The sequence below is a fragment of the Parabacteroides caeci genome (genome assembly GCF_023656795.1).
Taxonomy (GTDB): domain Bacteria; phylum Bacteroidota; class Bacteroidia; order Bacteroidales; family Tannerellaceae; genus Parabacteroides; species Parabacteroides segnis.
Map to the genome: position 1 here is coordinate 1 of NZ_JAMOKT010000028.1, position 57,671 is coordinate 57,671.

At 41.0% G+C, this 57,671-nt stretch carries 37 protein-coding genes (1 of these 37 running past the window's edge); 26 read left to right on the forward strand and 11 right to left on the reverse strand.

Annotated elements, in window-relative coordinates; genetic code table 11:
* Positions 1-144 precede the first annotated feature (144 nt).
* The 12 genes from NBH15_RS14850 (at position 145) to NBH15_RS14905 (ending at position 26,086) form a co-directional block, all read left to right on the forward strand.
* On the forward strand, positions 145-5,133 hold the full coding sequence (locus NBH15_RS14850) for a DUF6383 domain-containing protein (RefSeq protein WP_250822957.1): 4,989 nt from the start codon (positions 145-147) through the stop codon (positions 5,131-5,133).
* A gap of 631 nt (positions 5,134-5,764) precedes the next feature.
* A complete protein-coding gene (locus NBH15_RS14855; RefSeq protein WP_250822958.1) occupies positions 5,765-13,606 on the forward strand; it encodes an MBG domain-containing protein in 7,842 nt (2,613 codons plus the stop codon).
* A 23-nt stretch (positions 13,607-13,629) separates the two neighbouring features.
* Entirely contained in the window at positions 13,630-17,355 is a 3,726-nt protein-coding gene (locus tag NBH15_RS14860) for an MBG domain-containing protein (RefSeq protein ID WP_250822959.1), read from the forward strand.
* A gap of 114 nt (positions 17,356-17,469) precedes the next feature.
* Positions 17,470-17,772, forward strand: a complete 303-nt coding sequence (locus NBH15_RS14865) for an HU family DNA-binding protein (protein WP_287625789.1) — start codon at positions 17,470-17,472, stop codon at positions 17,770-17,772.
* Positions 17,773-17,905: 133 nt separating this feature from the next.
* Positions 17,906-18,244, forward strand: a complete 339-nt coding sequence (locus NBH15_RS14870) for a T9SS type A sorting domain-containing protein (RefSeq protein ID WP_250822961.1) — start codon at positions 17,906-17,908, stop codon at positions 18,242-18,244.
* Positions 18,245-18,427: 183 nt separating this feature from the next.
* Positions 18,428-19,324, forward strand: coding sequence for a diaminopimelate dehydrogenase (locus NBH15_RS14875; RefSeq protein ID WP_046145430.1), 897 nt, complete (start codon positions 18,428-18,430; stop codon positions 19,322-19,324).
* 78 nt (positions 19,325-19,402) lie between these two features.
* Complete coding sequence (lgt, locus tag NBH15_RS14880; protein WP_250822962.1) at positions 19,403-20,251, forward strand: prolipoprotein diacylglyceryl transferase; 849 nt, start codon at positions 19,403-19,405, stop codon at positions 20,249-20,251.
* A gap of 10 nt (positions 20,252-20,261) precedes the next feature.
* Complete coding sequence (locus tag NBH15_RS14885) at positions 20,262-21,458, forward strand: FprA family A-type flavoprotein (protein WP_250822963.1); 1,197 nt, start codon at positions 20,262-20,264, stop codon at positions 21,456-21,458.
* A gap of 152 nt (positions 21,459-21,610) precedes the next feature.
* Positions 21,611-22,423, forward strand: coding sequence for a glucosamine-6-phosphate deaminase (gene nagB, locus NBH15_RS14890; RefSeq protein ID WP_048315180.1), 813 nt, complete (start codon positions 21,611-21,613; stop codon positions 22,421-22,423).
* A 178-nt stretch (positions 22,424-22,601) separates the two neighbouring features.
* Positions 22,602-24,206 (forward strand): hypothetical protein, encoded by a 1,605-nt coding sequence (locus NBH15_RS14895; RefSeq protein WP_250822964.1) that lies wholly within the window; start codon positions 22,602-22,604, stop codon positions 24,204-24,206.
* 138 nt (positions 24,207-24,344) lie between these two features.
* Positions 24,345-24,947 (forward strand): porin family protein, encoded by a 603-nt coding sequence (locus NBH15_RS14900; RefSeq protein ID WP_128134798.1) that lies wholly within the window; start codon positions 24,345-24,347, stop codon positions 24,945-24,947.
* Positions 24,948-25,042: 95 nt separating this feature from the next.
* A complete protein-coding gene (locus NBH15_RS14905) occupies positions 25,043-26,086 on the forward strand; it encodes an alpha-L-fucosidase (protein ID WP_250822965.1) in 1,044 nt (347 codons plus the stop codon).
* An 854-nt stretch (positions 26,087-26,940) separates the two neighbouring features.
* Here NBH15_RS14905 and NBH15_RS14910 read toward each other — a convergent pair.
* Together NBH15_RS14910 and NBH15_RS14915 are read right to left on the reverse strand one after the other, a co-directional pair.
* Positions 26,941-27,558, reverse strand: a complete 618-nt coding sequence (locus tag NBH15_RS14910; RefSeq protein ID WP_250822966.1) for a Crp/Fnr family transcriptional regulator — start codon at positions 27,556-27,558, stop codon at positions 26,941-26,943.
* 373 nt (positions 27,559-27,931) lie between these two features.
* Positions 27,932-28,765, reverse strand: a complete 834-nt coding sequence (locus NBH15_RS14915) for a hypothetical protein (RefSeq protein ID WP_250822967.1) — start codon at positions 28,763-28,765, stop codon at positions 27,932-27,934.
* A gap of 220 nt (positions 28,766-28,985) precedes the next feature.
* On the opposite strand from NBH15_RS14915, the gene NBH15_RS14920 reads away from it, so the two are divergent.
* Both NBH15_RS14920 and NBH15_RS14925 read left to right on the forward strand, forming a co-directional pair.
* Positions 28,986-29,621, forward strand: coding sequence for a porin family protein (locus NBH15_RS14920; RefSeq protein ID WP_250822968.1), 636 nt, complete (start codon positions 28,986-28,988; stop codon positions 29,619-29,621).
* Between the two features lie 122 nt (positions 29,622-29,743).
* Positions 29,744-30,130, forward strand: coding sequence for a hypothetical protein (locus NBH15_RS14925; RefSeq protein ID WP_250822969.1), 387 nt, complete (start codon positions 29,744-29,746; stop codon positions 30,128-30,130).
* A gap of 30 nt (positions 30,131-30,160) precedes the next feature.
* On the opposite strand, the gene NBH15_RS14930 is transcribed toward NBH15_RS14925, so the two are convergent.
* The 5 genes from NBH15_RS14930 to NBH15_RS14950 all read right to left on the reverse strand — a co-directional run bounded on the left by NBH15_RS14930 (position 30,161) and on the right by NBH15_RS14950 (position 34,778).
* A complete protein-coding gene (locus tag NBH15_RS14930; RefSeq protein ID WP_250822970.1) occupies positions 30,161-31,399 on the reverse strand; it encodes a C10 family peptidase in 1,239 nt (412 codons plus the stop codon).
* Positions 31,400-31,817: 418 nt separating this feature from the next.
* Positions 31,818-32,396, reverse strand: coding sequence for a hypothetical protein (locus NBH15_RS14935; protein WP_250822971.1), 579 nt, complete (start codon positions 32,394-32,396; stop codon positions 31,818-31,820).
* A 90-nt stretch (positions 32,397-32,486) separates the two neighbouring features.
* Positions 32,487-33,176, reverse strand: coding sequence for a chymotrypsin family serine protease (locus tag NBH15_RS14940; protein ID WP_250822972.1), 690 nt, complete (start codon positions 33,174-33,176; stop codon positions 32,487-32,489).
* The gene (locus NBH15_RS14945) at positions 33,124-33,492 is read right to left on the reverse strand and encodes a hypothetical protein (protein ID WP_250822973.1); all 369 of its coding nucleotides are present in this window, start codon (positions 33,490-33,492) and stop codon (positions 33,124-33,126) included. The genes NBH15_RS14940 and NBH15_RS14945 overlap by 53 nt, the downstream gene beginning before the upstream one ends.
* 1,022 nt (positions 33,493-34,514) lie before the next feature.
* The gene (locus tag NBH15_RS14950) at positions 34,515-34,778 is read right to left on the reverse strand and encodes a tetratricopeptide repeat protein (protein ID WP_007655146.1); all 264 of its coding nucleotides are present in this window, start codon (positions 34,776-34,778) and stop codon (positions 34,515-34,517) included.
* Between the two features lie 157 nt (positions 34,779-34,935).
* Here NBH15_RS14950 and topA point away from each other — a divergent pair, with 157 nt between their 5' ends.
* Complete coding sequence (gene topA, locus NBH15_RS14955) at positions 34,936-37,284, forward strand: type I DNA topoisomerase (protein ID WP_186959827.1); 2,349 nt, start codon at positions 34,936-34,938, stop codon at positions 37,282-37,284.
* Between the two features lie 198 nt (positions 37,285-37,482).
* Here the strand turns inward: topA and argS are convergent, their stop codons facing one another.
* The gene (argS, locus tag NBH15_RS14960; protein WP_128134801.1) at positions 37,483-39,276 is read right to left on the reverse strand and encodes an arginine--tRNA ligase; all 1,794 of its coding nucleotides are present in this window, start codon (positions 39,274-39,276) and stop codon (positions 37,483-37,485) included.
* Between the two features lie 617 nt (positions 39,277-39,893).
* Between argS and NBH15_RS14965 the strand changes: the two genes are divergently transcribed.
* From NBH15_RS14965 to NBH15_RS14980, 4 genes are all read left to right on the forward strand, one after another.
* A complete protein-coding gene (locus NBH15_RS14965; RefSeq protein WP_186959823.1) occupies positions 39,894-40,460 on the forward strand; it encodes a DUF3575 domain-containing protein in 567 nt (188 codons plus the stop codon).
* Positions 40,461-40,467: 7 nt separating this feature from the next.
* Entirely contained in the window at positions 40,468-41,976 is a 1,509-nt protein-coding gene (locus NBH15_RS14970) for a DUF3868 domain-containing protein (protein WP_250822974.1), read from the forward strand.
* 37 nt (positions 41,977-42,013) lie between these two features.
* Positions 42,014-43,795, forward strand: coding sequence for an Mfa1 family fimbria major subunit (locus NBH15_RS14975; protein WP_250822975.1), 1,782 nt, complete (start codon positions 42,014-42,016; stop codon positions 43,793-43,795).
* 308 nt (positions 43,796-44,103) lie between these two features.
* Positions 44,104-45,069 carry a FimB/Mfa2 family fimbrial subunit gene (locus NBH15_RS14980; protein ID WP_128135463.1) on the forward strand — a complete coding sequence of 322 codons (966 nt, stop codon included), beginning with the start codon at positions 44,104-44,106 and terminating at the stop codon, positions 45,067-45,069.
* A gap of 533 nt (positions 45,070-45,602) precedes the next feature.
* On the opposite strand, the gene NBH15_RS14985 is transcribed toward NBH15_RS14980, so the two are convergent.
* Positions 45,603-45,875 carry an HU family DNA-binding protein gene (locus tag NBH15_RS14985; RefSeq protein ID WP_007655130.1) on the reverse strand — a complete coding sequence of 91 codons (273 nt, stop codon included), beginning with the start codon at positions 45,873-45,875 and terminating at the stop codon, positions 45,603-45,605.
* Positions 45,876-46,058: 183 nt separating this feature from the next.
* Between NBH15_RS14985 and NBH15_RS14990 the strand changes: the two genes are divergently transcribed.
* The 3 genes from NBH15_RS14990 to NBH15_RS15000 are packed head-to-tail and all read left to right on the forward strand — an operon-like array spanning position 46,059 to position 48,740.
* Positions 46,059-46,769, forward strand: coding sequence for a rhomboid family intramembrane serine protease (locus NBH15_RS14990; RefSeq protein WP_007655129.1), 711 nt, complete (start codon positions 46,059-46,061; stop codon positions 46,767-46,769).
* Positions 46,750-47,628, forward strand: a complete 879-nt coding sequence (locus NBH15_RS14995; RefSeq protein ID WP_250822976.1) for a rhomboid family intramembrane serine protease — start codon at positions 46,750-46,752, stop codon at positions 47,626-47,628. The genes NBH15_RS14990 and NBH15_RS14995 overlap by 20 nt, the downstream gene beginning before the upstream one ends.
* Positions 47,625-48,740: an endonuclease/exonuclease/phosphatase family protein gene (locus NBH15_RS15000; RefSeq protein ID WP_350472272.1), complete on the forward strand. Its 1,116-nt coding sequence runs from the start codon at positions 47,625-47,627 to the stop codon at positions 48,738-48,740. The genes NBH15_RS14995 and NBH15_RS15000 overlap by 4 nt, the downstream gene beginning before the upstream one ends.
* 58 nt (positions 48,741-48,798) lie before the next feature.
* Here NBH15_RS15000 and NBH15_RS15005 read toward each other — a convergent pair whose 3' ends face one another.
* Together NBH15_RS15005 and NBH15_RS15010 are read right to left on the reverse strand one after the other, a co-directional pair.
* A complete protein-coding gene (locus NBH15_RS15005) occupies positions 48,799-49,371 on the reverse strand; it encodes a DUF4468 domain-containing protein (RefSeq protein ID WP_350472273.1) in 573 nt (190 codons plus the stop codon).
* Entirely contained in the window at positions 49,359-50,396 is a 1,038-nt protein-coding gene (locus tag NBH15_RS15010) for a DUF4468 domain-containing protein (RefSeq protein ID WP_250822979.1), read from the reverse strand. The genes NBH15_RS15005 and NBH15_RS15010 overlap by 13 nt, the downstream gene beginning before the upstream one ends.
* Positions 50,397-50,566: 170 nt before the next feature.
* Between NBH15_RS15010 and secDF the strand changes: the two genes are divergently transcribed.
* The 4 genes from secDF to hutI form a co-directional block, all read left to right on the forward strand.
* Positions 50,567-53,590 carry a protein translocase subunit SecDF gene (gene secDF / locus NBH15_RS15015; protein WP_250822980.1) on the forward strand — a complete coding sequence of 1,008 codons (3,024 nt, stop codon included), beginning with the start codon at positions 50,567-50,569 and terminating at the stop codon, positions 53,588-53,590.
* Positions 53,591-53,774: 184 nt separating this feature from the next.
* Positions 53,775-55,772 carry a urocanate hydratase gene (hutU, locus tag NBH15_RS15020; RefSeq protein ID WP_250822981.1) on the forward strand — a complete coding sequence of 666 codons (1,998 nt, stop codon included), beginning with the start codon at positions 53,775-53,777 and terminating at the stop codon, positions 55,770-55,772.
* A gap of 4 nt (positions 55,773-55,776) precedes the next feature.
* Positions 55,777-56,682, forward strand: coding sequence for a glutamate formimidoyltransferase (ftcD, locus tag NBH15_RS15025; protein ID WP_128135469.1), 906 nt, complete (start codon positions 55,777-55,779; stop codon positions 56,680-56,682).
* A gap of 3 nt (positions 56,683-56,685) precedes the next feature.
* On the forward strand, positions 56,686-57,671 hold the 5' portion of the coding sequence (gene hutI, locus NBH15_RS15030) for an imidazolonepropionase (protein ID WP_128135470.1). Its footprint extends 265 nt past the window's final position; the window shows 986 of its 1,251 coding nt (coding positions 1-986); it begins with the start codon at positions 56,686-56,688; its stop codon lies off the right edge, out of view.

Here is a 57,671-nt window from a genome sequence, read left to right on the forward strand (position 1 = left end):
GAGCGTCTAAAGTAAGAGCTACCAAAGGGCTGTTGGTACACTCCTTTGGAAAATTGGCAATTGCTCTACTTTCTTATGTTAATTTTTAATCTTTGAATCAGGTCGCCAACTCCTGATTCGCATTATTAATTAATTTTTTTATTTATGAGAAAAAGTACTTTGAAAAGAGGAGGCATTGTTCTCCTGGGTGCTCTTGGAGTGGCTGGCTTTTCGTTCGCGGTGACAGCTGGACTCACTAAAGCAAGAGCTCCATGGTATGACACTCGGGAGCATTTTGAGACACCTGCCATTACGGCTGCTCAATTGAAACCGATTGAGAAAGTAAATATTCATACACATGCTGCAATTGAAGGTAGTGAGTATGGAAATTACTACTCAGTAATCGATTTTGCAAATATGAAAGATGCAAAATTGATGAATGGTGTGTATGCTTCATTCCTGAATATGGAAGAAGCGGAACAATTACCTTTTGACGGACAACATTTGACCATGGCTTATGATGAAATCAAGAACCATGAGAAAATGAACACTGCTTCTACTTTTACTTTTGTAGATGAAACAGAGAAGGCTTGTTTAGGTATTTATCAGAATACAAAAGCTAAAGCTCGTGTGGATTTTACCTATAGTACAAAAGGACTAATTGGTGTAGAGGGTATTGATATTGATATGGCAGCTTATGGAAATAAAGAGCTTGTCAATCGTTCTATTGATTGGTCTTACAGTGTTTATATATATGATCTGGCTGGAGAAAATGTTTCTAACCCGGTAAAGGAAAAGTCTATCTTTACTGCCGAAAATCATCAGATTGGTGCAAAACATGCTTGGAGAAACATTCTTCAAATATCTGATGGCGGTGTTTTGAAGCAAGGTGACTTGGATAACAAGATTATTGTAATCATGTTTGAGAGCACTCAATCTAAACCGGATAAAACATTGGAATCTACAGTCGATAAAACAAAAGATACAGAACCATTGACTGTATTCCGTAATGCACGTATCGCTTTCAATCGTCCTGATGTGGAAATCGCAGGTGAAACTACTGTATTTGAGGCAGGTGCCGGACGTAATACTTCTTGTAACAAAGCAACATTTACAACGACTGTTGAGTTTTGGAATACGTTGTATAAAAATGGTGAAGCAAACAATGAGTATACATCTACATTTGACGGCATAAACAACCGTGATGGCTTAGTTGAAGCAGATGATGAAAAGCAGCAAGAACTGGCATATTATGAACTGCACGTTAAGTATCCGTTTATCGTTGATGAGATGGTTCCTTCTTCTGAAGACAATTTAACAGAAGTCGCAGAAGAGTCTATTGTTTTGGAACAGTTTATTGTTTCAGGTATACCAGGTGTTGATAATGAAGTCGTTTATCGTATTCCTCGTGAATATTTCGTTCAAAAGGATGGAGTTGATGATAGAGATCGTATTTCTAATGCTACATTTGATTTCTATTTTGCTCCGCAAGAAGTTGCAGAATTTAAGGCTGACAGCTACATCTGGGCTACAACAACAGCTGAAGCTTCTGATACAGCAAGATTCGTTTTAAGTGGTTCTTCTATTCCTACATACAACGAAGTGAACGACTTGAACTTCGATGAATATAAGGATTATAAGACAGCAGAAATTTCATTCAAGAATCTGCCGTATTTCAACTCAAGAGGTGAAAAAGAATTAGATGAAATCCATTGGGGTGAAATTACTTTGGCAAATCGTACGAAAGCTTACGAACTAGCAACAGATCGTTATGATGACGATGTGAATCTGGTTGGTTGGAAGATCGTATTCATGAATGAAGGAAAGAAAGATTCTACTTATGTCCCGGGTCGTTATTTGCCGATGAAGGTTAATGGTCATTCTTATAAGGATTATGTGGAATGGTTTAACCAGTTGTGTGCAACATGCAAGGTTCCTGATGTTCCGGTGATAGGATCACATACAGAAAATTTACCTGTTATTGATTGTGCTGGTAATATTGAAAAAAACATCGTTAGTATCAATGCCATCTTCCGTTATTCTCGTGGTGATGTAAATGTAGATGACGATGAGTCATTGTATGTTCGTGAAAAATATACAATCGCTCCTGCATTGACATATAAAGCTGCAACATCAAGATATGACGAGAATTCTGAAACATTGAAGGCAAATGCCAAATATACTTATTCCGCTCAGGATTTGATGGATGGTAAGGCAGATGCTGTTTACGAAGGTCCGATCTGGATCAGCGGTACTAATACATTCGTATGGTATAACTTCGAAAGTGATGATCTGTTGAGTCATGCTATGGGTATTGTAACTCCGGTTTTGGCTAACGTGAAAGATAAAGACAGATTGGATCTGTTCTTCTCTCCGTATGATGAAACAAGCACTGTTCGTTTCGAGTCAAGACCTCATACTGTATACATCAAGGCTACAGGTTTGAAACCTGACGTTGCCGGTGGTACAACTGCCACAATCAAGGTATTCAAAGAACAGTTCTCTAAGAACGAAAGCACTGATGATGCTTTGTATCATACAAATGCATTCCTGTTCACTGCCGGTGAAAAAGAATATGACAAGGCTTACTGGTTGTCTAACAACATTAGCAATCCGGTTAAGACTATGGCTAAAGATGTAAATGGTGTATATGGTAAACTGAAAGGTACTGCCGTAACAGATACATTGTATTTCGAAGTTGATTTGGACGATGTGGCTTTGGTTAACCGTATTAAGAACGAAGGTCTGGAAATGAAAGTTGTTTATATGCCGTTCAACGACAGGAACGACAAAGCGATCATTTGGGATCTGATCCAAGGTTGTTGCCCGGGTCTGCCTAATGTATTCGACCATATCGCTCAGTTCGGTATCAAGACTGCAGACGTGAAGGGATTCAATGAATTCTACACTGTAGGTACAACCGATGCCGGTTTGGTTACTACTATGAACGCAGATGTAAGAGAAGGTTCTTATAACAGTTTCTATCCGTTCATTCTGAACCAGTTCAGCCCGGTTGAACATGGTGCTACTATCAAAGGAATCTATCGTGAAGCATTCACTAAAGATTACCAGACTCGTTATGTGAATACTTGCTATCCGGAATATACAGGTCAGTTTATCATTGCCGGTATCAACGTGATGGATCCGGTTGACATGACTACTTTCTCTAACAAGTCTACTGCATATAAGTACTCATTTGTTGAATTGTCTGACTTGAACGGTGTTGTTTACAGTACAATTGATTCAGTAAACGGTAAGGTTCAGATCAATCCGAATAAGTACGGTGAAGTTTTGATCGCCGTGAATGTTGCATTCGATCCGGTTGACCGTGATGGCATTGCTATGAGCATCGATACGATCAATACAGGTTCTGCAAAGGGCATGTGGGCACGCTATTATGCCAAGGATACAATTCAGTTGGCTCCGCAACAGCGTTCTAACGAAATCGCAAACCGTGTTCGCTTCTATGATTTGAATGATTATGAAAGAACATTGAAAGTAGATGATAAGAAATGGTTGAATCTTGGATTCTTTGCTCCTTACGGTATCAATGTCAACGATACTTTGACTGCTAAGATCAAGGGCGACGTTAAAGTACCGGAAGTATGGTACAGTTCTGACGCTGAAGGTAAGAAGAAGATCGAAAACTTCCAGTTTGGTGTAGTAAATGCAGGCGATATGAAAGATTCTGTAATCTATATTCAGGGTCGTGACCTGCCTCATTACGGAACGTCTACTATCGAGTCTGAAAACAAGATAGAACAGAAGATTAATTTGATCAGCAACTCTGATATGTTCACATTCGGTACAGCTAAAACAAAAGAATTGAATGTTCGTGAACAATCTTTGGCTTTGGCTATGAATGGTAACATGGAAGACGGGTCTCTGGATTATGTTTTCAAAGGTGGTAAGGGCGATCTTGTTAAAAACGTAATGCGTGGTGACGTAGTTGCTAAGATCGATCTTCGTGCTACTCCGAATGTAGAAGACTTGTGTGACGTAGAAAATGTTATTTCTTTGGCTGCTGTTTGCGATGTAAACAAAGATTTGGGTGTAGCATTTACTGCAGGTTTGGCTAATCCGACTATCAAAGAACCGACATATGGTGAAATTGGTGGTAGCGATGCTAAATTCAATTGGGAAGCCGTTCCGGGTGCTGAATATTACAAAGTTGCCGTAGGTCGCTTCACTCCGAAGTTTACTTCTGAAGATGTATTTATCTCTGAAGTTCGTGCCGACAACGAAAGCAGGACTATCTGGGTTGAGTTGTTCAACGCTACAGGTAGTGTAATCCACCGTGACAATCAGGTTAACTACTGGTTGGAAGTTACCAAAGAATACAAAGAAGATGGTGTTGTCAAGAAAGAAACATCTATCGTAGGTGTTGACAACTTCAGCATCCAGGGTAACTTGGATCCGATCGACAGAAAGTGGTCTTATGCTCCGATCGCTCACCAGATGAATGACATGGATCTGACGACAGATGTAACTAATCCGATCAAATACACTATCCGTTTGATGGAAGGATTCCAGACAGACAAACATCAGATCGATATTTATCTGTTCGATACTCCTGAAACATGGATGGTTAGAAAACCGGTTAGCCCGATGCCGATCAACAATGGTGAATTCTATACAGGTGACTGGAGAACAGAAGTCGGCTCATTGCCTACTGCTTATTACGAATGGCAGGATGATATCAACTTCGACGGCGAAGAATCATTCGACATCGCACCGACATCAACATCTATCCAGGTTCATAACCTGATCCCGCAGACTGCTTACACTGTACGTGTACAGGCATACAACAAGTGTGTAGGTGATGCAAACCAGATGATTCCGTCGGTAGACTATTTGGATTTCGCAACATCTAAGACTGCAACTTCTACGGGTGATATCTACTTCGATAATGCTGATGAGAATACTTCTGTAGGCAACGAAAATATCGATGCTAATGCAGTGAAAGTTCTTGGAGGCAACGCTCAGGTAACGATTATGAATGCAGCAGGTAAGAAAGTTGTGATCACCAACGTACTTGGACAGCAGATTGCTAACACTGTAATTGCTTCTGATAACGCTACATTCCCGGCTTCTGCAGGTGTAGTAGTAGTAGCTATCGATGGCGAATCGACTGTAAAAGCAATAGTTAAGTAATAAAGAGATATTTAATATTAATACTAGTGTGACTACGCAATGGCTCTCTTGCGAGAGCCATTAAGTAACCTGTGATGGGGGAAGAGGTAGTTTCGAATACTAAAGTAATGAAATAAAGTTCTTCCATTAGTACTGCTGTGAAGTAGGAAACATGGACCAAAAAGGGGCCCTGGTGGTAAAAGTTTTACGGCCAGGGCTTTTTTTCTAAATTGTAAATGAATTGAGATAAAAAAATGATGTGTGAAAGCATATATGCTTTATCGGCAAAACATAAGTGTTTTGCGAACGATCTATATATGTTTTAACAGAAGTTGCCGGGAAGTGTTCCGGCAGGGGCGGCAGGCGTTTCTATTAAACATAATGAACGTCTTGTACAAACAATATTTTGATGGATTTTATACCTTGGTCCGAAATATGAAAAAATAAAAATATAGACAAAAGGACCACGATACCTAATCCAATTCGTAAGTCAGTGATACTGTATGGGATAGTTGAAACCCGGTATTCGGTGAACTGTTTTATAGTGATGAAAATTATGTTTCTCCTTAGTGAAACAACAGTTCCTCCCGGTTGAAACTATTGATGTTGGTTGATGATTAATGACAAACATTATAAATTAAAAATATAAAGTATGGGAAAAATATACTTTAGAGATGTAAGTAGGAGATTACTTCTGTTTACATTATTGTTGTTGGGAGTCGTGACGCAAGCGATGGCTGTTGATCGGTATGTGATTGTGTTCAAAGACTTGCCTTATGGAACAACGGAAATTTCGTATGGGACAAGTGCGGATGTTATAAAAAGTGATTTTTTTACTGTTTATGAATCAAATGCCACCGAGGTAGGCGATTTTGCTGACTTTGTGGATGGTGGCTCTAGCCAGTTAAAAAATAGTTCCTTTGAAGATGCAAAGGGTAAATTAAAACTTTCAAATACGACATCTACAGACTTTTCCTTGGTACAACCTACCGGAAATGTTGTATCAGCGGTTGATGTAAAGATAGAGGCTTCTTCATTTGGGTTAACTAAACGCTATATTCTCCGTTTAGGAGTTGATGGAACAGTTACATCGTTTAAAGATTTTTATGATTCACCTAATCAAACAACGACTCAAACCGCAGGTTCCATCTCTTCTGTAACGAAAAATATAGATTTACCTCTGTATACATTTTCTGTGACTGATGGTAACGCTACAGTCGCAACTCTGAAGAATGATATTCTGTCGAAATTATCTGCCTCAATTGAAGGTATTAACGGATTAACAGTGGGGGATGTTACATTGCATAGTGGTACAGGTGATGTTACTAGCACTGCTCTTACTGCCGGAACGTATACCTATAAATTTAAATTATCTACTCCCGCAGGTATTAAAGCAAGTTTTGCCCGTGCGGACGGGGTAGCGGCTCCAGCTTCAGTACAACCTGGTCAAACTAACGCAGAAGTCGAAGTGTCGGGTTCTATCGTTGTGACTGATAAGACGGTTGTTACGCTGAAGGTTCCGGCAAAGGAAACGTTAAGCTTTTATGAAAAAGAAGCGAATGCCAATGTTGCGACTTTGGGTGATTTCATTGCAGCAGAGATTGAGAAGACAATACCGAGTGCGCATTCGACAAATATAACCGTATCGAATGTTCGGATTCTCAAAGCCGGATCGGTTCAAAGCGGAGATCTTGTTGCAGCAGATTATAGTTATCTCTTTGATGTAACTGTAAATTCGGAAGGCTATGTTGTTAATATCGAAAGATCTAATTCTGAATCTTTGGGGGCTACCATAACTCCTTTCAGAATAGAAGCAACAGGAAAAAAATCTGTGAAAGTCGGCAACAGTATCGTAATCAAATCGGTGCTGAGTGGCTCTGTTTTCTCTGCCAATTATACGACGGTAAGTAATCAGATACAAAATGAAGATGCTTTGAAACAGGCTATTCTGTCTGGCTTGTCAAAGAAGAATCAGGCTTTGAAGGATGATATTTATTTCGAAAACATACAAATTACAGGTACTCCTGCTTATCCTTTGGGAGCCGGTACTTATTCGTATACATTCGACGTACGTGCTCGGAAGGATTTGAAGATTGCTTTCCCTGAATCTTCTACGGCAGAAATCAAAGAAATAAAATTGAATGAAAAGTCTGCTTTTACTGTTTCTGATAAGATTACGGTAAAAAAGGTTGATCAGTCTGCTGCATCAATAAGTTTTGGTTCTTGGTCTTCCTATACTTATGGTACTCCATTAAGCGGTATTGAGTCTCAAATAACATTCACGAAAGTAGATGGTATAACCGGAATAGAAGATTGCTCGGTCTATTTCGTTAAAGACGGAAAAGAGACTCTTTATGAAACGGGTAAAACAGTGTTGCCTGTGGGTAAATATAATGTAAAAGTTTATTTCCCGGCAAGTGCAAGTGAGATTTATGACTACTCCTCAGTGAATGTAACAGGCGGTACAAAGAAGGTAGAGACCGACGGGCACGCATCGTTTACATCGACAGGTGTTCTTACAATTACGCCAAAAGCAATCGGAAAAACCAAACTTCCTGTGTTTACAGAAGGTGGCGACGGCTTGTTGGCTGAAGGAACTGCTGTCAACCGGGTTATTGCTGCGATAAGAGCAGCCATACAATCGGCAGACGGAACAGCAGCCATACTGGCTAAGAACGGTATCGAACTCTATTCGGATGAAACGTTTACGCAAAAGTTGACAAAAGGCGTTTTAGAATCAGGCAAAACGTATAGTTATCGTGTCATATTGAATGAAAATTATAAGCCGGGAACTCAGACGGAAGCTTCTGTAAGTGGAAAACTGTCTGCCAATACGTCTATAAACGGATATGACCTGAAGAATGCCGTAACTGCGACCAAAGCGGAAATAAAAGTCGTTTTGCCTGACTTTATTTCAACTCCGATAAAGATCGGTACGATCACAACGAAAGCGGAATTGGAGAAAAAAGTGTTGGATGCAGTGAATAATGCTAATTCCAGTTTGGAAACGGTTTATAGCTTTACTCCGCAAGTGACAACCGAAGCTCCTTTAACAAGTGAAGGTTATCTCTCTTATACTATAACATTAAAAGAGGGTGCAACCCATAAACTGGCCGATTATAAAATAACTTACCAGACACAAAGTTCGGCATCCAATAAATTGAATGTTGTCGCCGATGGCGTAATGTGTACGTTTAGTGAGGCAATTCGTTTTGTGACTGTTTTACCGGTAGAGCATGCCTTTACTTCTCCGAAGAATATTCCGGTTGATTATGTGAAAGACATGAAACCGGCTGCAATCACCTCTTTGGTAAGTGATAAACTGTACCAACTGAATGGCGGGGTTTTGGCTCTTACGGATAAAATCCAGGTGACATTGCTTGATAAAACCGGCACAGCTGTGAAAACAGTGTCCGAGTCGGAAGCTGTTTACGGTTATAAGGTTAGAGTTGCAAAGAAATCAGGCGTACTTGAAGAACTATATGCCGGAAAGGTAGATGCAGACGTGACGATTGATAATTCGGATGCTACTTATATTTATGTAACAGTAAAGAATGGTATTCAATTAAACGCTCGTCCGGTGGCTGAATTTGTCTTCCCGACATATGAATTTGATTATATAGTGGGCGAGACTGACGAGGTTTCTCAAATATTGGAACTGATCAAACGTGATTTGGTTTATAACAATCCGAGTGTTCTTTTGGCCTCTTATATCGAAGAAATTACCTCTTCTGACCTGAGTGTACCGGAAGGAGGAACAATGCAATATCTGGTCAAGTTTAAATCGGATTTGTTTGTGGATTATTCGAAGGTGACAGTGAATGGAGAGGAAGTGGCAGAAACTTCTCTGCAATCTCCTCAAATACCCGTTACGATCAATCCGCGTGCGGATCTTACCGTAAACTTGAAAACGTATAAATTTAAGAAAGAAGGTGCGTCGGATGAATTGATGGCGCAACATATCATGGCAGATATTCTGTTGAATAATCCGGATCTGAAAGGCAAGTGTATTCTACGTGTTACCATTGAAGGGGATGGATATAGGGTGTACTTTGCTCCTACTACCAAATACCGTACAATCACGGTAAAAGGTGCAGATGGCACAACTTTAAGAACGGTGAATTCGGCAAAGGCTGCAACAGGATTCCAACTTCCTTATGCGACTTCTATAACGCTTTTGGAAAACGGAGGTATTACCTTGATTGAAATTCCGATGGATATAGAAACGGAGTTGACATACCTGAACGAAACGTTCGGTTATACAGCCGGTCATTATGCCCGATTGATTCTTGACTACTTGAATCAGCATGTCATATCGACGGTTGCAAACTTCGTAAAACCGGACTTGGAAACTTGGGGGGTAAAGGTGAATATTATTCGTAACCAGACACAAGTAGATGCCGGAGGTACAGCCGAATTGATTCCGGTGGATGAATATTTGAAGGTTTCCGACTTGTATGGATATCAAGTGGTGTTGACGAATCCTTATTTCAAGAACTACTATACCTTGACTCTTAAACCACAGGCAAACATGAAAGTGACGGAAGAAGTTCCCGGTCAGACTTGGAATGTGCTTCTTTCCGGAACGATTACCAAAAATGCAGTGACTCCTGTATTGCCGGTTGTTACAATTGATTATGCCGATGCTAATACATTAGCTGTAGTGAAGGCGCAAATCAAGGATGCTGTGCTTAGTGATGCCGCAAATACAGAGTTGTTCAGATTGGTTGCTGCAACAGGTATTCAGCCTAGAGGTAGTTTCTCTGTTGAATTGACTGCCGATAGTCCTGTACCTGCCGGCAAATATGATTATACATTGACGTTTAAACCGATCGTGACGGAAAATGTGGATATCGCATCGGTTACCGGCAGGCTGGTTGTAAAGAAGGTTAAATTGGAGTTTGAATTCCCTACCGATATAACGTTCAAGTATGAACAGAAGAAAAAGGTAATGGAAAGCAAGATTCTTGAAGAGTTCTTGGCTATGAATGCAAGAATCTTCGATCAATATGCCGACTTTGCCAATCCTGGAGATATCTTTACTGTGACATTGAAAGATGCTGCATGTACGGGTGAAGCCAATGATCCGATTGCTGCAGGTACGTACGGATATGTGATAAAGATGAATGATGCCCCGGCTAACTTCACTTATAACATCGAAGCGGGTGGAAAATCTATGCCATCTTCTGTAATTGTAGCACAAAAGTCTTTAACAGTTAAATTACCTACATATTTATTGAATACACCTGACGAAATCAAACCGGAGGATCAAGCGAAAGCTGTCTTTGTTTATGGTAAGACCTTGTCTGAAATAGAAAACCAAATAAAGCTGACCGATATTCCGGCATTGAATAAAAAGTTGGCTGCTGCGGAAATTCAGGCTGTTGTTTTGCTGGGTGACGATGGAGCACAAACAAAGAATGCCACGCCGATTGCCGGAGTATACGATTATAAGGTGATTTTGAAATCGGATAATTATACCTTTAAATATGATGCGTTAGGTTGTGAGGTGGAAACAACAACGGATGGCAGTGTTATCGTTAAAGGTGGTTTGCAGATTGTGGAATATCCGGTTACTGTAGGTTTCTCTGAAGCGAACCGGTCTATTGCCGGTACTTGGGAAATAAAAGATGGCAAACCGGAATATTCATTATCTATAAATTGGATATCCGGGAATAACGGATATGACTTGTTGGCTATTTCCGATGAAGTCAAGAAGACATTGACTTTGGAACGTTGGAAAATGTATTTCAATAACGATTATCTGAACTGGGCATTGGTGGATACAAAAAATGAGATTGTTGTACAAGACAAGTCATTGAATGTTGTATTAAATACTTATGTTCAGGCAAATTTGACTTCAGGGACTTACTCCCTGCAGGTGGTAAAAGGAGGAACAGAGGTTCCGCGCCTGAAGTCTGCTGTCGGAGATTTCGATATCAATTTGAATACGACTTTGGCAACATTGACGGTTACCCCGGCAATCGTGACGGTTACCCCGGCAAAAGCTGCATATAGAAAAGTCTATGGGCAGTCAGGCGTTTCATCTTTAAAGCCGAAGTTGGCATTTGCGACGACACCGAAGTTGAACGCCGCCACTTTGGTTGCTGACTATGACCTTGAAAATCTCTTTGTTACGACAGATCCGGCCGATGCTGACGTGTTTGCGGCTTATTCACCTGTGGGTGATTATACAATCCAAACCAGCGCAGCCGCAGGAGTTGTCAGCGGTGCATTTGTACCTGTGACAGGTGTCGTGTTCGAGGCCGGTACGGAAAGTGCGATTGTAACGGTTTCTCCTGTCCCGATGGCAGATGCTGTACAGTTGAACGTTTCTGCTTCCCGCGAATATGGCGAAGATCCTGTGGATGGTGACGTAGCCGTGGCAGTAACACCGGCCGACGATACAGTGGATCAGATGTTGGTAGACGAGATCAGCACCATCCTGAACACAGCCGAAGGCCGTGTTGACTGGATTGACTGGGCAAGCTTCAACAAGAAGACAAATGCAGGCAAATATGAAGTACGCTTTACCTCCGATGCAATAGCTTCTATGGGTGGTTTGCTTACTAACTTCGATATGGGGGGTGTGACTATAGTATTAGACAGCTTGGAAATCCGTAAAGCAGATTTGACGGTGACAGCCGAAGACAAGAACCGTGTATACGGTGTGGCTAATCCGGAACTGACAATTGCTTACGAAGGCCTGAAGAATAATGAATACCAGAGCTTGGATGATGTATTCGATGGAGATTTCTTACCGGCGGTGGCAACAGATGCAACCGTGGATTCTCGTGGTACCTGGGATATTTATTTCACTCAGAAGCCGACAGCCAAGAACTATCATGTTACTTATGTGACAGGTAACTTGTCGATCAATAAGATTAAACGGGTAATCGTTTGGCCGGAAGATCAGCGCAACCTGACAATAGCCGTAGGTGAACATGTTGAATTGTCTGCAGCCGTAACGTCTGCTGACGATAATAGACTGTCGATCACCGGCTTGCGTTACGAACTGACCAATAATGATCGCGAACGCGTCGTATTGTATCAGAACGAGAACGGTAAGATGGTGATTGAAGGAAAGATCCGCACGTTGGACGGTCCTGTAAACATTACGGTTTATGCCGATGGCGATGAAACAACTTATATGGATGCCGAGCCTGTAACCGGTACGGTCACAGTGGTTGCTCCGGAAGGTGAAGCTGCGAATGTAAATATCATCGTATCGAATGTGACATCTGTTTATGACGGTACTCCGCGTGCCGTAACAGTAAAGGTTGCTGATAAGGATGGTAAAGAGGTAGATTACAAAGTTTTCTATGAAGGTGACCAAACTGCGTCTACCGTTTATCCGTCCGATCAGAATGCTCCGGTGGATGCTGGTGTTTATAAAGTGATTGTAAAAGCAGAAGTAGGTGCAACAACGTTTGTTTACGAAGCCAAGAATAAGATGATCATCGCTCCGCGTGTAGTGGAAGTGAAGGCTCGCAGTTTCGCAACAACGTATGGAAAGACTGTACCAGACTACTCGAAAGCATATGATTATGATAAGAGTGACTTCCTGGGCGGTGAAGATTTTGATGCCGATAAGATGCCGGTAGTACGTGCCGAGGCTTATAAGGGAAATGCCGGAACTTATAAATTGACTCCGTATTCCGTACAGGATTTCGGAAAGAACTATAAGGTATCTTATATTTCAGGCGAATTAGTTATCAACAAGGCTCCGCTGACAATTATCGCCGATGATAAGGAAAGCGTTTATGGAGAGGACTTGGCAGAACTGACTTATCAGTTAGACGGTCTTGTTAATGGTGAAACCATCAAGAACCTGGGCTTTGCTCCGCGTATCAGTTCGACGGTAACGAAGGGTGCTGATGCAGGAACTTATCCGATCGTGTTTGCCGACAATCATAAGTCAACGAATTATGAGGTGGCTTATAAGGAAGGTAAGTATGTGGTAGTACCGGCATCGCAGAAGATCAGTTGGAATCCGGAAACATCATACAAGGTGGAACAGCGTAACATTCCGTTGACGGCAGTGGCATCAAGTAAGTTACCGGTTTCTTATGTATCCGACAATGACGCGGTAGCTTATGTGAACCAGATAGGCGATAATTGGATCCTGACATTGGTATCTGACGGTTTGGTGAAAGTGAAAGCTATTCAGAACGGGAATACGAATTATTGGGGTGCAGAACCTGTGGAAGTAACATTTGCCATAGGAAATGCTTATGAAAGTGTGGATAATGAGACGATAGTCGTATCCGATCATATCGAAGTTTATCCGACCGTATTCACGACCAATGTAACGGTAACCGCTCCTTCTGCCATCAAACGTGTAGAATTGGTGTCTTATGCAGGTGTATTGTTGAAAGTCTTCAATAAACCTGAGTCTGTAATCAATTTGTCAAACTTCGGAAGTGGCTTCTATCTGCTGAACGTAACGTTGGAAGATGGCACTTTCAAGAGCGTGAAGTTGATTAAGAAGTAAGTAACCTGTAAAATAAATTTAGTATGATAAAGAATATTAAATCAATAATAACATCAGGAAAGCAGCTCATACTGCTTTCCCTGATACTTGTTTCAGGAGGTAGTGTGGTACATGCACAAGAGGCAACTGTTGTTCCGGATACGGTGTATGTGAGCTTTACGAATTCAGGGGCATTGCCTTCGATGGTTTATGGAACGGCATTCGAGGATTACATGGCGGTAAGCACATTTAATGAAACATCTTTGAAGTGCATGTGGGCACCGGCTGGGAATACCGGTAGTCATCAGTTGATGGGGAATTACCAAAATAAATTTAAGAGTGGCAAATCTTTTAAGGATATTATGAAATTTTCCGCCACTCCGACTGTTAAGGATGGGGTGAAATTACAATTGGTAGAAACTGCTTTGCAAGATGCTTTGGATTGTTATCGGTCGGTTACGGAGCTTTATGGATCTCCTGTTGTATATAAGTTAAGCAAAGAGGCTACGGCTACTTTGGAACGTACTATTCCGGTAACACGGGCTGAATTGACTATCACCCCGCATGATACTGTTCGTTTCTACGGAGATCCCAATCCTGTTTATTCATTGGCAGACTTTACGATTGAAGGTTTAGCTGCCGGTGATGATGCTGCTACTATTTTCGCAGGTGAAAACGAGTTGGCTGTTACATTTGGAGGTGACGTGAATACTGCTGCCGGTCAGGAAGTTTATGTAACATTGGCAGCCGGTACTGTAGATAATTATTCTTGGAAACAAAAGCAGGCGAAGATGGCAATCAAGAAAGCTCTGCTGTCATTGGCATTGCCGGATAGCAGTCGTTTGTATGACGATAAGAATATCGCTAAAATCAAAGGTGAAGAACTGTTGGTTACATCCGGGACATTGAAGAATGATCAAACATTAAGTGATTTGTTTTTCTCTGATGAATTGAATGTTATTCATACCGCAGTTTCTGCCGGACTAGGAAAAGTAAAGAGTGATGTCGGTACATACAGCTATCAATTGGCAACCCAAGCTGATACTGCCAAGGTTAATTGGCGTTTGGCTAACTATGACGTGCAAGCGATAGCCCCCGCCAACTATGTAGTCGAAAAGGATACGATTACCGTAACTGTATTCCCTTCTGATGCTCAGGTTGAAATAGAAGGAAAGAAAGTGAGCGTAATGCAAAAAGTTTATGGTGAGAAGAATCCTGATGGTTACTTTTGGTTGACAAAACGTAAAGAATCAGCTGGTTCTTCTTCTCCTTCTTACACATTCACCACGGCTGCACCTGTTGCAAAAGATTATATTTCTGCTGAAAATGAGGCTGACAAAGGTTTCACGGTTGCTCCGGTTGTATCCTATCTGGATTATGAAGGCAATGCTGTAACGGAAAAGACCGATGTGAACCTGAAACGTGAAAAACCGAATCAGATAGAGGACAGTCTGTATGTTGCCAAGGTCGGTAATGCAGATAAGATTTCTTCCAAAAACTATGCCTTTAAGGTCGTTGACGGCACATTGAAGATCAATCAGCGTCCGTTGGACTTCCAGAAAGTGGTAGTAGATCGCATTTACGGAGAAACAAAGCAAGACACAACCTGGACTTTTGAAGCAAACAATGCTGAAAAGCAACGTGGTTTGGCTAGTTTCGATGCTGCATATCAGATATCGACCAATAAGAAAGCTTTCGAGCTGATTGATGTAATGCCACAGTTGGTTATCAAAAAACAGGCTGCCGACAGTACATTGTGTGCTGGTAGTTATATCGATACGTTACAGATTAAGCTGGTGACTGTGGATAACACCGTTACTCCGAAGTTTAAAGCAATGGATCGTAATTACAGTCTTAAGTATTCGTTATTGACTGATAATGCTAAAACGAACGACAGTATTCGTCTGGAAGTGGCCAAGGCTGACTTGAAGATCAAACTGGGTACAATTCAACGTACGTTCGGTGCGGCAGTGCCTGACTTTAATGATGTGGAAATTCAGAAAGAGTTTATCACTTATACCGGTTTCAAACTGGATGAGTCAGCTAAGAACTTGGATTTGGTTGCGACCGTTGCTGAAGGCAATCGTATCAAGAATCTGGAAATAGCCGATCAGCCGAGCGTATTACCGGTAGGCATTTACGAATTGACAGGCATCCGTGATATCAATAAGGAAAATACCAACTATGCGATCACAATTGAAGGGAAAGCTTTATATCAAGTAATTCCGGATAATTCTTTGGTCTTGGAATGGAACCCGTTGACCGTCGACCTGATTGTAGGCGATAAAATCAAGCTGGATGCAAAAGTGAAGAAGGATCAGAATATAATAGCTGAGGGTACTCAGATAGATTTTGTATCATCCGATCCGGCAAAGATCCAAATTGAGAAAGTGGGTGATTATTGCTATCTGTCGGCCAAGGCATTAACTGATAATGAAGGTGTAACTATTACAGCCAGTTATCATGGTCTTGCCGGTTACGAAGAAGTAACGAAAACGGTGGCATACAAAGTGATTCGTTTGAAAAATGAGGCAGACTACAATGTCGTGTTAGGCGACATGAGCTTTGTTTATGATGGAAAAGCGAAAGAAGCAGATGTAAAAATTACCGATTTGGAAGGCTTGAAAGAATATCCTCATTATGTATTGTATAATGGAGATACTGATCTGCCTGTCAAAGCGGGTATTTACAATGTGTCGATCTATCTGGAAGAAGGGAAAGGTAACAGTAATTTGTTCATTCGTAAAGAAACGATGCAGATTAAGGCCGGTGAGGTAACGGTGACACCGAAAGATGTATCATTGGTTTATGGCACAGCAGTTCCTGAATCGTTCGAATATACAGTTAACGGATTTATTGGAAACGATAGCTTCAAGGCTGGTAAAGAACCGAAGGTAAAAGTTGCCGGTGAAATAACAGGTGTCGGAGAATATACGTTGTATGTAGAAGGCGGCGACCCGGGTGACAATTATGTATTGGTTACGAAAACGGGTATATTGACGGTCACAAAGTCCGGTTTAACCATTAAGGCAGATACGATCCGTTCGGTTTATGGCGAGGAGATACCGGAATTTACATTTACCGTTACCGATCCTGACGGAAAGAAGGTTGATCCTGAAACATTGAATGACATCTACACCATAAAAACAGAAGTGGAACCGGAAGATGCCGGAGAATATGACCTGCTGATTGATTGTGTAGGTGTAGGTGAAGGAGATTATGATGTTGTTATGATACCTGCAAAATTGTATATAGAGAAAGCAGATGCCGGTTTAATCTGGGATATCGATGGAACGACTATGGCTGGAGGCGACAGTATTCTATTGACAGCCGAAGCTGTTTCGCCTGCAACAATCGCTTACACAATGCAGTATGATACGGTAGCAAGCGTGAAGGCTGTAGAAGAAGGCGCCTGGATTACCGGTAAGCATCAAGGTGTAACAAAACTGTACATTTCGATACCGGAAGAGAAGAACTATCTGGCTGCTAACGATTCTGTAACATTCAACGTAACATCGACTGTCGCCAACGAAAGCATCGCTCTGCAAAATGTAGGATTGTATCCGACATTTGTTGAAAACGAAACGTCTGTAACATCCGACAGTCCGGTGGTCATGATCCGTGTATTCGATGCTTCTGGCCGTTTGGTTAAGTCGATCGAAAAACCGGAGTCGTTGATCAACCTGAGTGAATTGAGCAAAGGTTACCATCTGGTACAGATCGTACTTGAAAGCGGTGAAGTGAAAACAGTACGTATTATGAAAAAGTAAATAATCCGATATTCTGTAATTAAGGAATATATTTAGAGGTTAATTAGTAGAAGGGATGTTCTGCGGAGATAGCTATCTTTTGTAGAACATCTCTTTTGAAAAATAGAATCTATAATAAAATATACGGAAAATATGGTAAAGAGAGAGTTGATTAAAGAAATATCCGAACGTATGTCTATAACCCAGGTAGAAGCAAAACAATTTGTAAAAGTATTTCAAGATATTTTGACGGAAGAGTTGCAACAGAATAGACCGTTGGAGTTGCAGGGATTTGGAACATTCACTTCCTGGAAACAAATCGGGCGTGCTGCCCGCAATCCGAAAACGGGGGTACCTTGTTGGATAGAGCCTCGTGTGAGTGCGAAATTCAGGCCTGGAAAATTTTTACTGGAAGCTTTGAATAAAGCGGATAAATAGAATTAAAATAATGAGAAAGAATCTACTTAAATTATCTGTTTTCATTTGATTGTCAACAACTATATGATTTACGGTTCTTTCGGTGCCCAATCCATTCCCAATGGAGATTTTTCGGCAGAGTGGGTAAAAAAAGATGAATGTTATTCTTTCTGCAGCTGATTATCGTGGCGACCGAAAGAAGATAAAGGAACATAATACTTTGTCGGTACAAAGTGTGGAACTGGTGTATAAAGATCCGGTATCGACAGAAAAGATTAATCTGTTATCCGATCGTTTTTCCGTTATCGACAAAATACTGTATCTTGATGGGAGTTATGGGAATCTAGCTGTCTATACAATGGAGGGAAGGCTGGTTTATAGTTCTGTCCGACCGGAAAAAATAACTACTTTCTCTTTTCTCTCCGCAGGGGTTTATCTGTTGAGAATTGAAGGGGAACAAGGAATAGAAACGCAAAAGTTTCAGATTTGTTAAAAATGTAATCTGTTTTTATATTATTATAAAAAGGTTGCAGCTCGGGTTTCGTGGATTGTATGTAAATACATCTATGAGATTCGAGTTTGATTTGTTTGTAATAAGGATTTCTTAATAATGTACGGATGGATTTTCGGCAATTATAATTAACTTTGCGGTTGGTTGAAAAGTAAAAACTAAAGTATGAAGAAAATTAGAGCCGCCATCGTTGGTTATGGCAACATTGGAAAGTATGTGTTAGAGGCCCTGGAAGCCGCTCCAGATTTTGAAGTGGCAGGTGTTGTACGTCGTAATCCGAATGACGTACCGGACGAACTGAAAGCTTATACTGTGACAGACAGTATCACCAAGTTAGATAAAGTAGACGTTGCCGTTCTTGCAACTCCTACCCGCAGCGTTGAAACGTACGCAAAAGAAATTCTTTCATTAGGTATCAATACGGTAGATAGCTTCGATATCCACGGAGGTATCGTAGACCTGCGCCGTTCGCTGGATGCAGTAGCCAAAGCGCATAATACGGTTGCCGTTATTTCTGCCGGATGGGATCCGGGAAGCGACTCTGTTGTTCGCGCCCTGCTGGAAGCAATGGTGCCGAAAGGTATCACTTATACGAACTTCGGTCCGGGGATGAGTATGGGACATACGGTCGCCGTGAAAGCGATCGAAGGTGTGAAAGCTGCTTTGTCCATGACTATTCCGATGGGAACAGGCGTTCACCGCCGTATGGTATATATCGAAGTAAAAGACGGTTACGATTTCAAGCAGGTAGCTGCCGCGATCAAGGCTGACGATTATTTCGCACACGACGAAACACACGTAATGCAGGTGGAATGCGTTGACAACCTGCTGGATATGGGACACGGTGTGAACCTGGTCCGCAAAGGTGTATCAGGCAAGACTCAGAACCAGTTGGTTGAATTCGACATGAAGATCAACAACCCGGCTCTTACTGCCCAGATCCTGGTAGCCGTTGCCCGCGCAAGCTTCAAACAGCAGCCGGGTGCTTACACCATGATCGAATTGCCGGTGATCGATATGATCTGCGGTGATAGAGAAGACTTGATTAAAAGACTGGTTTAATAAATTGAAAATTGAGAATTGAAAATCAGGTCCCGCCCTGTTCTCAATTTTCAATTTTTAATTTTCAATTATAAAATTATGCTCGATTTTATTACCTGGACGGCTGACCCCGCCATCTTTTCCATAGGTTCACGCGAAATTCGCTGGTACGGACTTGCTTTTGCTATCGGTTTCTGGATTGGTTATTCCATTGTAAGCCGTATGTGGAAAAATGAAAAACTTCCTCCTGCATGGATCGATTCCCTGCTGATTTATACCATGGTGGGTACTGTAGTCGGCGCCCGTCTGGGACATTGCCTCTTTTATGATCCCGGATATTATCTGGCTAATCCGATAGAGATTCTCAAAGTTTGGGAAGGCGGGCTGGCAAGCCATGGCGGTACGCTGGGTATCGTTATTGCCATCTATTTTTATTCCAGACGCATCACGCATAAAAGCATGCTTTGGACATTCGATAAACTGGTTGTTCCGACCGGACTGGTCGCAGCTATGATCCGTTTGGGAAACCTGATGAACCATGAGATATACGGTTATCCGACCGATCTTCCGTGGGGTTTCCGTTTCATCGAGAACCTGCATGCCTGGAAAATGGGAGCAGAGCCGATCTTTACCGTTCCCAGCCATCCGACACAGCTGTACGAGGCATTATGCTACCTGGTTACATTCGGTATATGCATGTGGCTTTACTTTATCAAAAAGGAGTGGAAGCGGGAAGGTCTTATTTTCGGGGTCTTTATGATTTGTATATTCGGCTCGCGTATCTTTATCGAATTCCTGAAAAATAATCAGGAAGCGTTTGAAGATAGCATGGTCCTGAATATGGGCCAGTGGCTCAGTATTCCGTTCGTGCTGGCAGGTTGCTGGTTTGTATGGAGGGCGCTTACAAGGAAGCCGAATAACTATGAAGAGCTAAAAATAAAAAAGTAAAAAGTATAAAATGTACAAATTAAAAGAAATAGCAGATAAGGTATATTATGTAGGAGTAAACGACCGTCAGAAGGCCCTCTTCGAAAATATGTGGCCGCTTCCGTACGGCGTTTCTTATAATTCGTATTTGATCGTAGACGAAAAGACTGTATTGATCGATACAGTAGACGTTTGCTATTCTGATATCTTTTTGAAAAAAATAGCGGATGCGCTGGACGGACGTACGCTCGATTATCTGGTCGTGAACCATATGGAACCCGACCATGCCGGCAGTATCCGCCTGTTGCGCCAGCAATATCCTGATGTGCAGATCATCGGTAACAAGCAGACATTCGGTATGCTGGACGGCTATCATAATATAACGACCGGGCTTTACGAAGTGAAAGAAGGCGATACGCTGAACATCGGCCGTCACCAATTATCTTTCTATATGGCTCCGATGGTGCACTGGCCGGAGGTAATGGTGACTTACGATTCTACGGATAAGCTGTTGTTCTCTGCCGATGCTTTCGGAACCTACGGAACGTTGGATGGCGGTGTGATCGATGAGGAAATGAATGTAGATCATTTCTGGGAAGAGATGGTCCGTTATTATTCCAATATCGTTGGGAAATACGGTAATCCGGTACAGCGTGCATTGCAAAAATTGTCTGCCCTGGAGATCAATACGATCTGTTCGACACATGGTCCGGTATGGCGCAAATATGCTCACAAGGCAATTGAAATATATGACCGTCTGAGCCGTTATGAAGGGGAGGATGGTGTTGTCGTTATTTATGGCAGCATGTATGGAAATACGGAGCAGATGGCGGAAGCGATCGCTTCTTCTTTGTCGGCAAACGGTGTAAAGAACATTGTGTTGCATAATGTCAGCAAGAGTCCGGCTTCGTATGTCCTGAAAGATGTATTCAAATACAAAGGCGTCATTATCGGCAGTCCGACTTATTCGAACAGTCTGTTCCCGGAAGTGGAAGCCATCCTGAGCAAGATCGAGATGCGCGAAGTGAAAAACCGCCTGTATGGCTATTTCGGCTCGTTCACTTGGGCGGGTGCGGCAGTGAAACGCCTGACTGCTTTCGGAGAAAAGATGAAATGGGAAACCGTTGGTACTCCTGTGGAGCAAAAACAAGGTCTGAAAGCCGATAAGTATGAAGAATGCTGGGCTTTGGGAGAAGCAATGGCTAACAAATTGAAAATTGAGAATTGAGAATTGAAAATTTGAAAGGATCGGTTTTCGTAATGTTGAGAATATTATTAACGAAAGATCTAATTAATAAACACTGAAGATTGTCTGTTGATATTGGAAGTTCCTGTAATTTTCAATTTTCAATTCTCAATTTTCAATTAACAAAACACGTTATGAGACTAATTATTGAACCAGATTACGAGCAACTCTCGAAGTGGGCTGCCAACTATGTAGCTGCGAAGATTAAGAAAGCGAATCCGACAGCTGAAAAGCCATTTGTTCTGGGCCTGCCTACCGGATCATCTCCGCTGGGTATGTACAAGAACCTGATTGAACTGAACAAGCAAGGTGTCATTTCCTTCCAGAATATCATCACTTTCAACATGGATGAATATGTAGGATTGCCGAAAGATCATCCTGAAAGCTATCATTCATTCATGTGGAATAACTTTTTCAGCCATGTAGACATCAAGCCGGAGAATGTAAATATCCTGAACGGTAACGCACCTGACCTGGAAGCTGAATGTGCTGCTTATGAAGCAAAGATGAAAGCGGTAGGCGGTGTAGACCTGTTCCTGGGCGGTATCGGTCCTGACGGCCATATCGCGTTCAACGAACCGGGTTCTTCATTGGCTTCACGTACACGTGTTAAGTCACTGACTACAGATACGATCATCGCTAACTCACGTTTCTTCGACAACGATGTAAACAAGGTTCCGAAGACTTCTGTAACAGTTGGTGTCGGTACGGTATTGGATGCGAAAGAAGTGCTGATCATGGTAAACGGTCACAACAAGGCTCGTGCTTTGCAGCAGGCTGTTGAAGGCTCGATCAACCAGATGTGGACAATCACTGCTTTGCAGATGCATCCGAAAGGTATCATCGTAGCTGACGAAGCTGCTTGTGCTGAAATAAAAGTAGGTACATACAACTACTTTAAAGATATCGAAAAAGATAATCTTTGTCCTTGCAGCTTGCTGAAATAAGATTCAGATCTTATTTTACTGAGAAAACAAAAAACCGGAAGGGAGTACCTTCCGGTTTTTTGTTTTTGTATGTGTTAATTCTCTTTTGATTAACAATAGTTTTAGGGTAAATACGTTTATACAATTGTTCCGCTTAGGGAACTAGCTAGTATTTATTAATTAAACTCAGGATTGTATCATGAAGAGCTTGTTGTATTTATTCGTTTGTTTGTTGATTTCAGGACCGTCTATTTATGCTCAGAGTCAGGTTATGGTGGGATTAACAACGGAAGGAAAGGAGTTGAAGGCCCGTAGTTTTGAATTTGACGGGAGGATACGGGATTATAAGATGGATACAACTGGTACTTTTTTTATGGTGAAAATAGGGCATCTGACCAAAAACGAACAATCTTATAAGAATAAAGGTGAACTGGTTGTTATTGATTTTCCAGCAGGAAAGGAGTTGTGGAAAAGAAAGATGAATTATATGACAGATCAGTTTGCATTGCTTCCCGAAGGTGTTTTATTTAATTCGAAAGGTGTGAAAAGTTCTTTGCTGGATTTGCAGACAGGGGTATCGAAATGGAATAAAAAAATCCTACCTTATATATTGGATCGTGAGGACAATAAATTGTGGGCTTACAAAAACGGGTTTTCGAAAAAACTGGAATGTTATGAGATGAATTCCGGAGAACTTTTGTGGACTCGGGAAGTTCCCCATACGTATGGCTGGAATTATCACGGACTGGTTGATGATTCGACAAGGCTGATCGTTTCTGACGGGATGCACCTGGTTAATATTAATAATGGATCAGGAGAGAGTTATCCGATGATAACCGGAACAACGAATTATACGGGAGCGGTGGCATTGGGTGCTTTGGGTGTACTGACCGGCGTTTTAACTGGCTTTAGTGCAGTCCCGATTGGTGCTGGAGTTAATGCGGTCGTAGAACTGACTTCGAATGTGTTGAGAGATGATACCTTATTTTATTTTGCCAACCGCACACAATTACTTTGTCTGGATAACCGGCTGAAAATGAAATGGGGATATCCCCTTCCGGAAGATCTGACATCCCACTCGCAACTGTTTGATTATGGTGAGAGGTTGTATATGATCAATTATGGATCAGGCTATCGTACTAACTTGCGAGATTTACCTTCTGTATATGAAAAAAAGATGATGGAAGTCAATATCGGAAGACCTTTCATTGCCTGCTTCGATAAAAATACCGGGAAAAATATATATCTGAATCAACTGACAAAGAAAAAAGACAGGATTGAAGACGCTTGTCTGAAAGGGGAGCGGAATACATTATATTTATTGTTTGATGATGGAATCTCCTTTTGCCAGTTATCCGATAGTTCGGAAATAGAAGTTTCGTCCTGGGATGAGAAAAACAACGGAAAATTACAGGGGTTTGTGTACAATTCGTTTTATATGGAAAATGCAGATAGTATTTCTTTTAACCGGATCACACCGTCCGATTCTGCATCATGCTTCGTTTATAATGATCGGTATGAGATTTTAGAGATTGATGAGCAGATGGAGGTTATTCGCACTTATCAGCCTGAAAGTTTGTTTTTTTCGGATCTGAACTGGGATGGTTATTCTATTATCAGCCGGGGAAGAGCTCAATATCTGATTGATTTCAATAGAAAGAAAATAGCGGAATTATATATTCCGTTCGATTTGTTTGTGATAAAGGATAGAGTGTTTACGTTGAATGAAGAAAGAACTAAACTTCTGGAAATAAGCTTGAAAGAGTTATTCCCCGAGCGGATTATTGAAGATCCGGTAATATAATAAGTGAAAATGTTTGTAATTTAATTTTAGTATTTATCTTTGGTCTGTGTTTATGAGTGAAAACAGACATTGTAGGAGGAGAATCGCTTATGTTTATTGAGATAGAATTTGTGTTTAATATCTAAAACAATTTGTAGTATGAAAAAGATTGCATGTTTATTACTTCTTTTCGTGGCATTTCAGGTGAGTGCACAAGAATTTCATTTTATCCCGAAGATCGGTTTGAATTTTGCTAATATGACAAATTTTGAAGGGAGTATGAAGCCTGGATTAAATATCGGGGTGGCCGGTGAAGTTATGATGACCGACCATTTTGCTATCGAGCCGGGATTGTTTTATTCGATGCAAGGGGCGAAGAACGATCAGTTAGCAGATCTGAAGGTTAAGAATGATTATCTGAATATCCCTATCCTTTTCAAAGGTTATGTTTACGAGGGTTTCAATTTATTTGCCGGACCTCAGTTGGGATTCAAAGTTTCTTCAAAAGTGAAAATTTCCAGTTCGGGTACGTCTGTTTCGACAAGTGAGCTGAGTGATGCTTTTAAATCCGTAGACTTTGCTCTTGTGATAGGAGCGGGTTACCAATCCTCTATGGGGTTATTGTTTTCGTTGAGCTATAATATCGGTTTGGCAAATATACTTGATGCAGATAAATTGGCGTCTATGTCAGGCGTGAGCGAAGTAAAAGGTGAAAAGTGTCGTAACGGTGTCCTCCAGTTTAACGTTGGCTGGCGCTTCTAACTAATTTATGCCGGATTTTGCAAACTTTAGGTCGAAGTCCGGCTATTATTATATGTAAAAGATCTATTATTTTTGTGGTAATAAATACTATTGCCATGAAATATTCTTTTGTAACGATTTTATTTTTAGCCTTGTCCTTACAATTAGGCTATGGGCAGAATCAGATTTTGCCTGTCCCGTCTAACCAGCCCAGTCCGGCACAACAGAAACAGATTGCTCGGAAGTATGGGATGTTTATTCATTTTGGTATTAATACATTCCATGATCAGGAATGGACGGATGGCTCAAAGCCGGCTTCTTCTTATTGCCCTACAGCTATCGATGCCGATCAATGGATCAAAACAGCTAAAGATGCCGGCATGAAATATGTCATATTGGTAGCCAAACATCATGAAGGCTTCTGTCTTTGGGATAGCAAATATACCGAATATGATGTGGCTAATTCGAGGAATAAAACGAACGTGATAGAAGAGGTAGCCAAGGCTTGTAAAAAATATGATATAGGCCTGGGCTTGTATTATTCATTGTGGGACCGTAAGGTGAATGCAGATGTAAAGGATAAAAGTCTGGATGCAGCCTACAACGAATATATGATTAAACAACTGAATGAGCTGATCGATATTGTACAGGCATATACTCATATCGTCGAGTTCTGGTTTGACGGGGGATGGGAGAAAGAACATGAGCGCTGGCCTGCAAAAGAGATATATCAGACAATCAAATCAAGGGAACCGGAATGTCAGATCGGTATAAACTGGACAATCGGCCTGCCTGAAAATCCGGATGCTCATCCCGTATTACCGGAAAATCAGAAAGAAGGTTATCCGATCCGTTATTTCCCGAGTGACTTCCGTTTGGGTGATCCGTACCTGCCCGCCGATAATGACCCGAAACTCTTCTCGCATGACGGCAAATTATATTATATGCCATGGGAATCTACTATCTGTATAAGTGAGCGTTGGTTCTATAATACTACAGATAAAAAGTATAAGACAGTAGAAGAATTAGCCGGTTTGTACCACCAGTGTACAAAGAACGACAATATCCTGATCCTGAACTGCCCGCCCAACCGGGAAGGAAAGATACGGGATGCCGATGTTACATTGTTAAAGGAACTACGGAAAAAGATTACACAGTGATGGGGATATGAATGGTGGTAATTGGTTATCACAGGAATGAATGCCCGTAATACTATAAAAACAAGATAAATAAGGTAACTTTTTTGGATATAGTTATAGGGTAATGGTTTGATTATACGTGTATTATGTGAAAGCCTGATAGTGTAGCTGTGTATTTGACGAAACATTATTGTGAAATTCCAATATAGGAAGAATTGAGCTATTCGGTAGAGAAAGTCGCAGAAATGGTCGGTTTCAATGATACGCCCATCTTTCACAAACGTTTCACGGAATAATAAAGGGGTAAACCGCTTTTAGAGATAAAAGAAAAAATGGTCAACCCGATATAGTTTTAAATGTAAAATCCAGTCAATCCACTTCAGGAGTAAGACAAAAAACAGACAACCAAAATTAGGTTACTACACTATTTATCTGAAAACCCGTTTTAAACGAGCACTAACTTCGTTTTAAACGGTTTTTTTCTCGTTTAAAACGGGGTTACAGTCCGTTTAAGACGAATTTCATCTCGTTTAAAACGAGATTTTTGCAACACTATTTTGGACTGTATGGAACATTTCTTTACCCGATACGAAACGTTTGTCCTGTATTAATGCTGTATATTTACTCATATCTTTTAAATTTTCAGCAAAGACAGTAAATTTGTACCATTTACGCAAATGATTTAAAATATATTTGTTCACCAGCTGATAGACCGGCCTGGATGATTATATATACAAAATGATATTTTGTTCCAGGTTGAAGGTGACAGATTCGTACCCATGTACAGCTCTGGAACTATCAAAATGATTATTGATGTAGGAGGATGGCCGACAGTCACTTGGAGCAACTGCGGCCGTAAACCGATTATTGTTCGTCTATTTGTTAAGAATAATTCTTCTTCGTATTTGGCTTAATGTCTGAGGGGTAATCCCTATATAACTAGCTATATATTTTAACGGTATTGCTTTGATAAGTTCTTTATTCCTATTAAGAAGATCTTTATAAAGATCCTCACAAGATAATCCTAATAGTTGTGTTTCTCGGTGAAGTAGACTTGTAAAGGTTTCTTCTAAAAAGACTCTAGCTATTTTATTCAAATTCAATGATGTATTATATAAATGAGCGAGATCTTGTCTGGATAATTTCCAAATGGTACAATCGGTAATGGCTTGTATATTCATATAAGATGGTTTTTTATTTTTGAGTGAAAAGTATGAACTTGCGAACTCACCAGGAACAGCAAACCAAATTGTTTGTTCTTTGGTACTATTTTGATGGCAAATTGTCCAATATCGTAAAAAGCCTGCTTCTATAAAATAGATATAATTTTCGTAATCTCCACTTTTTATCGTGAAGTCATTTTTTTTTACTTTTTCACGAATAAAATGTTCACAAATAAACATTTGTTCGTCTTGGGTTAGTCGTATACCTGTATTTAAGGAATCTATAACATTTGCTGCTTGTTCTATAAGTAAGGCTATGTTCGTTTTCATGTATATCTGTGTTTAAATGGTTTTGAATTACAAAATTTATAGAAAGATACAGGAAAACACTGACAAAAGAAGGTAATTGGCATTGACCTAAATAATAACAGTACATCCTGTATCTTATACTGATACAAGCGTACACGTCTGTTATTATTTTTATCTAAGTGCCAACTTTTTCTTTTGTCAGACGAGAACAATTATAATGGAAATACAATATTGTATTTTCAGATTCTGGGCGTAAAGGTATTGTTTAATGTTTAAAAAAACAAATCTTGTAGTGGCTGATTTTCAATAAATCCTTGCTTTCTTAGAAGAATGTTAGCATTTGGCTAGAGATAAAAAAAACCGAAACTTTTTAGTTTCGACTTTTTTATTTCAATTATCCCACCTCTGGAAGTTGATCTTTACGGCAGATATAGAATTTACAGGACGATATTCTATCATTCCATGAGTCTTTTCGTGGTGCAGGTTTGGGTTTAGAGTCATAGAATAATGCTTTCAGACTAGCATAGACAAACTCTTTATCATAATAATCGGCAAAGAAATAGAATGAATGACCTTTGTAGTGAGCATCTTCATATACGACAAGTAATGAAATTGATGCAGGGTCACCGTAATAATACTGTATTTTCACTGAAGAACATTTGTCATTAAAATTATCAAAACTCTTTAATCCTTCTATATCATAACGATCAGTTGTTTTACTTAAAAATAGTTTGCAACTTCTGTCTTCATAATTAGTATCATCATATAACCAAGCCCTAGCTAAATAATTTAGGGGGTTGTTTTCCCAATCGTCTTGGGGATCACCATTGCCATCAATAAATCCGATCCATCTAGGGTTGGGAGTTGGGGTATTATTTATCCGACCCTCTAAGTTCTCAGCCAGAATTGACTCATTATCAAAATATTCTATGAATCCATCGTGACGAACAAGCGCTGATGTTGATTCTAATGATTGTAACTTATCATAAACTTGTTTGACTTCAGGATTTTGTATTTCTATATGAGTTTCATATTCTAATGCCGTTGAGACATATTGTTGACCTTGATAGATAAATTTTAACTCGATTGTATCAGGTGCTAATACAATCGATTTTGTTGTTGGACTTACTACATCATTATTGTTGTCTTCACTTAAAATCTCATCTGAATTACAAGAGAATAAAGAGTAACTACAAACCGCTAATGTCAATAAATAGATCTTTTTCATATCAATAGAATTAAAAATTTTGGACAAAACTAGAGACGATTTATTAATAATCTTTCATTCATAGTTTAAATATTATTAAATACCCTGAATACTGAATCTAAATTAAAAAATGAGTAAGCAGTATTACTATTTTTTTTCATTTATATAAAGTACAAGGGTCGTTATAAGACAAATATCGTATGTTTGTATTCTGATGTTGAATTTTTAAATGTAGTTAGGTATGAAAAGGTTATTTTTTTTGTTTATCTTATTTATTTCAAGTATCGAAATTAATGCACAATGGTCTATTTCTCCTGAAATCGGTATAGCTTCAGTTAAGAGAAATGATTTCGGGGACAGCTGGGGGACAGGTATAAAGGCCGGTCTTGGTGTAGGTTATCAATTTCAGACGAATTTAGGGTTAAAAACAGGTCTGTATTATGCTACACGTGGATATAGTTTAGGGGCAGCTTTCGGGCATTATGAATATCCATCTGATGATTATTTCCATGAACTTGCATTCGAAAACAAATTGAGAAGAAACTTTCTACAACTTCCAATTATGTTAAACTATTCGCTTCCTTTAAGCAAAGACGTAACATTTAATTTTGCCGCAGGCCCTTATCTTGGTGTTAGTGTAAAAGATTATTGGACTGGAGGTTATTATACGGAAGAACACGATAAATCTGTTTTTGATGGACTTAGGGCATTTGATTGGGGTGTATCTGCTACCGCTGGCATAGATGTACATAACTGGATAATGTCAGTCGGTTACGATCTATCTCTAGGGAAAGAGGACAAAAGTTCCGGAATAAACGCGAATTATCATTCTATGAGTTTTAATTTTGGTTACAAATTTTCTTTTCCAGGTAAGTGATAGGCCTGTTCGCAATATTTCCTTTGTATAAATTCTGTATAAAGTATTATGAATGTGCATCGTTTGCCTAATAATATGCATCTATATATTATATGTAAGTTTCATATAAAATACAATATAAAATGAGTTTACGATATCTGTTTATACAAGCTATAATAGTTACCTTTATTGCGTCCGGTTGCTCCAAAGACGACTTTACTACAACTTCAACTCCTGTTTATTTCGGGGAGAGTAATATTGTAAATTTGAGTTCAAGTGAACAAGAAACCGAAGTTAAGGCAAGTTATCCTCATTGGCGAATTATAGACTATAAAGAGGATGGCACTAAAATACCACGCGATACAATAAGCGGAGATTGGTATAAGTTAATCAGAAATAATAATGGAGAATCATTATATATTAAAGTTAATGAAAATAGAGGAGAAAAACGAAGTTTGATAATCCGTATTATTAATGGGAACTATAATACACATGTTGCTCTTTCACAAGATGGAGGAATTAAGTACTGAAGAATATAAAAGTATATTGAATTATCTCATTTAACCAACTGGAAGTGGAGTAATAGATTCATTGATGTATATTTGAACATTATTATCAAAATACGGTTGTTGATTTTTATCAGGTTGTTCCATTGTTTCAGGAGTAAACCAACTATCAGTATAATAACCGCCATCAACATAGTCACTATAAATACCCTGTCCCCAATTACAATGAACCATTGTGACCTCTGATTTTAAAACATCTATTTGCACGCCGTCCCAAATCCACACATGCCCAGTTTGTGGGCTTTTTCTCATTCCCGCTGTGATGTGAACGTTCCCTCTCATTATATTATTGGCCATTTTGTTAATATCAACATTTTTGTCATTCCAGATTTCTGTTGAATAGCCGTGTACGTTTGTTAGATATTTTCCTATTTTGGTTGGATCTGGTAAATCTGTCTTATCTACATACCATGTAACGCCTATACCATAGGCAATTTCACTACATAATTGACTTACCTGAGAAACCATTTCCGTATTTTGGGGATCAATTCGTGGTTTTGTTTTCAGTCTGAGAAATTCATATTTGTAATTTGATTTAAATTTTCCATAATGAGTTACAGCCTGTGCTGTTGCAATAGTCGAGCATCCAGCATAGGCATGTCCTCTTAAATCAATATCATCATTCAATTCAGGATATGCTTTACATTTGTTGTTATATGGATATTCTTGATCCCAATGAGTCATAATATGCGGGCCATACGTAGTCATAAAAGCTCGTGTGTGAGCTTTTGTTGTATGGGTATTATAATAATTTTCCAAATCTTTTTTTAAAACAGAAGGTATTGATTTGATAATACATGCCAAAGGATAAATTTTTGCTGTATCTGTGATATGTCCTCTCGAATAAAGGTAAACTTTATTAATTCTTTCATCTGCTGTCACGATAGAATACCCTGGTGTGCCATCTTCTTCGTGGAAGTTTACAAGGTACATATCAACACTTGTTGTATCGGGGGATTGTTGGTTATTAGAACGAGTACTTATATTTTCAAATGAAAACTGATAAGTAGATTTCTGACAGCCATCGATTGTAATATTGTTAAATGAAAAATCAGTTGATTTTGTCTTTTCATTAACAAGGGAAGCCTTAAAGGATTTTACAAGATCAATGGTCTTATCTTCTATTCTTAAAGCAGCATCGGAAGTTGTGTGTAACTTTTCGAGATCTGTTTGTTCACAACTACATAAGCCTAGCAATAAGAATGCTGGTAAAAATTTGAATATTACTTTCATATTTTGATTTATTTAATTTGTGCGGCAAATATATTTTTAAGAAGTTTCATATGCAATGAAGGTGAATGAATTTCTACAGATGGAAAATGAATGAAAATTAATTAATCGATATTTGATACCTGGTTGACTGGCCATCCGTCTGAAGCCAGACCTGGATCAGGATCGATGACCAACGTTCCGGAGGACGGTCGGCCATCCTGTTTTCATTGTAGGTCAATTATTCGATTATCTTGGGATCGGCTCGGTCGAGCGCATGACTGCACGATCAAGAATTGAATATTTACGTTTAATCAGGGATCAAATCAAGTGCATAACGATGGGGTGTATATCCCGGACTGGCGTTTTCATGGATGCTCTTCAGTACGTTCAATTTAATCTGTCTTTATGTATCTGTTTAATAAGTTTGATTTTGGAAGGTTTACTCCGCTATACCCCCAGGATATCTGTTTTTCTTAGTTAGACCTATGGCTGGTGAATCCGTTATTTCTTTTCTAAATTCAGAGGCCTTTTGATATGAATTATCTTTTAAGTAAACTAGAACTTTATTTCCATATATATCGAAATGTTCTATATTCTGAGTAACATTATTCTTTTTGTGAGTATTTATATAGTCAGTGATTGTTTTTTTTACATTCAAAAGTTCTTGATATGCATATTTTCCGTAGTCCATAGAAAATTGATTACTCTCTAGTCTTTTGGCAAATTCATCTCTATATTTTAAAGTATCATCTCCAGCTATTAGAATAATCAGATTATTGTTACTTCTATTGATCGTATATCCTGCATAATATGAAAGATAATTGCCTTCGAAAGATTTATCCAGTTTCGTGATGATAGGTTTTAAGTTGTCATTTACGCCGGAGTTAAAGTCCTCAAAATGATTGACTACACTAACAAATTTTTTTGTTGATGATACCTGCATTGATTTATCTGTTTTAGTTTGTTTATGACAGGATATTACCATTAATAATAATACATAAGTAACCAAATTTTTCATGAGAGAAAATGTTTTAATAGTTTCTTAAATGAATAAAGGGATTGTATCAACAGTATCTCATACCCTGCTTGGCACAATTCCTTTTTAATATCAATACATTGTTAATCCTAACGCATTATTGATAGATGTTGCTGGAACATAATGTTTACTTGCACTATCTGCACCCGCATGTATGCCTAAGATATTATTTCCAGATGTAGAATATACGATACCGCCACTGTCGTCATCTGAAGAATCATAACTACAACGTACGATACTAGTTAAGTATTCATATCTGCTTTGATGTTTGATCCATAAAGATGCCGAAACATTAGTTGCTGTTATTGAACCAGTTTTTCTACCTGTTGATTTACCTTCTTTAGCTACACTTAACCCTACATAAGGGAAACTTAATCCTCCTAACGAGTAACCTGCTTCGGTTACATTCGACAGATAGTATACGGAATTAGTAACGGGACAAAATGCAGCGTCTACTGTGCCGTCTGTATAAGATACGGTTACAGAGCCGAGCTCATCTTGATAATATCCCCAATAAAGGGTTTTTCCAACTGATGCTAAATGCCCAGAGGTTACAATACCTTGCTGTCCATTGCGCCGAGCCCTATATCCGATAGATCCTTCAACTGCGTTGGTATGAATTATACCTCCAGGTCTTACGTCTGCTTGTGGCTGATCAACTTTTTTAAATACTAAATAAGGGGTATCCGCAAATTCACTTTTAAATTTTTCAATATTTTGAGAAGTACAGTTTCCTAAACCTAATATATATGCGATTTTCATTATCTAATATTCCAAAAGAATATAACTCAATGCTTTCCGCTACTTTGACCTTGTTTTCATCTGTCAGCAATACATTCAAATTATCAATTGTTTCTTTTAGAGTATTATATGAATAATCACATGTCGCGAGTTTAAAATTATTGCTCTTTGTTCTTTTTGTTAGAGCATTCTTATGTTCAAGGGTATCTCCTGTGATGAGTATTGCAAAATTATTATCTTCATCAATATATCCACCGCCATAGTAATCTGGATAGGTTAAAGCAGCAGAGCGGGTAATATTAGTTTCAAAGGACTTTGCTAAATTATCGCCAATCATTTTTGCATCATTCTAGTTTACAACGTTTATTTCTGAAGCAGATGTAGTGATATCGCCCTGTTCATCTAATATATTGTCGGAGCAGGATGCTGTCATAAGTATAGTGGCAGCAAATAATAGATACAATTTTTTATTCATGTTGAATTATTTAATTAAACAAAAGCAGAGTGTATCAAATTTGATATAAAAAATTAATACAAATGATGTAATACATTTGTGAAACTAAAACGACTAGCCGAGTGCATTTATCCTCAAATGTAAATAAAGTATTTATATATGAGGATATTTTATTCAAAAAAACAGGAAATATAAAAAATATGAATCTGTATTAATTTGTATAGGTAGTATATGAACCTATATTAATGGCTATTGATAACAGTAGTAATTATCGATCATCCTGAAGGAGATCCGGCCATCGATCCGGGATCTCTTCCGGAACACCGGCATTCAGCCTTGTTCTTGGCCGACGGCCATCGAATTTTAATCTACTAGACAAAACTCCTGTAACGGGAAACATTCTTTTTATCTTTGTACAGTCGAATACAGTCGTAATACAACAATGTTTTTACATATATAGTTGAGATAAATTTTCAGCTGTGAAACCTTGGTCGGGAATTATGGTCGTAATAAGACATATTAGAATAAAAAGCGTTTAGCTGATTTCAGTGCAGAACAAAAGTCGAAAATTTAACACGCACTAAGAAAACAGTATAGACATCCTTCCGTATATGCGGGAGTGGCGTTTCCTGTTTGTGCGTGTAGGGCTTCGATTCCCTGTTCTGCGGATAGGTTAAGCCCTTCTGCCTCTTCTATTTTTATAACCATCCAATTCTGGGGATTGATGGATGGATTAACACAAGTAGAAAAAATTGAGCCTGTTGGTGATGTTATGGACCCGAAGGGTTCACAGTTAGTCCTTTCAGGACAAAGACACTGTCTGTGATAATCCGCGTGTTCCGTGTTGTCCGTGTTCCTTATATATTCATATGCCGGAGGCTGCACCTTTTTTTATAAATTGCCTCTTAGTGATTGTACATATCTTTGTTATAAAAATCTAATATTTTGATCTGGGCATTATAGGCGGTTTGTGCCGGACTGTCGGGGTTTAATTCGATAGCCATGAGGTAGTTGTTGAGTGCCTGGCGAATATCGCCCATCTTGCGGTATACGTTTCCGCGCAGATAATACGCTTCATCGTCTGAATCATTTTTTTTGATGTACTCGTCCAACAAATGGAGTGCTTCGTCTGTTTTATTATCGTTGATAAGTTGTCTGATAGTTTCCATATTAAAATAATGTGATATTTTACGGACAAAGATAATTCTGAAGACGTTACATACATAATAATCACGGTTTAAAAAACTGTTTTTTTGTTACTGATGTACGGTTACGTTAATTATTTGTGTATGTTTGCACTCGATTTCTAAAAAGTGAAAAGTGATTATGCAAAAGAATCTGGTAATAGTGGAGTCACCCGCCAAGGCAAAAACCATTGAGAAATTCCTCGGAAAAGATTTCAAGGTCATGTCGAGTTACGGGCACATCCGCGATTTGAAGACAAAAGAATTTAGTATAGACGTAGAACACGATTATGCTCCGCAGTACGTGATCCCGGCAGATAAGAAGAAGCTGGTTTCCGAATTGAAATCCGAAGCGAAGTCTGCCGAACAGGTATGGCTCGCATCCGATGAGGACCGCGAGGGAGAAGCTATATCCTGGCATCTGTACGAAGTTTTGGGATTAAAACCGGAAAATACAAAACGTATTGTTTTCCATGAAATTACCAAGAATGCTATTTTGCATGCGATTGAAACACCGCGCGATATTAATATCGATCTGGTAAATGCCCAGCAGGCACGTCGTGTATTAGACCGTATCGTGGGGTTTGAACTGTCTCCTATCTTATGGAGAAAGGTAAAGCCGGCTTTGTCTGCCGGACGTGTGCAGTCGGTAGCTGTCCGCCTGATCGTGGAACGTGAACGCGAGATCAACGAATTTGTGTCGGAAGCCGCTTACCGTGTCATTGCCAATTTCATACTTCCTGACGGAACAACGATCCTGAAAGCGGAGTTGAGCAAGCGTCTGAAGGATAAAAAAGAGGTGATGGAGTTTTTGGAATCCTGCAAAGCAGCCTCTTTCTCTATTGACGAGATCACTAAGAAACCGGTAAAGAAATCACCTGCACCTCCTTTTACCACATCCACTTTGCAACAGGAAGCCGCCCGCAAACTGGGTTATTCTGTTTCTCAAACCATGATGATTGCACAGCGTTTGTATGAATCGGGATTGATCACTTATATGCGTACCGACTCGGTCAACCTGAGTGACCTGGCATTGGGTACGGCTAAGGAAGCTATTCTGGATACTTACGGGGAGAAATATTATAAATTCCGCCAGTATCATACAAAGAGTAAAGGTGCGCAGGAAGCGCATGAAGCGATCCGCCCTACTTATATCAGTAATACGGAAATCAGCGGATCGGCGCAGGAAAAGAAATTATATGAATTGATCCGTAAACGGACGATTGCGTCACAGATGGCTGATGCTGAACTGGAGCGTACGACAATCTCTGTTTGCATCAATAATAAGAAAGAAAAATTCGTGGCTGTCGGTGAAGTGATCACTTTCGACGGTTTCCTTCAGGTATATCGTGAAAGTTACGATGACGAAAACGAAAAGGAACAGGAGAACGGTTTATTGCCGCCGGTTGAGTTGCATGAAGTGTTGACACTGAACGATATTGTGGCTACGGAACGTTTTACGCAACGTCCTCCGCGTTATACGGAAGCCAGTCTGGTTCGCCGCCTGGAAGAATTGGGTATCGGACGTCCTTCTACCTATGCTCCGACTATTCAGACGATACAGAATCGTGAGTATGTGATTAAAGGAGATAAGGAAGGGGTAGAGCGTATTTATAGCGTGATCACACTTGCCAAAGATAAGATAAAGGAAGCTGACAAGAAAGAGATTGTAGGTGCCGACCGTAATAAGTTGATGCCGACCGATATCGGTACTGTCGTGAACGACTTTTTGATGACTTATTTCCCGGATGTGTTGGATTATAACTTTACAGCCAGTGTGGAAAAAGAATTCGATGCTGTTGCTGAAGGAGAAATGGTTTGGACGGAAGCGATCGATAAGTTTTATAAGCTGTTTCATCCGATCGTAGAAGAGACGGCTGCCATAAAGACGGAACATAAAGTGGGAGAACGCCAGTTAGGTGTGGACCCGAAGAGTGGAAATCCTGTATTTGTAAAGATCGGCCGTTATGGTCCGGTCGTACAGATCGGACAGGCTCATCCGGATGATAAGGAAGCGCCGAAACCTCAGTTCGCTACATTGATGAAGGGGCAGTCTATTGAAACGATTACACTGGAAGAGGCACTGAAGTTATTTGATCTTCCCCGTACCATCGGTGAATATGAAGGAAAAGATATGGTTGCAGCCGTAGGCCGGTTCGGACCGTTCATCCGTCATGACGGCAAGTTTATCTCTATCCCGAAAGATCTGAATCCGCTTTCCATCACCGCGGAAGAAGCGATCGAACTGATTGATGAGAAACGGAAAAAAGATGAACAGCGTTATCTGAAGAAGTTTGACGAGGACCCTGAACTGGAGATCCTGAATGGACGTTATGGTCCTTACATTACGTATAAGAAAGCCAATTACCGGATACCGAAGACGGTTACCCAGCCGGAAAAACTGACTTATGAAGAATGTATGAAGATCATAACCGAAGCAGCGGAGAAACCTGCTACACCGAAAAAGCGGACAACCAAGAAGAAAGCATAAGTAGGTAGCTCTTCCGGGAATAACACTTACGGAAAATTATAGACATCGTCCCCGGGTGGGACAGCGCTTGCAGAAAATTATAAGCGTTGTTCCCCCCGGGGATTGCATTTACAGAAAATTATAAGCGCCATCCCCAGAGAGGACAGCGCTTACAGAAAATTATAAGACTTATTCCCGCTTTGGACAGGGCATTTTCCTTTACATTCTTTCCGGAACTTCGATGCCCAGTAACGACATGCCTGATTTTACGACTTTGGCAACATTTTCAGATAATACCAGACGGAATTGTTTGATTTCCGGATTCTCTTCACGGAGGATAGAGAAGTCGTGGTAGAACTGGTTGTATTCTTTTACCAGGTCGTAAATGTAATTGGCAATATAAGCCGGGCTGTATTCTTTCCCTGCTTCTTTAACTGTTACAGCGTAATCGGCAATCATCTGGACTAACCCTTCTTCTTTTTCAGAGATGGGAGTATTGGCCGGCAATTGTTTCGGTAATACGATGCCTTGTTCAGTAGCTTTTCGTAAAACAGAACGGATACGTGCATATGTATATTGTATGAATGGTCCTGTATTTCCGTTAAAATCGATAGACTCTTTCGGGTTGAAGGTCATATTTTTGCGCGGATCGACTTTTAAGATGAAGTATTTCAGAGAACCTAATCCGACAATGCGGGAAATATTGGCAGCTTCTTCCGGAGTCATTTCATCCAGTTTACCCAGTTCCTGCGAAATTTCATGAGCAGTACCGATCATTTCTTCCATCAGGTCGTCTGCATCGACAACCGTACCTTCACGGCTCTTCATCTTGCCTTCCGGAAGTTCTACCATTCCGTAAGAGAAGTGCACCAGACCTTTTCCGAATTCAAAGCCCAGTTTATCCAGTAAGATGGAAAGAACCTGGAAATGATAGTTCTGTTCGTTTCCGACTACATAGATCATTTTATTGATCGGATAATCGTCGAAGCGTAACTTGGCTGTACCGATATCCTGTGTCATATATACGGAAGTGCCGTCGGCACGGAGCAGTAGCTTTTCGTCCAGTCCGTCCTTGGTCAGATCGGCCCATACGGAACCGTCTTCGCGGCGGTAGAAGATACCTTTTTCAAGACCTTCCATCACTTTGCCTTTACCTTCCAGGTAGGTTTGTGATTCGTAATAGATCTTGTCGAAGTCTACGCCCATCATCTTATAGGTTTCATCAAAACCGGCATATACCCAACTGTTCATTTTCTCCCATAAAGCACGGACTTCAGCGTCGCCGGCTTCCCATTTGCGGAGCATTTCGCGGGCTTCGGCCATCAAGGTCGACTGCGCTTCTGCCTCTTCTTTGGTCAGGCCCTTTTCTTCCAGTTCTTTTAACTCCTGTTTGTAATGTTTGTCAAACAATACATAGAAATCACCGATCAGGTGGTCACCTTTCTTTCCGGATGATTCGGGAGTAACGCCCTCGCCCCATTTCTGCCAGGCAAGCATGGATTTACAGATATGGATACCGCGGTCATTAACAATATTGGTCTTGACTACTTTGTTACCGTTGGCTTTCATGATCTCAGACAAGCTGTAACCCAACAGGTTGTTACGTACGTGACCCAGGTGTAACGGCTTGTTTGTATTGGGTGAAGAATATTCGATCATCACCAGCGGAGATTGTTCCGTAACGGGAACTATTCCGTATGAAGGTTGCTCATTGATCGTGTTCAGCAAGTCGATCCAGCACGGGCCGGCAACAGTCAGGTTCAGAAATCCTTTGATTACATTGAACTCAGATACGGCCGGTTCGTTTTTCTGCAAATATTCGCCGATTTCCTGTGCTGTTTGTTCCGGCGATTTCTTCGATGCACGAAGGAATGGGAATACAACCAGGGTAAGATGTCCTTTAAACTCTTTTTTTGTCTTCTGTAACTGTATCTGGGCGGCAGGAACTTCTGCTCCGTACAGTTCTTTTATGCCGGCAATGATCGCACCGGTAATCTGCTGTTCAATAACCATATTCTTACTTCTATATATTCGGATTTTATTTTGCCTGCAAAGGTACATGATTATTTTCTAAAAACCTGCGTCCGGCTATTCCGAATTAGTAGTTTGCCTGTCCTTTGCCGTATCCTCCAAAAGAGAGGAAATCGGGTTTACATATTTGTTGATAATATTTACAAATCGTACGGTATGAGTGTGTTTGTTTTTCACTTTTTGCAAATAAAGTTGAATTGCTTAACGCTTGTTTCGAAAAGTGTAAGCGATTTGTGCTTTCCCTTTGAAATGGGTAGTGATGGAGAGTGTTAATGCATAATATCAGAAACAACAATAGAATAGTAATTTGTTTGAGAAAAACGATCTTTGTAACTGAAAGAAAGAGTGTTATTTGGGAAATAATAGAGAAAGAAAAGAGTGAAACGAGTATTTAGTATCGAAAGAACTTATAATTGTTTCTACATATGTAATTTGGGATAGTTTATAATGATTGGGAAAGTAATGTTATTAATGGTTGTAAGAAAATATAAAATATATAAAGGCTTTATTTTCATCTTATTGCTGGTGACCTCTTCTGTATGTATTCCATCCAATACCAAATTAGATATTATTCAGTTAGGAAGTAAAAAATAAAATAGATGAAAAGAGCATTGATACTCCTGATTTTTATACTCGGATGCCTGACCATAGAAAGTAAGGCTCAGAAAATTGCGCTTAAAAGTAATCTTTTGTATGACGCAACTACAACGATGAATCTGGGATTGGAGTTTGGGTTGGCCCGTAAATGGACATTGGACATTCCGGTCAACTATAATCCGTGGAAACCAGACAATGGCAGGCGTTTGCGTCATTGGGGAGTACAGCCGGAAATTCGTTATTGGTTCTGCGAAAGTTTCAACCGGACGTTTGTCGGGTTGCATGCGCATTATGCCGATTTCAATGTTGGTGGATTACCAGGGCTTTTTAGCGAAAATATGCAAAAGAACCGGTATCAGGGGCATCTGTATGGAGGAGGTCTTTCGGTTGGGCATTCCTGGATATTAAAGAAACGGTGGAGTATAGAAGCCTCTATCGGTTTGGGATATGCACGTATAGAATATGAAAAATATCCTTGTGCGGAGTGTGGTTCCAAACTGAAAGATACCGGGCGGAACTATTTCGGTCCGACAAAAGCCGCGTTGTCAATTATTTATCTGATTAAATAAAAGAAGTATGATGAAAAGGAATATACAATTCATTATATGCCTGTTAGCTTTTACCTGTTTGAATGTTCTTCAGGTAAAGGCTCAGTCACGTTCTTATGAAGGAAATATTATTGTGAATCCCGTACGGTTGGAACAGGCGGGCGATTTTCTTTATATAGATATGGACATTGTCCTGAACGGGGTAAAAGTCAAATCAACCCGTGGGGTGGACTTGATTCCGCAGTTGATTTCTTCGGAAAAAGGCTGTAATTTGCCTAAAGTAACAATGAAAGGGAGAGATGAATACCGGGTTTACGAACGTTCGCTTTCTCTGATGAATGCGGCAGAGAAGGCTGGTTATGAAAAACCTTATATCGTTAAGAAAGTAAATAAACCGACAAACGAAACCATCCGGTATCGCTATATCCTTCCCTATGAATCATGGATGGCTGACGCTCATCTGGATATGCAGCGGGATGAATGTGGTTGTGGTGAGACGTTATTGATGAAGGTGGAGCCGGTTGCAGATCGAGTAACGCTGGAATACATACCGGAACCCTACGTCATAGTGCCTCATATGGCTTTTGTTAAACCGGTAGTCGAAGAGACCAAACGACGTGACATACAGGTGGAAAGTTTCCTTGATTTCGAAGTGAACAAGACGAATATCCGGCCCGAATATATGAACAACCCGCAGGAACTGGCAAAGATCCGTTCGATGATCGACGAATTGAAATCCGATCCGAGTGTCGAAGTGAAAGATCTGGATATTATCGGTTACGCATCGCCTGAAGGCTCACTGGCAAACAATAAACGATTGTCCGAAGGACGTGCGGTAGCGTTGCGCGATTATCTGTTGACCCGTTACGATTTCTCACGCAGCCAGTATCATACCGTCTTCGGTGGTGAGAACTGGGACGGTTTGGTGAAAGCGCTTAATGCCGGCGATATAGAATATAAAAATGAGATACTGGCGATCATCGATAATAATCCGGTCGACACAGAAAGAAAAACGAAGTTAAAACAGTTTCGGGGAGGGGTGCCTTATCTGTCTTTGCTGAGAAATGTATATCCGCGTTTGCGTGTTGCTGTTTGTAAAGTAAACTTTAATGTAAAGAATTTCGATGTGGAAGAAGCGAAGGAGGTAATCAAAACGCGTCCGCAGAATCTGAGCCTGAATGAAATGTTCATGGTTGCCAATAGTTATCCGGCCGGTTCGCAGGAGTTTGTCGATGTCTTCGAAGTTGCCGTACGGATGTATCCTGAAAATGAGATTGCCAATATGAATGCAGCAGCGGCAGCTATCCTGCGTAATGATCTGGTTGCAGCTGAGCGTTATCTGAATAAGGTAAACTCAAAAGAACCGGAATATATCAATTCGCTGGGTGTAGTCGCTTTATTGAAAGGAGACTATGACCAGGCCGGGGAATATTTGAAAGTAGCAGCTGATTCAGGGTTGGAAACAGCCAAAGATAATCTGAATGAGTTGGCGAAGAAAAAAGCGAATATTGCTGAGATAGAGAATAAAATGAGATAAATAAATGAGTAAAAATGACTAATTAAAATTGAGTGAAATGAAAAAGAAGAACTTCTTAATGTTTGCACTTGCATCTTTTATGTTTGCAGCGTGTAGTGAAAGTCTCCCGGATGGAGGAGAGGATGGTGGTGGTAACTCCAGTGCAGGAGGTGACGCCTGGGTCTCTCTGAATGTTGTGACAACGACAACTACCAAGGCTTTGCATGATCCTGATCAGGAAAATGGTACGGCTGATGAATCGAAAGTCAATACGATGATGGCTCTTTTCTTTGATAGCCATCTTACTGGATCGAATAATCCGGCATTGTTGACTAAATTGTCATGGGGGACGGGAGACCCTGAAATAGGAACTCCGGGACAGCCTGGCGGAACCCCGACAAAGGCTTTTAAAGTGGATAAGAATTCGAAAGCTTTTATGATCATATTAAATCCATCTTCTGATTTTACAACAAACGTGGCTTCTGCCAGTACATTCGATGACGTAAATAAAATTATTGCTAATACCAGTGTCGGTGCGGTTATCGGTGGTACAAATCAGAATAGCTTTATGATGACCAATGCCAAAGGCAAGCTGGAACCGACAACGATTACAGATGCAGGTAGTTCGGTTACTGTAACAGATAATGATCTGGTAACTTATGCGACTGCAGGTGAGGCGGAAGGCAAACCTTATAAAGTTACCGTAGACCGTGTAGCTGCAAAAGTACGTTTGTTTGCAGATAATAATTATCCGCAATCTACCCTTGATATTAATACTGTCGGATGGACATTGAATGTGACTAATAAAAAATACTACCCGATGTCTGAGAGAACTGAGACGTGGTTGGAAACAACGGCTCGTGGTTGTATCACTCCGTTTGATAAATGGCATTTTGGTTCTTACAGGGTAGACCCGAATTACGATGGGCAGAAAACGTCTATGGCGAATATAACAACCACTCCATATACGGATAATTATGCTTATTATACGCATGCTTCTGCACCATCCTGGGTCACTGCAACAGCTGACTCTACAGGTCCCAATGCCTCTAAGATCCCAGCTTTGTATTGCCTGGAGAATACGCAGGAAGAAAATGATAACTACCAGGCCTACACTACACATGTTTTGTTGAAGGTGGTAAGTCAGCCTAAAGGATTACAACTCCCGAATAACGGTGGAACTTATAATGGGACTACTAATAGCGATAACGATGTGGATGCTTCAGGAAAAGTTAATCCCGGAAGTGCTTGGATTAAAATTGGTACTGATGGATATTATTCTTACAAATTGGTAGTGAAGTACATTGAGGCAGAATTAACAGCAAAATATACAGACCAAGCTCCGGATGATTATCTTCAGACTTCGGTGACTAATGCATTTGGTGCGTATCTGGATTCGTTGGTAAAGTATTCTGTACCAAACGTGACTGCTATTACTCTTCCTACAGCTGCTGCATTTCAGGCTAAGCTTGATGATAATACCTATAGTAGTATAGCTGATGGAGCTCAGAAAATTGCTGCATCATTTGAGCAGGCTGGTGTTAAAACACATGGAGCAGCCGCTTATGGAAATGTGTCTTATTACGAAGGAGGAGAAGGCTATCATGTTATTATGATTAAGCATGATAATGATACGGATAACACGAACAATAAGCTCGGAGAGTTTGGCGTGGTGCGTAATTCTGTATATGATATTGCTATCAAGGATATAAAGACTCCGGGTTATCCGATAATTCCTGAACCGGATCCAGGCAAGAAAGATGAAGAAGAAGAAAGTTTCATCTCTGTTGAAATTGGCATCAATCCTTGGACCTGGTATAGACAAGAGATAGAATTATAAATTCGAAATCTTTTTAATATAAGAGGAGGTGTGTCAAAAGTCACTATCCTGTCATTCCGGGCTTGTCCCGGGATCGCATATTAATAATGTATATTAACCTGGTATGAGTTGGCGGCTCAAGTCCGCCATGACAAAACTGACTTTTGTGACACCCCCTTTATTTTTAGTAAAAGAGTTGCCGGAGACTTGATAAAACTCTGGGATTTATATTTGACGGAATAGATAGTTCTGTCCACTGAATTGGAAATAACGAGAAAAGAAGGAATATCTTTTCCTCTCTATATAGAATAATTAGAAAACTAAAAAATATGAAGCTAAAAAGCCTATTACGTCACATAGCCATGTGGTTTGTCCTTATCGGCTCCCTGATAATGACTTCATGCGATAGCTTTAACGAAGATCTGCCGGAGTGCCGTTTGTTTGTTAAGTTTAAGTATGATTACAATATGGAATTTGCTGATGCATTCCATTCGCAGGTGGATAAAGTGGAGCTTTATGTATTTGATAAAGACGGCAAGTTCCTGTTTAAACAAGCAGAGGAAGGGAGTACATTGGGAACAGGCAGTTATCTGATGGAAGTTAAGTTGCCTGTCGGACAATACCAGTTTATGGCATGGGCAGGTGCACATGATTCATACGATATAACATCGTTGCAGGCAGGTATTTCCTCCATCGCCGACTTGAAGCTACAGTTGAAACGTGAGGAAACACTTATCATCGATAAGGAACTCGAGCCGCTTTGGTATGGCGAGATTAATAACGTGGACTTTACCGGTACCACCGATCAGACGGAAGTTATCAACCTGATAAAAGATACCAATAAAGTACGGTTTGTTTTTCAGGGGAGCAATGAAGACTCCTGGGGGGTAGATGTGAATGCCTATACCTATGAAATAATCGAATCCAACGGTTATCTGGCACACGATAATTCGCTGCTTGGAGATGATAATCTTAGTTTCCGTCCTTATCATATCGAACAAAAGAATCTGGCAGCAGGCATTGTCGAACTGAATACGATGCGGTTTCTGGAAAATCGTAACGCACGTTTTGTGGTAACAGAGAAAACCTCCGGTAGAAAGGTGTTCAATATCAATCTGACCGATTTTCTGGTGATGACAAAAATCGAAGGGCATAATATGAGCGCTCAGGAATATCTCGATCGGGAGAGTGAATATAAGATTGTCTTTTTCTTTGCCGACAACGATCCCTGGCTGGTTCTTCAGATTAATATTAATGGATGGACCTGGTATTTCCAGCATGAGGGTGGTCTTTGATCGCGTAATTCATTCGATTTACTCTATTCGTGCTGTGCGGAGCGAATGGTCTGCAAATAGAGCGTATATATGTTTGACGTATTCTCGTTGTTGCGGAAAATGAAATTTAGGTGGCGATAGTTGCTTACAAAGAGGCTTTCCGGAGTCCCCGGGTGCGGCATGAGAACCATAAATGTAATGATAATTGATTGAAAAGCAGGATCTTTGTAATGTGATAGATGAAACGGGACCGAAGTCCCGTTATCATGTTTTGTTCGGAATAACAATACTAACCTGTGTAATCAGGTAAGTTTAATATTAATACTAGTGTGGGTTCCAGGGGGCAGTGATGTTCTCTGGAATTATTTTTATATCATATATTATGCGAAAAGAATATCATAATATATGAGAATGCAGTATCATAATATATGCGAATACTGTATCACAATATATGATAAAACAACATTCCAACAATGAAAGAATAAAGAAGGTGTTGTAAAACTGACAAATGACACTTTTGCAACACCTCTTCGAATATGAAAATATTCCGTTTCTTACTGAACCTTGTCGTTTAACTCTGCGCCGGGTTTAAATTTGATGGCTTTGCGAGCTGCGATTTCAATTGGTTGTTTTGTCTTTGGGTTAACGCCTTTGCGGGCTGCTTTTTCAGTTACGGAGAATGAGCCGAAACCTAGAAGAGCAATTTTCCCTCCTGCTTTCATTTCGTCGGATACTGTTTCAACAAAAGCATCTACTGCTTTCTTGGCATCAGCCTTACTTAAACCGGATTTTTCCGCTACAGCTGTGATAAATTCTGTTTTGTTCATGATGGATTGATATTAATATATTAAACAAATCTGTGATAGCCTAAAAGTCGGTTCAAATGTAGTTTTAATTTGATATTCTGCAAAGAAAAAATCTGTTTTTTTTATTGATTTACTATGTTTTAGTACTATTTGAAGGAAAAACAATCAAAATATATTTACCTTTGCCCGCAAATTGATATATGTATGATGAATCAAAATGGCTCCGGGTTCTTGAATAGTATACCGCCCGTTACAAAAAACCTTATCATTATCAACCTGCTATTCTGGGTAGCCAGTCTGGTGTTACCGAAAGTAGGGATTGATTTGGTGCAACTATTGGGATTGCACTTTCCGGGTGTGAAAGATTTCTACCCGTTTCAGTTTGTTACTTATATGTTCATGCACGATACGCACTCTTTTGCACATGTCTTTTTTAATATGTTCGGGGTGTATATGTTTGGACGTGTATTAGAAAATGTGTGGGGACCGAAACGTTTCCTTACCTTTTATCTCGTGACAGGTATCGGTGCCGGTATCGTACAGGAACTGGTATGGGCATATTCGGTTCAATCTTTTGCCAGTGCGAATGGTCTGACGCTGTTTGAACTGGTTCGTATGGATCCTTCATTGAATATGATGATCACGATAGGGGCTTCCGGTTCAGTGTTCGGTATCCTGTTGGCATTTGCCATGCTGTTCCCGAATGTGCCGTTGTTCCTGATGTTTATTCCGATACCTATTAAAGCTAAATATTTTGTTGTGTTTTACGGTCTGGCAGAACTATTTATGGGTGTTTCCAGTTTTGGTGGAGATACGGTCGCACACTTCGCCCATTTAGGCGGTATGTTGTTCGGCTTCTTTATGGTTCGCTACTGGAAAAAGAAAGATGCAGACAATGGAAAGTATTTTTACTAATCTGAAGAATACGTTCCGGGCAGGAAATATACTGGCAAAGCTCATATATATTAATGTAGGGCTTTTCATCCTGATCCGGTTGATGGGGGTGATATTTCTCCTTTTTAATATCCCCGGAATTTCCTTTTTGCAATATTTGCAGATGCCTTCTTCGCCGGAGTTGTTGATGTACCGGCCGTGGACGGTCATTACTTATATGTTCACCCATTTCGACTTCCTGCATATCCTTTTTAATATGCTTTGGTTGTACTGGTTTGGCGGGCTGTTTCTGACATTTTTCAGCGAACGGCAGTTGGGGGGATTGTACCTGCTGGGAGGTATTGCCGGTGCAATACTGTTTATGCTTGCTTATAATATCTTTCCGTATTTTCAGACGGTGGCTTCTTCAAGCTATCTGATGGGGGCTTCGGCTTCGGTGATGGCAATAGTTTTTGCCGTATCGTTCTACCGGAAAGATCTGGAGATAAATCTGTTCCTGATAGGGCGAATCAAGCTGATCTATCTGGCGCTCTTCACCTTTGTGATCGACCTGTTAGCCATTACTTCCGAGAATGCCGGTGGGCATATTGCCCATATTGGCGGTGCCTTATTCGGTATCTGGTTTGCCATGCGGATTAAAGAAGGAAAAGATTTGACGGCACCGATGAATCGCCTGTTGGATTGGGTGGTGAATCTCGGAAAGAGAAAACCCAAAATGAAGGTGACGTACAAACGTGCAGAAACCGATTATGAATATAATGCCCGTAAACACCGGGAATCGGCAGACCTTGATGCTATTCTGGATAAATTGAAACGTTCCGGATATGAGAGTCTTTCAGCTGATGAAAAAAGGCAATTATTTGACGCAAGTAAAAAATGAGTGAAGGATTGAAAACACTGAAGCTTTTATTCAAATCATTGTTCGTTCTTGCCAATGTTTTGATTGTCGTGCTGTTTGTTATTTCAGCTTATTCAGATCGTGTTTCTCCTGATACTATCCTAAGTTTTTCTTATCTGGGATTGGTTTTCCCTATTTTATGTGTCCTGAACCTTTGTTTTATCCTCTATTGGTTGTTTTTATGGGAATGGCGTTTCCTGCTGATCGGATTATGTTCTTTCCTGATCTGCTGGGGGCCGGTGAAAAAGTATTTCCCTTATCATAGCCGGACAAAAGATATTCCAAAGGAAAATGTATTGAAGGTGCTGACCTATAATGTGATGGCTTTTGCTTACCTGAACCATACGACGGAATCTCCTAATAAGATTCTCGAATATATTGCCGGTTCGGGGGCCGATATTGTCTGTTTGCAGGAGTATGCCGTGAGTAAATCCGACAAGTACCTGACATCGGCGAAGGTGTATAAGGCGCTTGATATGTATCCGTACCGTTCTGTTATTCCTATAAATAAGACCAGTTATGCGGATTATGGGATAGCTGTCTTTTCTAAATATCCGATCTCGAACAGCCGGAAGATAAAATATAAAAGCGATAGCAATGCTTCTTCTATTCATGAGTTGAATGTGAATGGGAAGAAACTGACTTTGATCAATAATCACCTGGAATCTTTTAAATTGACGATGGAGGACCGGAGCCGCTATACTGCTTTTATAAAAAATATCGGCACGGATACTTTCGATGGGATTAAAGGTGCGCTTGAACAAAAGCTGGGCCCGGCTTTTAAGATACGTGCCCGGCAGGCAGATGCTGTCGCAGAAGAAATATCAAAGGTAAAAGGTGATTATATCCTGGTTTGCGGTGACTTTAATGATACGCCGATTTCATATGCACATCGTACGGTTCAGGGACCTTTGGTCGATTCGTTTGCCGAATCCGGACAGGGGATGGGAATAACCTATAATCAGAATATGTTCTGGTTCCGCATCGATAATATATTGCATTCAAAGAATATGAAGTCAATGAACTGCACTATTGACAAGGTACGATATTCCGACCACTATCCGTTATGGTGCTATCTGAGTCTGGAAGAATAAAATAAGGGAACCCCTTGCCGGAATCCCCTTACATTAATATATATAGTCTGTTTGTTTTTTACTCGTCATTATCTGCTGCACTAAACACATCGGCAAATAAGTTTTCTGCAAAAAAGAAGGTCGCATTACAGAAAAGTAACGGATCTTTGATCAATGCGATTGTGTTGCTCTTTCCGTTGTTGGCAATAACGTTTTCGGCCGGATAGGTCTTATATTTCTTTTCGTTGTTTGGGTCGTATTGATATGAAATATCCGTCAGCTCTACATTATATTTCTCGTCGTGGCAATAGATTCTCATCTTGTACTTGACGATTGTTTTATCCGTATCGTTCAGAAGTAGCTCGACTTTTGAGTTGATAAATATCGTTCCTTTCGACTTGCTGGAATTGACACTCGACAGGAAAACATCTTTCCCATAATTCTTCTTGGCCCATTTGTCGATCGCTTTAAACAACTCGCCTTTCTTCACGCCTTCAACGTCTACTTCGTCGCTGTAGCAAACCTTCCCCTCTTTCATCGGGGCACACGACTCTACACAGCCTTTATGTCCCTGTGCCATAGCAAGAACGGGACATATCAGCAATAGCAGTAATATTGTTTTCTTTATCATTTTTGTATTTATCTGATCCATACGTTAAGTATCTCTCCAATAACGATTTTCTGTTGTCCTTCGCTTGACTCGCCCTGCTTAACGCACTGAATCATGAACCAGGTTTCCGTATCATCCTTTTTGGTGAAAGTGATCGTGTAGATGTCGTTATCTTTGACTGCTTTGTAGACTTCACTTTCCGGGCTGATAGAAATAGAAGCGATATTCTTTCCGAACATCTTGCCCATTTCCTTCCAGGTGGCATATCTCTCGATCAGATTCTCTTTATCTGCCGGTGTTACCTGCATTTTGCTATCCGGCAGCATATTCAATAATGTAGAAGGGATTTTATCCGGTTCGAAAGCCGATAATCCCTGACATACATCTGTGTTGTTGCCGACGGGAGCCTGTGCGATTTGCTGGGCAGGAGCTGCCGGTCTGACTGCTTGTTGTTGCTGTTGTACCGGAGTTGCAGGGGTAAGGGCATAAGCAGGTGTTACCGTGCCGGCCGGCTGGATACCGAATGCGGCATCGGCACTCTGGAACATATTTTCCGCAAAATCGACTGTTTTACGACGGAACTTGCCGTTACCGCGATTCAGTTTATCTTTCTTTTTGTTCAGTGCATATTTGTCTGTGATCCATTCTTCTGCTGTGTACTTTTCAGGTTCACGCTGATAGGATACATTGTATTCGTAACGGATGCCGGCCAGTTTAATTTTAGCAGCATTGTCTTCGCATTCGATGGTTACGCGGTAATCCATCAGTGTGCGGTCCAATGATAGGGCTGTGCTTTGGAATACCAGGTATTCTTCACCTACGGCAGCAATATCGCCTTTGTCCTTGTCAGAATAGACCAGTCGGCGTCCTTCTTCGCTAAAGAACTTTTCGGCCCATTGGTACATAATATCGTAAATCTGCCCTTTCGAAAGTGATGGCATATTTATCTCTTTGGTAAATACGACTTTGCCTCCTTCTTCAGGAATAGCACCGGCTAAATACTTTTGATCTTCCTGTGCTATAAGCAAGGAAGGAATAAATAAAAAGAATAATAATAGCTGTTTCATGGTCAATACTGTGTTTTTTTACAGGCAAAGATATATATTTGTACTTGAAATTAACTAAGAGAGTGACAAATAATTAATCTAATTACTATTTGACAAAGAAAAAAAGCCTATATTTGCACCCTGTGAAAAAACGAAAATAAATAATGTAATAACATAAACTCAAGATTCAAATGCAAAACAAAGGATTTGTAAGGGTCTTCGCGGTATTACTTACGCTTGTATGTTTGTTCTATCTATCGTTCTCATTTGTAACAAGATATTACAACAATAAAGCCGCTGAGTATGCAGGAGGGGATCCGTCGAAAGAGAGTCTTTATTTGGACTCATTATCTACTCAGAAGGTGTGGCTGGGCTATACGCTTAAGCAATGCCGTGAAATGGAAATTAGTTTAGGACTTGACCTGAAAGGCGGTATGAACGTCGTTCTGGAATTGAATGTGGCAGATGTAATCCGCTCACTTTCAAATAATAACCAGGATGAGAACTTCAACAAGGCTTTGGATTTAGCTTATGCTCGCCAGGCAACCAGTCAGAAAGACTTTATTGACTTGTTTGCAGAAGAGTACAAGAATCTGGATAATGGCGCACGTTTGTCTGCTATTTTCAGCACATTTGAGTTGAAAGATAAAATTACTCCGCAGAGCACAGATGCTCAGGTCGTTTCAGTGTTGAAAAATGAATTGAAGAGTGCTATCGATAATTCATTCAACGTATTGCGTACCCGTATCGACCGTTTCGGTGTGGTATCTCCTAACATCCAGCGTTTGGAAACAGCAGGACGTATCCTGGTGGAACTTCCGGGTGTAAAAGAGCCTGAACGTGTTCGTAAATTGTTACAGGGTAGTGCAAACCTGGAATTTTGGGAAACTTATCAGTTGCCGGAAGTTTACCAGCAGTTGGTTGCTGCCGACAATATTCTGGCTACAGTGTTGAAAGAGCATAACGACGAAGCAGCCGTAACTGAAACAGAAACTGTTTCTGCCGATGGTACTGAAACAACTGCTACGGAGACTGTTACAGATAATGCTGCCGCTACAAGCGAAGCCGATTCTCTGTTACAGCAGATCGCTCAGGATAAACCGGAAGCTCAGGCAAACCAGTCGATGGAAGAATTTGCAAAACAGCATCCGTTGTTTGCCTTGTTACAGATCAACCAGTATAACGGTCAGTTAGGTCGTGGTGCTGCCGTTGGTGTGGCTAACGTAAGAGACATTCCTAAGATCAACGAATATCTGGCAATGAAACAGGTGAAAGACGTGTTACCTCGTAACCTGTCTTTGAAATGGGGTGTTAAGGCTATCGACGAAAAAGAACAATTTTTCGAATTATATGCTATCAAGGTTACTAACCGTGACGGAACGCCTGCTTTAGGTGGTGACGTAGTAACTGATGCTAATGCAGACTTCGTACAGCAGGCCGGCCGTTCAGAACAGCAGGTTAGTATGGCCATGAACGCAGAAGGTGCTAAGGCATGGGCTCGTTTGACAAAAGAGAATATCGGTAAAGCTATCGCTATCGTTCTGGATGATATGGTTTATTCCGCTCCGAACGTAAATGACGAAATTACCGGAGGACGTTCTCAGATTACAGGTCACTTCACTCCGGAAGAAGCGAAGGACTTAGCTAACGTATTGAAATCAGGTAAGATGGCTGCTTCAGTACATATCGTACAGGAAGACGTTGTCGGTCCGTCACTGGGTCAGGAAGCTATCAGCTCAGGTGTTATCTCCTTTGCTTTGGCATTGATCCTGTTGATGATCTATATGTGTGCATTCTACGGAATTATTCCGGGTCTGATTGCAGACGGTGCATTGGTATTGAACATCTTCTTCACGATGGGTATCCTTGCTTCTTTCCAGGCTGTACTTACTTTGCCGGGTATCGCCGGTATGGTGTTGACACTGGGTATGGCAGTCGATGCTAACGTGTTGATCTATGAACGTACAAAAGAAGAGCTTCGAGCCGGTAAGTCGTTAAGCAAGGCTATTGCCGATGGTTACAGTAACGCGTTCTCTGCTATCTTCGACTCCAACTTGACATCTATCATTACAGGTGTTGTATTGTTCTACTTCGGTACAGGTCCTATCCGTGGTTTCGCTACTACAATGATTATCGGTCTGTTCGCTTCTTTCCTTACTGCAGTCTTCCTGACTCGTATCGTTTACGAAGCATTACTGGCTAAGGATAAACTGAAGAATGTAACATTCGTAACATCTATCACGAAAGATCTGTTGACAAATCCGAAGATTAACTTCCTGGGTGCTCGTAAGACTGGTTATCTGATTCCTGCCGGTATCGTTCTTTTGGGAGCAATCTCCATGATGACGATCGGTTTGAATAACGGTATCGACTTCACTGGCGGACGTAACTATATCGTTCGTTTCACACAAGATGTAAAAACGGATGAAGTTCGTAATATGCTGGACGAAAAACTGGATGGTGCTGTAAGTGTTATCACGATCGGTACACCGGACCAGGTTCGTGTATCTACCAACTATAAGATCGACGATGCCGATCCTGCTGTAGACCAGGAAATCGAATCATTATTGTTCGAAGGCGTTAAACCGCTGCTTCCGGAAGGAACAACATTGGATCAGTTCACAACAACTTATATCCAGAGTTCTCAGAAAGTGGGACCGAGTATGGCCGACGACATCAAGAACAGCGCTATCATGGCGGTTGTCTTCGCGATGTTCTGTATGGCTGCTTATATCCTGCTTCGTTTCCGCGACTGGTCATTCTCAGTAGGTGCATTTGCTTCAGTAGCAGTGACAACATTGTGTATCATCTCTTTCTATACTTTATTATGGAAAGTGTTACCGTTCTCTATGGAAGTCGACCAGACATTTATCGCGGCTATCCTGACGATTATCGGTTATTCTATCAATGATACCGTGGTTGTATTTGACCGTATCCGTGAAACAATCGGTCTGTATCCGAAACGCGATCGTTACCAGGTGATCAATGACGCTTTGAACTCAACGTTGTCCCGTACATTCAATACATCATTGACAACATTGGTTGTAGTACTTTGTATCTTTATCCTGGGTGGTAGCACAATCCGTAGCTTTACGTTCGCTATCCTGCTGGGTATCATCGTAGGTACATATTCTACACTGTTCGTTGCAACTCCGATTGCATACGAAATACAGAAAAGAAAGATCAACAAAAAAGCTGCCGAAGCTGCTAAGTAACAGACAGTTTTTATGAAATAATGAAAAGACCATCTCATTGCGGGATGGTCTTTTTTCTTGTTTACAATATGCTTCTAAACATATAGCCGAAATTGTCCGGTTGCACGGAAATATCTACCTTGTAGGCCACTTGCAATTGTTTTATTCTGACAAATTGTAAGTTTATTTTAAAACGTCATCAGTTATGGATATACATCTAGGTAGCCAATTGCCGGCATATCCTTCTTTTGTTGTCGGTATCCGCCGCGCCCCCGATCGCGGTTATTCCCTTACGTCTGCACAAACTGAAACGGCATTGAAAAATGCCTTAAGGTACATTCCGAAAGAACTTCATGAGACATTAGCACCTGAATTTATGGAAGAACTTCGTACCCGTGGAAGGATATACGGGTATCGTTATCGTCCGGAGGGTGATCTGAAAGCACGTCCCATCGATGACTATCAAGGAAACTGCCTGGAAGGAAAAGCTTTCCAGGTAATGATTGACAACAACCTCTGTTTCGACATCGCCCTTTATCCTTATGAGTTGGTGACGTATGGAGAGACAGGTCAGGTCTGTCAGAACTGGATGCAATACCGGTTGATCAAACAATATCTGGAGATCATGACACAGGAGCAGACCTTGGTGATCGAATCGGGCCATCCGCTCGGTTTGTTCCGTTCCAGGCCGGATGCTCCCCGGGTAATTATCACCAATTCGATGATGGTCGGCATGTTCGATAATCAGAAGGACTGGCATGTGGCAGCCCAGATGGGGGTTGCCAACTATGGTCAGATGACAGCCGGAGGGTGGATGTATATCGGACCGCAAGGTATTGTGCATGGAACCTTCAATACGCTCCTGAATGCCGGTCGCCTTAAACTCGGCATACCGCAGGATAAAGACTTGCGGGGACATCTTTTCGTCTCGTCCGGGTTAGGAGGAATGAGCGGGGCACAGCCGAAAGCGGCTGTTATTGCCGGTGCTGCCTGCATTGTGGCGGAAGTGGATCGATCGCGAATAGAAACACGCCATTCGCAGGGATGGGTCCAGTTGGTTACAGATAACGAGGCCGAGGCTTTTCGCCTGGCAACGGATGCTTGCCGTGCCAAAGAGCCTCTTTCGATTGCTTATCATGGGAATATTGTAGACCTTTTGGAATATGCCGCATCGGAATCTATTCCTATCGACTTGCTGAGTGATCAGACTTCGTGCCATGCTGTTTATGAGGGTGGATATTGTCCCGCAGGAATCTCTTTCGAAGAACGTACACGTTTGCTTTCGGAAGACCAGGAAACGTTTTGTGCCCTGGTGGACCGTTCTTTGCGCAGACATTATGAAGTGATAAAACGGTTGGTAGATGCCGGAGCCTATTTCTTTGATTACGGCAATTCATTCCTGAAAGCAATTTATGATGCAGGTGTAAAAGATATATCCAGGAATGGTATCGATGAGAAAGATGGTTTTATCTGGCCGTCTTATGTGGAAGATATAATGGGACCGGAATTATTTGACTACGGCTACGGTCCTTTCCGCTGGGTTTGTCTGAGCGGGAAAAAAGAAGACCTGGTCAAAACCGACCATGCCGCCATGGATTGTATCGATCCGGACCGGCGGGGACAGGACCGTGATAACTATAACTGGATACGCGATGCCGAAAAGAACAATCTGGTAGTAGGCACACAGGCCCGTATCCTTTATCAGGATGCCGAAGGCAGGCTGAAGATTGCACTCCGTTTCAATCAGATGGTCCGTGACGGAGAGATCGGGCCGGTGATGCTCGGACGCGACCATCATGATGTCAGCGGGACAGACTCGCCTTTCCGGGAGACGTCCAATATCTACGACGGAAGTAACGTGATGGCCGATATGGCCGTACAGTGTTTTGCCGGAAATGCAGCCCGCGGAATGAGTCTGGTAGCCCTTCATAACGGTGGTGGTGTCGGTATCGGTAAAGCGGTAAACGGAGGATTCGGTATGGTTCTCGACGGAAGTAACCGTGTCGACGAAATATTACGTTCCGCCATGTTATGGGATGTAATGGGCGGTGTGGCGCGCCGTGCCTGGGCACGTAACCGGCATGCTCTGGAAACAAGTGAAACATTTAATAAGAATAATGAGAATCAGTATCATATCACTCTTCCTTATATTCCGGAGGAAGCATTGATACGGAAAACAATAAAGACCTCTTTAAATACTTGAATTTATGAGTAGTTGGAATAGAATTATGGAGTGTGTCCCCAATTTTAGTGAAGGTAGGGACTTAGGGAAGATAGAAAAGATTATTGAGCCGTTCAGAGCCAGGCAAGGAGTAAAACTGTTGGATTATAGCAATGATGAAGATCATAACCGCCTGGTAGTTACTGTAGTCGGTGAACCGGAGGCATTGAAAGCCGCCCTGTTGGAGGCTGTAGGACAGGCAGTCGCTTTGATAGACCTGAACCTGCATAGCGGACAACATCCGCGGATGGGAGCAGTCGATGTGATCCCGTTCATCCCGATCAAAGGATGTACAATGGATGAAGCGATTGCTTTATCTAAAGAAGTTGGTGAACAGATTGCAACCTTATACCAGGTTCCTGTGTTTTTATACGAGAAGTCGGCAACCGCCCCTCACCGGGAGAATCTGGCAGCAGTCAGGAAAGGTGAGTTCGAAGGGATGGCTGAGAAGATTAAACTTACAGAATGGCAGCCGGACTTCGGACCGGCGGAGCGCCATCCGACAGCCGGTACGGTTGCTGTTGGTGCCCGCATGCCGCTTGTTGCTTATAATGTCAATCTGGGTACGGCCGATCTGAATATTGCCAGCGATATTGCCCGTAAGATTCGTTTTATCGGCGGCGGCCTTCGTTATTGTAAAGCAATGGGAGTCGAACTGAAAGAACGGGGTATCGTGCAGGTCTCGATTAATATGACCGACTATACCCGTACTGCCTTGTACCGCGCTTTTGAACTGGTGAAGATAGAGGCTCGCCGTTATGGTGTTCCGGTCGTTGGTAGTGAGATTATCGGATTGGTTCCGATGGAAGCATTGATTGATACAGCTTCTTTTTATTTAGGGTTGGAAAACTTTTCCATGAACCAGGTGTTAGAAGCTAGAATAATGGAATAAAACATGAAAGGAGATAAATTACTGATAAGGAACGCATCGCAAGTTGTAACCTGTTCCGGTTTTGAAGCAAAAAGAGGTACGGCAATGTCTGATCTCCATATTATAGAAGATGGAGCAGTGGTTGTTTCCGAAGGTGTTATAACGCATGTCGGTCCGACAAAAGAAATAGTACGTCAGGTAGATCCGGACGAATACCTGGAAATCGATGCCAGTGGAAGGGCGTTGCTTCCCGGGTTTGTGGATAGCCATACCCATTTTATTTTCGGTGGTTATCGTGAAGAAGAGTTTTCCTGGCGGTTGAAAGGTGATAGTTATATGTCGATCATGGAACGTGGTGGCGGTATAGTCAATACGGTCAATGCTACCCGTGAATGTGATTTCGAGCAACTGTGGAGTATCGGTTATGAACGGCTCGACGAAATGTTGGATATGGGCGTAACGACGGTGGAAGGTAAAAGCGGATATGGCCTGAACTTCGAAACCGAACTGATGCAACTGCGTGTAATGGCAGACCTCAACGAGGAACATCCGGTCGACGTCGTGTCCACTTATTTGGGGGCTCATGCCATTCCCCCTGAATATACCCATCAGACGGATGATTATATTACTTATATAATCGAACAGGTCCTGCCGGAACTTCGCTTGGAGAGAACGGTTACTTTCTGTGATGTTTTTTGTGAACAGGGAGTATTCTCGGTAAAACAGAGTGAACGTTTGTTACGTGCCGCCCGAAGTCAGCGGTTTAAGTTGAAGATGCATGCCGATGAGATCGTATCTATTGGAGGTGCGGAACTGGCGGCCCGTCTGAAGGTTGTCAGTGCCGATCATTTGCTGCACGCTTCGGATGAAGGCATCCAACGGCTGGCACGTAGCGGGGTGATTGCTACCTTGCTTCCGCTTACGGCCTTTTCATTGAACGAACCTTATGCCCGTGGTCGTGAGATGATTGACGCCGGTTGTGCAGTTGCACTGGCTACCGATTATAATCC

Coding starts and splice junctions, on each gene's coding strand:
- NBH15_RS14850 (WP_250822957.1), top strand. CDS start 145: ATGAGAAAAAGTACTTTGAAAAGAGGAGGCATTGTTCTCCTGGGTGCT.
- NBH15_RS14855 (WP_250822958.1), top strand. CDS start 5,765: ATGGGAAAAATATACTTTAGAGATGTAAGTAGGAGATTACTTCTGTTT.
- NBH15_RS14860 (WP_250822959.1), top strand. CDS start 13,630: ATGATAAAGAATATTAAATCAATAATAACATCAGGAAAGCAGCTCATA.
- NBH15_RS14870 (WP_250822961.1), top strand. CDS start 17,906: ATGAATGTTATTCTTTCTGCAGCTGATTATCGTGGCGACCGAAAGAAG.
- NBH15_RS14875 (WP_046145430.1), top strand. CDS start 18,428: ATGAAGAAAATTAGAGCCGCCATCGTTGGTTATGGCAACATTGGAAAG.
- lgt (WP_250822962.1), top strand. CDS start 19,403: ATGCTCGATTTTATTACCTGGACGGCTGACCCCGCCATCTTTTCCATA.
- NBH15_RS14885 (WP_250822963.1), top strand. CDS start 20,262: ATGTACAAATTAAAAGAAATAGCAGATAAGGTATATTATGTAGGAGTA.
- nagB (WP_048315180.1), top strand. CDS start 21,611: ATGAGACTAATTATTGAACCAGATTACGAGCAACTCTCGAAGTGGGCT.
- NBH15_RS14895 (WP_250822964.1), top strand. CDS start 22,602: ATGAAGAGCTTGTTGTATTTATTCGTTTGTTTGTTGATTTCAGGACCG.
- NBH15_RS14900 (WP_128134798.1), top strand. CDS start 24,345: ATGAAAAAGATTGCATGTTTATTACTTCTTTTCGTGGCATTTCAGGTG.
- NBH15_RS14905 (WP_250822965.1), top strand. CDS start 25,043: ATGAAATATTCTTTTGTAACGATTTTATTTTTAGCCTTGTCCTTACAA.
- NBH15_RS14910 (WP_250822966.1), bottom strand. CDS start 27,558: ATGAAAACGAACATAGCCTTACTTATAGAACAAGCAGCAAATGTTATA.
- NBH15_RS14915 (WP_250822967.1), bottom strand. CDS start 28,765: ATGAAAAAGATCTATTTATTGACATTAGCGGTTTGTAGTTACTCTTTA.
- NBH15_RS14920 (WP_250822968.1), top strand. CDS start 28,986: ATGAAAAGGTTATTTTTTTTGTTTATCTTATTTATTTCAAGTATCGAA.
- NBH15_RS14925 (WP_250822969.1), top strand. CDS start 29,744: ATGAGTTTACGATATCTGTTTATACAAGCTATAATAGTTACCTTTATT.
- NBH15_RS14930 (WP_250822970.1), bottom strand. CDS start 31,399: ATGAAAGTAATATTCAAATTTTTACCAGCATTCTTATTGCTAGGCTTA.
- NBH15_RS14935 (WP_250822971.1), bottom strand. CDS start 32,396: ATGAAAAATTTGGTTACTTATGTATTATTATTAATGGTAATATCCTGT.
- NBH15_RS14940 (WP_250822972.1), bottom strand. CDS start 33,176: ATGAAAATCGCATATATATTAGGTTTAGGAAACTGTACTTCTCAAAAT.
- NBH15_RS14945 (WP_250822973.1), bottom strand. CDS start 33,492: ATGATTGGCGATAATTTAGCAAAGTCCTTTGAAACTAATATTACCCGC.
- NBH15_RS14950 (WP_007655146.1), bottom strand. CDS start 34,778: ATGGAAACTATCAGACAACTTATCAACGATAATAAAACAGACGAAGCA.
- topA (WP_186959827.1), top strand. CDS start 34,936: ATGCAAAAGAATCTGGTAATAGTGGAGTCACCCGCCAAGGCAAAAACC.
- argS (WP_128134801.1), bottom strand. CDS start 39,276: ATGGTTATTGAACAGCAGATTACCGGTGCGATCATTGCCGGCATAAAA.
- NBH15_RS14965 (WP_186959823.1), top strand. CDS start 39,894: ATGAAAAGAGCATTGATACTCCTGATTTTTATACTCGGATGCCTGACC.
- NBH15_RS14970 (WP_250822974.1), top strand. CDS start 40,468: ATGATGAAAAGGAATATACAATTCATTATATGCCTGTTAGCTTTTACC.
- NBH15_RS14975 (WP_250822975.1), top strand. CDS start 42,014: ATGAAAAAGAAGAACTTCTTAATGTTTGCACTTGCATCTTTTATGTTT.
- NBH15_RS14980 (WP_128135463.1), top strand. CDS start 44,104: ATGAAGCTAAAAAGCCTATTACGTCACATAGCCATGTGGTTTGTCCTT.
- NBH15_RS14985 (WP_007655130.1), bottom strand. CDS start 45,875: ATGAACAAAACAGAATTTATCACAGCTGTAGCGGAAAAATCCGGTTTA.
- NBH15_RS14990 (WP_007655129.1), top strand. CDS start 46,059: ATGATGAATCAAAATGGCTCCGGGTTCTTGAATAGTATACCGCCCGTT.
- NBH15_RS14995 (WP_250822976.1), top strand. CDS start 46,750: ATGGAAAGTATTTTTACTAATCTGAAGAATACGTTCCGGGCAGGAAAT.
- NBH15_RS15000 (WP_350472272.1), top strand. CDS start 47,625: ATGAGTGAAGGATTGAAAACACTGAAGCTTTTATTCAAATCATTGTTC.
- NBH15_RS15005 (WP_350472273.1), bottom strand. CDS start 49,371: ATGGATCAGATAAATACAAAAATGATAAAGAAAACAATATTACTGCTA.
- NBH15_RS15010 (WP_250822979.1), bottom strand. CDS start 50,396: ATGAAACAGCTATTATTATTCTTTTTATTTATTCCTTCCTTGCTTATA.
- secDF (WP_250822980.1), top strand. CDS start 50,567: ATGCAAAACAAAGGATTTGTAAGGGTCTTCGCGGTATTACTTACGCTT.
- hutU (WP_250822981.1), top strand. CDS start 53,775: ATGGATATACATCTAGGTAGCCAATTGCCGGCATATCCTTCTTTTGTT.
- ftcD (WP_128135469.1), top strand. CDS start 55,777: ATGAGTAGTTGGAATAGAATTATGGAGTGTGTCCCCAATTTTAGTGAA.